Consider the following 56,290-nt stretch of genomic DNA (forward strand, 5'->3'; position numbering starts at 1 on the left):
TGACGTCCACCGTGGTTGGAGACCACGATGCCGTCGACTCCGTGCGCTGCTGCTTCACGGGCGTCGCCGACGGTGCAGATTCCCTTGAGCACGATCGGACCGCTCCAATGCTCGCGCAGGAACGCCAGATTCTTCCACGACAGCCCGGGGTTGGGGAACATCTGCGCCCAATGCATCGCGGCGGCAACAGGATTCTCCTCGACGGGCTGCGCCAGTCCGGCCTGGAACGCCGGATCGGTCAGGTAGTTCTCGATGCCGAGGTTGGCGAGGAAGGGAAGGTACCCGCGGTCGAGATCGGCAGGCCGCCAGCCCAGCAACGTGGTGTCGAGAGTCAGCACCAAGGTGGTGAACCCGGTGGCCTTCGCGCGCTGCAGGAAACTCAGCAGTACAGATTCGTCCGTCGGCCAGTACAACTGATACCAGCGCGGAGCGTCTCCGCCTGCCTCGGCGATCTGCTCGAACGAATGCGATGCCTGTGTCGAATGGATGTACGGCACACCGAGTTCCGCAGCCGCTCGAACCGTCGCGAGCTCACCGTCGGGATGGGCGAGAGTCTGGATGCCGACCGGCGCAATCAGCAGCGGAGCCGGCATATCGGTGCCGAGCACGGTGCATGCGTGATCACGCGAGGCCGAACTGCGGAGCATGCGCGGCGTGATGGCCCATTTGTCGAACGCCGCCCGGTTCGCCCGCGCCGTCGATCCGCTGCCCGCGCTGGCGACGATGTAGCCCAACGCCTCGGGCGAAAGCTTCTCGGCAGCTTGGTCCTCCAGCCGTGCCAGGTTGGTGGTGATCGGCGGTGTCTGCTGAGCGAACATCCCGGCGGCGTAGATGCCGAGTTGGTGATCGCTGAAGTTGCTGGGCCTGGCCTCGGTCATCGTTCGACCCTACCGGGGCACCGCCGAGGATCGGGCGAGAAAGGCGTCCAGCAGAGCCGAGCACCGCGCCCGAGCTGCCAGTTCCGCGTCGGCGATCTCTCTCCTGATCTCGTGCACGTCGACCCCGTGTTCGACGCCGTCGCGGTCCCACGCGGCCGCCCACGCGTCGTAGGTGTCGAGGTCGATCTCGGGGTGGAACTGCAACCCGAGGTGCGGGCCGCAGACGAAGGCCTGTTGCGCGGCATCGTTCCGGGCGATCACCGTGGCCTGCGCGGGAGCGGTGAACGTATCGCCGTGGAACTCCATCCACGGTCCGGGGGCGATGAGCTCGGGCTCGGACGTCTCTACGTCGACGAATCCGTACTCGGGATGCTCGGACTTGCGGACGGTGCCGCCGAGTACCCGCGCGAGCAGCTGCCCGCCGAAGCACACACCCAGAACCGGGACCTGCGCATCGATCGCGTCCTGTACGTATGCAATTTCCGGCGCGAGCCACGTCAGCGTGTCGTCGTACGCGGCATCGGGTGAGCCCATGACCACCACCAACTGCGCGTGGGACAGCAGCGGCGGTGCGACATCGGGGCTGTGGTCGAAGGAGTGCACGTCCAACTGGAAACCCCTGGTGCGCAATTCGGCAGCGAGAGTGCCGATGTCGCGTCGCGCAAGGATCGGATCCTGATCGTGGACGAGTACTACGGCGCGCGGGTGGTTCGGGTATGTCACAGGGCTCCTTTACGGTGTTCGTGCACACCGTACGACAGACTGGATCCGATGCCACCTCGTAGACGCACAGCCCGATCCACCACTGCCCGCACCGTCAAGGCCGGGCAGAGCAGTGCCGCGCGAAAGTTCGCGGCCGCGAAGAACGGCGAGCCCGCCGCTGCACAGAAGAAAGCTGCCCCGAAGAAGGCCGCTGCTCCGAAAAAAGCAGCACCGCGCAAGAGAGCAGCCCCGCGCAAGACCTCACCCCGCAAGTCGGCCGCACCCGATCTGCGGGTTCCCGATCCCGGCGAGCGCGTCTGGGTACTGGACGTGCCGTTCGAGGATCGATCGGCAGCGGGTGCAGCCGGGGCACGGTGGTATCCCGGGCCTCGGGTGTTCGCGTACTACGGCATCGAGTTGCCCGAGTATCTGCAGCCCTACGAGTCGACGCCGTACAGCCTGCAGCGGTGGCTCGAGGACGATGCCAACGATGTGTGGCGCGACGAGATGGTTCGGCAGCGGGCGATGCAGCCCCGAGCAACTCAACTCGAATCCGTACGACGCCATCTCGCCGCGCTCGACGCGGGATTCCCGTACTTCGCGCAGATGGATTCGACGGGTCTGGGCAAAACGTTGGCAGTGTGCGAGGCCGTTCGGCAGATGTCGGCGGCCGAGATCGGGACCGTACTGGTGGTTGCGCCCAAGGGCGCGTTACCGGGATGGCGTCGCACCATCGCCGACAGCGAGGCCGACATCGAGCCGTCCGATCGCAAGCGCTGGCTGCTGATCACCTATCAGTCGACGAAGAAGCTGCTGTCGGTTCCGCCCGAGACCGATCTGGGCAAACGTAAACGGACACAGAACAAACGGACCATCTCGCTCGGTGAGCTGCGATTCGACATCGATGTGGTGATCGCGGACGAATCGCACGCGCTGATGAACATCGAATCCCAGCAGTCGCAGATCCTCTGGCGGTACCAGGAGGCGGCCCGCTCGGTGGTGTGGATGTCTGCGACGCCCGGCTATCAGCCGCTGCACTTCGCGTACATGGCTCGCGCGGTCGAGCGCAGCCGCGGGGTCGAGATCCTGGGTGACGACGAATATCTCGGTTATGCGGTGACGATGAAGTGGGCGGAGTTCCTCATCGAGTCCGGGTTCTCCGTCAAGGCAGGCAAGGCCACGACCGGTTTGACCACGTGGCGGTGGGAGCCGGAGGACGCGTCGAAACGGGCCCGCGACATTGCGTCGGTGCACGGTTGGTTGTCGGGAGGTGCCGTGCCGTGGTCTATTTCGCGGCCGTCGCCGCCGACTCCGCGGGAACCACTCGGTCAGGAACTCACCGCAGCGCAGAAGCGGCTGTACAACGCCGCGTGGGTGGACTACCGCAAGGAGGTGGGCCTGCCGAACTGGAAAGCCGTCGGTGGAAAGCGAGTGCTGCAGAAGAACCCCAGTACCCGGGCCGCGACGCTGCGATTTCGCCAGAAGTGTTCGTATCTGCGCATTCCCGCGTCGGCTGACCAGGTGCGGACGTGGGTCAAGGCCGGCAACCAGGTGTTCGTCTCGATGTTCTACCGAGAGTCGGTCGCGGCACTGGCGCAGACTCTGCGGGACGAGGGACTCGACGTTGCAGTGGTCGACGGCAGCATGAGCAGCCCCGAGCAGGAGGCGTCGATCAGACGCTTCCAGACCGGAGCCGCGTCGGTCATCATCTCGACCACCACCAGCGCAATCAACCTGCACACCAACGAGTTACTGCTCCCCGAAGGGGAGGTGTCCACTCTCGCCCCGCGCGTGACGCTGATCCACGATCCTCGGTGGACACCCATCGACATCAGACAGATCGAGGGCCGCGCCAACCGCATCGACAAGGACCACAACCACACGACGTCGACCTGTTACTACGGTTACGCCGAGGGCACCGTGGAAGAGGAAATGGTGCTCACCGGTATCGAACGTATCGCTGACCTGGGATCGATCGTCGGGCAGTCAGATCTGATCGACCCGGAGGCATTTCTCGCAGCGAAAGTGGATGCCGGAAAATAGCGACAATTGTGACCATTCCTCTATCTCGGTGGCGTAGCTTCGGTCCTATCGGCATCCGCCGGTACCGGGCTCACCCCAACTTCAGGAGTGGTCATGATCGTTCTCGGAATTATCCTCGCCCTCATCGGCTATTTCGCCGGCATTTCAATTCTGACGACTGTCGGCATCATCTTGGTGGTCGTCGGCGCAGTTCTGACGGTGCTCGGTTCGATGGGGCGCGCAGTCGGTGGCCGTAAAACATGGTTCTGACTGCGCGTTAGAACATATGTTCGATTTCTGCTAGTGTGAATGCGCCCCCGGAGTTGGCGACGCAGCCAGCCGAGCCACTTCGGGCGGTCCATATCGAGCGGTAGACATTGTCGAAGGCGGTTGCGCGCGATGGCATCCGGCGAGCGCGATACCGACCCGGTTGCCGGATCGCTCTACCGCGTCGGCGATCGGTGGGCCGAACGAGCACCTACCCACTGCACCAACGGCCACCCACTCGTCGCCGGCTCGGTGCTGGTGGGCTCACGTGCGTGCTCGTGCGAGAGAGGGCATCACCGCACGCATCAATGTCAGAGCTGTGGTCTCGTGCGTTTCACCCCGGAACTCGGTCCGACGTGCAGTGATGCCAGCTTCGATTCCCGCGCCGCGCGCGCTCGGCCCGCCGTCGTGGACAATCGTGGTCATGAGCGAGGTCATGAAGAACGGTGAGACTGCGGTCGACCTGGGTCGACTGAGACAAGATTTCACGCGATTCATGATGAGCTACAAGTTCGGGATCGACGAGCTGATCACGAAGATCAACATCTTGAAGCAGGAATTCACCCACATCCACCGATACAGCCCCATCGAGCACGTCTCGTCGAGGCTCAAGACACCCGAGAGCATCTTCGACAAGGCTCAGCGGAAAAAGTGCGCGCTGACGCTCGACGCCATTCGCGAGAACATCCTCGACGTTGCCGGTGTCCGCATCACCTGCAGCTTCATTTCCGACACGTACCGCATCGCGGACATGCTCAGCAGTCAGACCGACATTCGAGTCGTCGAGGTCAAGGACTACATCGCGAACCCGAAAGCCAACGGCTACAAGAGTTTGCACCTCATCGTCGAAATCCCGGTCTTCATGTCCGACCGCGTCCAACCGGTACTGGTCGAGCTGCAGATCCGCACGATTGCCATGGACTTCTGGGCGAGCCTCGAGCACAAGATCTTCTACAAGTACCGCGGAGAGATTCCGCCCACTCTGCAGGCCGAACTGGCCGAGGCCGCCGAGAGCGCGAACAAGCTCGACGAGAAGATGGAAAGACTGCACGACGAGGTGACGGAGCTGAACGGCGATGCGGACAACTCCATCACCCTCGGTTCGTTGCCTCCGATGGCCGTGCCGCCGGAGTTGTTGCACATGCTGCTCACCGCGCAGGCCGACGCAATCGACCCGGACTGAGCGCACGCCTTCGAAGAAGACAACCCCGCTGCTCGACGGGTGAGCAGCGGGGCCTGTGTCCAGCGAGAGCTATCCGATATGCACCGGGGTGTCGCCGACGGGCAGGTCGTCCTTCTTCGCTCGGACGAGTCCCAGCACCACCGGGCACACCAGCGCGACCAGAATCGCGGCAGTTCCGAAGGCCCAGGCGTAGCCGGAGACCTCGGCCGCGAACGCGTGGTCGATGGTGGCGAGCACGAAGTTGCGGATCGGCTCCGGCAGCGAGGCCAGTACTTCGGCGCTCGGGATCTCCTGGCCCGCGAGAGCTTCCGCAGGAACTCCGGCGGGCGGAGTCGGTGCCGGGTTGTCGGCCAGGTACGAGCTCTTGGACGAGGTGTAGACCGTGGTGAACACTGCCGCGCCGAGAGCGCCACCGACCTGCAGCGTGGCGTTGATCAGCGCAGATGCGGCACCCGCGTCGTGATCGGCGACCCCGATGAGCGCGACGTTCTGCATCGGCACCATCAGCAGGCCGAGACCGAGACCGAGCAGCACGACGCCGGGCAGCACGTGCGTCCAGTACGAGGTGTCGACGCCGATCTGCGTCAGCAGGAGCAGGCCGATCGCCGAGACGACGGGACCGACGGCCATCATCGGCTTGGGTCCGATCTTCGGCACGAGTGCGGACGCGAGCGCTGCGGTGATCAGGATTCCGCCGGTCATCGGGAGTGACGCGACACCCGCGATCACCGGGCTCATCTCGAGCACGATCTGGAAGTAGAACGTGAGGTACAACGTGCCTCCGAGCAGGGCAGCACCGATGACGGCCGAGCCGATGTACGCGGCACCGCGGTCACGGTCGAGCAGCACGCTCAACGGCAGCAACGGGTTGGCGGACTTGGATTCGACCACGACGAACGCGGCCAGCAGAGCCAGGCCCAACGCGATGAACGAGATGGTGGGTACCGTCGCCCAACCGTTTTCGGCTTCGGTGAAGCCGTAGACCAGCGATGCCAGACCCAGAGCGACGAGGATCGCGCCGGGCAGGTCGTAGCGGGTGTCTCCGTGTGCCTTGCTCTCTTTCACCAGCGGCACTGCTGCGGCGATGGCGATCACTGCGACCGGGATGTTGACCAGAAGGCACCAGCGCCAGTTCGCGTACTCGGTGAGCACGCCGCCGAGAAGCAGACCGACGGCTGCGCCGCCGCCGGCGATCGCGCCGAAGACACCGAACGCTTTGGCGCGCTCCTTGGTGTCGGTGAAGGTGACGGTCAGGATGGCCAGTGCTGCAGGTGCGAGCAGTGCAGCGAAAACACCCTGGCCGGCGCGTGCGATGAACAGCTGCCAGCCTTCCTGGGCAAGTCCACCGATGGCGGAGGCAACGGCGAAGCCTGCCATGCCGACGATGAACGAGCGCTTGCGTCCCCAGTAGTCCGCAATGCGACCGCCGAGCAACAGCAACGCACCGAATGCCAGAGCGTAGGCGGTGATGACCCAGGTGCGGCTGGTGTCACTGATGCCCAGGTCTATCTGCGCCTGCGGTAGCGCGATGTTGACGATGGTGCCGTCCAGCACGATCGTGAGCTGCGTGATGGCGACGATGCACAGCACCAGCCATCGGCGCTCGTAGTTCGGATTCAGATCCGGCGCTTCGCGCTCGGAGTGCTGCGACATGTTTCTACCCCACTCGTACTCGTTGATTCTGGGCACGAAAAATGTCCCGATCAGAAAGGTAAGCCACTCGGCACCGACTGTCAAACGAACTAGTTGGTTGGGGGTATGGTGGCCGCCATGAAACCTGACGCCAGCGCGACCCGCGCCCGCATCGTCGCCGCCGCCCGTGGCGAGTTCTCGGTGCACGGACTGGCCGGAGCTCGAGTCGATCGCATCGCGGTTGCGGCCAAGGCCAGCAAGGAGCGCCTGTACGCATACTTCGGCGACAAAGAAGCCCTGTTCCGCGCTGTGGTCGAGGACGGGTTCGCGCGGTTCATCGAAGAAGTACCTTTCTCCATCGACGACCTCGGCGGGTATGCAGCACGCGAATACCTGCATCTCGCAGCACATCCCGAAGAACACCGCCTACTTCTGTGGACCCAGCTCCAGGGCGGTATGGCAGCATCGGGCACCGACGACATCCACTCGGTCATCGCAGAGCGACGCAACGCCATGGCCGCCGCCCAACGAGACGGACTGATCTCCGACGCCTTCACCGTCGACGACCTGATCACCATGATGTTCGGCATCACCTCGGCCTGGATGACCGCGCCGAGCAGAGCCTGCGAATCCGCCGACGACGCCGAGATTCAGCGCAGGGCGTCGAAAATCGAGGCCGCCGTGCGACGACTCTGCACTCCGTAGTCTTGTCTACCGATCTCTAGCGCTGTTGCAAGAGTCTCGAATATCGGGGTAGCTGCCGCGTTCCCCGCAAATGCGCGCGCGTTTGTCAGATGCGAGCGAATTCGATACCGATCTCGCAGCTATTCCGAACGCGTCTGACGATTCCGCGCGCGTCTGTCGAGTTCACCGACCCTCTGCGCGCCCCACGTCCGCGAGAATTGCCGCCTCACGGTCGGCGGAGAGTCCGACAGGCGGCCGGTCGCGTCTCGTCGACGCCTCACCGTTCACTGACTGCAGCCAGGTCCACGTGTCTGCGACGGTCTCCTGGATCGGCCGTGCCCGAAGCCCCTGGGCGAATGCCTTCGACACGTCGGACGCGTGCAACGAATCATGATCTGCGCCAGGCGGAATCCAGATCGGTAGCTCCGTCCACGGCTGAACTCCGGCAGCACTGAGGACGTCCGGTTCCACCCAACGCAGGCGAGCATCGGACCGTGTCGCGGCAACACAGGCCTGCAGAACCTCGCGCATCGTTGCATGCCCGGGCCGACTCACCACGTCGTACGGACCCCCGAGCCCACGGGCAGCCGCGTCCAGAGCCCAGCCGACAAGATCGCGCGCGTCGATGTACTGCAGTGCCAGGTCGGCCGGACCGGGCGCGAGTACATCCCCGGCACGCCCATTCTGGTCACTCCGCAGGCTCCGCTCCTGCCCAATTCTGTTCAGCCACCATGGAAGTCGGCCGATATTCTCGTACGGTCCCAGGATCAATCCGGCCCGGACCAGCAAGGCTCGAACACCGAATGCCGTGACGGCGGCCTGCTCAGCACCGAGCTTGCATCGCGCGTAGTCATCGCCAGGCCCTTGTACCGTCGGCCAGGTCTCGGTCGCACCTGCTCCAGGCGCGTCGTACACCGATCGGCTCGACACATAGACGTAGCTGCGCACTCGACCGGTGAGCGCAGAAGCCGACTGCGCCACTACACCGGGCTCCCACGACCACGTATCGAAGACTATGTCCCAGTTACCTTCTCGAACCGAATCCAGTCCGTCGGCCGCGCGTCTGTCACCGCGGAGCTGCGTGACCCGAGGATCGGACACCGTCGTGCCACGATTGAGCACGGTGACGTCCCATCCGAGGGCGAGGGCATGCTCGACGGCCGTTCGCCCAACGAAGTCGCTGCCGCCTAGAACCAGTAGCTTCATGAATCCAGTGTGCCGGTGAATGGGTCTTCGTCGCTGCCGGAACATGCTTCGGAGCGCTGCTCACAGCAGAGCCGCACCTCCAATATTGGAAAAAGGCTAGAGAACGAAATACTTACCTACCGATGCGCTCGATGAGCCTCATGGCGTCGAAGGGTGCGTAGCCCTTGATGTCGTTGTCGAAGTACACGTAGACGTCCCGTCCCGTCGACGTCCAGTCCGCAATCTTCTGGGCCCATCGATCGAGGGCCTCATCGGTGTAGCCGCTGGCATACAGTTCCTCGTCGCCGTGCAGTCGGGCATACATGAAATCCGCTGTCGGAGTGTCGATGTACGGGTACTTGCCGGCGGTATCGGCAACCACGATCGCAATATCGCTGCGCCGCAACAACTCCACCGCTTCGTCGGAGGCGAAGCTTGCATGCCTGGCTTCGACACAGTGCCGAAGTGGCCGAGACGACGCAGCAGGCAACAACACTCGATCCTCCGCCAACTTGTCGTCCCGTGATTCCGCCAGAGCCACTGCAGCTGAGACCGTTCGAGGCAACAGGGCACAGAAGTCCGCCACCTTCTGCGCATCGAATTCGAGGTTCGGCGGGAGTTGCCACAGGAAGGGCCCGAGCTTGTCTCCCAGAGTCAACACACCGGTGGCGAAGAAGTTCGCCAGAGCCGAATCGACGCCGACGAGCCGCTTGATGTGCGTGACGTATCGACCCCCCTTGATGGAGAAGACGAAATCGTCGGGGGTTTCGTCGTGCCACTTGGTGAAGCTCGACGGCTTCTGCATCGCATAGAAGGTGCCGTTGATCTCGATCGACGTCAGGTGCTCGGACGCGTACCCGAGCTCCTTGCGATGCGCCAAACCCGCCGGATAGAAATCTCCCCGCCACGGCGCGTACGTCCAACCGGAGATGCCGATCAGAACTCGGGGTCGACGCTGCGCGGGCATGAGCAGACTCTAGTCGTGGACTTTCACGCCAACATTTCCGATGAGTACGAGTATGTGGCGGGAGGAATACTCGCCCGTCGACGTTTCCGACAGCCTGACGGCGTTCGACGACCGGTCCATCTCGGTCGAACCGGACGGTTCGTTCGCACCGCATTTCGGGCGGCCGTCCGATCTATCAACCACCTCACGCTCGGTGAAGGATCGTCGATATTCGACTGCAGGCAAGATGCTGCTTCCTAGCGCCGGTCGCCTCCAGCCGCGCGCCAGATCACCGCGGCCGTTCGCTCTGGCCAGCGCTCCGGAATGGGGTCTCCGGCGAGGGCCCGTCCGTAGAACGAGCCGGTCGCCATCGGAACGATGATCTCGAGGTCCGCGTCGACCGGAATCGCCCCTTCGCGCTGACCGCGTTCGAGGATGTCTCGAATACGTCGCCTCCGTGGGGCGACGACGCCTACGGCGTACCGGTCACGAACATCCTCGTCGGTTCCCTCCTGCAACATCGTCCCGACCAGAGCCATTCGGCCGGGGCGCGAGACGCCCGATCTGAAGTCGGTGAGTTCGCGGACCAGCGCTTCGAACGGCTCGGCGTCGTCGAGTTCGGGTGGTGCCACCTCGGCGACGGCGGTGACGGCTGCTTCCGCGAGCGCGGCCTTCGTCGCCCATCGGCGGTAGATGGCTTGCCGGGTGGTGCCGGCGTCGGACGCCACGCGCTGAACAGACAAAGCGTCGTATCCCGATTCGGCCAGCTGTCGAGCGGCGACGGCAAGAACACGGTCGTCGATCGTTGTATCGCGCAAACGGCCCGTCTTGCTCACCATGATGGGCAACATACCTTGTCAATACAATACTGTTGTGTATTGTATTGACGATGGCAGATCCGACGCTCTACGACTGGGCCGGTGGAGACGCTGCGTTCCGGCGGCTGCTCGACGCGTTCTACGACCACGTCGAGCGAGACCCGTTGCTGTCGCCGATGTTTCCCGGTGGCGTGAGCGAAGATCACCGCGCTCACGTGACCCTATGGTGGGCCGAGGTATTCGGCGGACCTGATCGCTACACCACCGAGCTGGGTGGGTACCACCGCATGCTCGCCCACCACATCGACCTGGGAATCACAGCCTTGCAGCGTCGCCGATTCGTGGAGTTGATGTCGATCGCGGCGGACGACGCCGAGCTACCCGACGATCCCGAGTTTCGCTCGGCATTCATGGCGTACGTGGAATGGGGAACGCGACTGGCGTTCTCCAACCCTCAGCCGAACGCCGAGCTGGTGGCCGACGCACCCGTCCCTCGCTGGGGCTGGGGCGTCGCGCCGCCCTGGAATCCTGGCAGTTGACTGGTCGCGAATCCCTATCCGGGTGTCCCCACAACGATCGCGTGGTTCTTCGTCGGACTCGTCGTTTTCGATCCGCTCACGGCGGTGCTCCTCGTCATCGCGACTCCGCGGCTCTGGCGCTGGTATCGGTAACCTCGATGACATGAAGCGCCCATCGGCATTCGGCTCCCTGGCGCTGGCCTGTGTTCTGCTCGCCCTCACCGGCGCCGACGCGGGAGCCGAGCGTCGCGATCAGCCGGCACCTCGCCAGGCCGCTGCGGTACCTGGCGTCGGGTTGACGACGGTTCCCGCAGCGATCACCACGTCGATGGTGGCGGGGATCGCCGCAGAATCGGATCCGACGACGCACGCGGTCGGTGTCGAATCGTCGAGCACCGAAATGCAGACTTCCGGGTGGGACGAGTATCCGTACCTTCGCTACACCGTTTCGGTGGTGCCGGGGACCGAAAGAACGACGCTCACCTGGTCCGGTCGATCGGTCAACACCAATGACCTCGCGCTGCATGTATGGGACGAAGCGACGGCCGATTGGGGTCCGCCGCTCGCGGCAGCGGAGCCTGCGACTCCCGGTGGACTAATCGAACTCAGCGCCGACGTAGCCAGTGAGAGCGGCACTGTCGAGGTTCTCGTCATCGACAGTCCCCGAGCGGATCGCTCGTTCGCCGAGACCAACGCCAGCCCCGACCGGGCTTTCGCGGACGCCGACACCTACGACTTCGCGCTCCAACACATCACCGACACCCAGTACATCTCTCGCGACGACCCCGGTGTTTATTCGGACATGACGCAATGGACTGCCGACAACGCCGACGAGCTGAAGATCGACTACAGCATGCACACCGGCGACCTCATCCAGAGTTGGATCAGCCCCGGTCGACCGGATACCCAGGCCCGCAAGGAATTCGAGGCAGCCAGCGAGTCCATGAGCATCCTGGAAGACGCCGGCATCGCCCACGGCGTGCTGCCCGGCAACCACGACAACATCTGGAACGCGGCGGGCAAGTTGGTTCCCGGAGAGCACGAGAAGAATCACGCGCTCTACAACGAGTACTTCGGCCCACAGCGTTATCGCGATCAGCCGTACTGGGGCGGTTCCTTTACCGCCGAGGACAATTCGGCGCACTACGATCTGGTCGACATCGCCGGTGCAAAATTTCTCATGCTCTTCATCGGCTACAACCCACCCGAGAAGGTCATGCAGTGGGCAGAACGGGTACTCGACGATCACCCCGACCGCAACGTCGTCATCGGTACGCACTATTACCTCGACGAACTCGGCGAGAAGAAGTTGATGGGGTTCGGCGATATCGGATCGAGTTCGGGTCAACAGATCTGGAACCGACTGGTCGTACCCCACGAGTCGGTCTTCCTCGTCTTGTCCGGGCACGTGGACGGTCAGGTTGCCGTGGTCGACGAGAATGTCGGCGACACCGACCGCACCGTCGTGCAGTTGCTGGCCGATTACCAATACTTCGAGGTCGACGGCGAACGAAGTACCGGCTTTCAGCGTCTGCTCCAATTCGACGTCGACGGCGCGACGATGGCCGTCACGACACACTCACCGACGCTCGACGCTTTCGACGTCGAGAACTACGACATCAAGAACCGGTACGGACCCGAGGGCGGCGAGTTCGTCACCGATTTCACGTTGCGCGCCGACGTTCCACGGGCCGTGATCGTCAACTAGCTGGCACCTCCGACGCCACCGGACCATAATCGATTCCTATGCGGTCGGGTGGACGAGCGGTGGTTCTGACGCTGGTCGCTGCCGGTATGTGGCTGTTCGCGACGCCACCACTCGATCCCGGAACCACCGACTTCACTGCCGCGCCTGCACCCGTCCCACCAGTTGCTCCCGTCGTCGAACCGCCGCCACTGACTCTCGACGAGCTCTCGGCCCGGGTCGATCCAGCCGTCGTCACACTGTCGGCTTCCGCCGGTTTCTCCGGGGTCGCCGGTACCGGCTTCGTCGTCGCTCCCGACGGGATCGCGCTCACCAACTTCCACGTCGTGGAGTTCGCCACCGAGATCAGCGCGGTGAACATGGGCAACGGACTGACCTACGACGCCACCGTGCTGGGTTACGACAAATCTCGTGACGTCGCGGTCGTGCAGTTGATCACCGCGACCGACCTGCCAGTGGTCGAGTTGGCCCCGGACCCACTTCCCGACGTGGGTGATGCCGTCACCGCCATCGGAAATGCCTTGGGCGCAGGGGTATTGGTGCCGGCACCCGGCGCCGTGACCGCTATCGATCAACAGGTGCGCACCCGCAGCTCGGTGGACGGCTCACGGAACACGCTGGACAAGATGATTCGAGTCGATGCCGATGTGCGAGCAGGAGATTCGGGTGGACCGCTGTTCGACGCCTGGGGCAGGGTGGTGGGCGTGAACACCGCCGGGCTGTCGGACGACGCTCGCAACGGCACCGAGTTCGCACCGCCCCAGGCACCCGAGGCCTACGCCGTCCCCATCGGCGAGGCGGTTGCCGTGCTCGATCAAGTATTGGCCGGGCAGTCCGGCGGCACAGTGCATGTGGGTCCGACGCCGTACTTCGGAGTGTCGGTGCGTGATGTGTCTGTCTTCGAGAACAAGCCGGCGATGGGGGCGGCCGTCGTCTCGGTGAACTCCGATTCCCCGGCCGAGACTCTCGGCTTGTCGGCGGGAGACATCATCGTCTCGCTCGACGGAACGGACGTGCAGTCCTCGTCGGATCTGTCGGAGGCGCTCATCGGCCGCGTCCCCGGCGATACCGCCGTCGTGGAGTGGGTGAACGACGCAGGAGTGACCAATTCCGGGACAGTCGCTCTCGCCCAAGGAACCCCGACAGCTTGAGGCTCGTTCCGCAGGCTCCTTTCCCGAGTGCATAGATCAGCCCTGCACCACCGACAACACATTGCCCGCAGGATCGGTGAACCAGGCGATCAGCGGCCCACCGTGTCGGAAGATCCCCTTCTCGTCGGTCCCCATATCTGGATATTGTTGGAAAACAACGCCTTTCGCACTCAACACATCGACCGCGGCCTCGATGTCGACCACCGGGAAATTGAGGATGGTGTATTGCGCCGGCACGTGGCCGGGCCGGGGATAGACCAGTACCGTCGCTGCTCCCAGCTGCAGTTCGAGCATCCCCATCTCGTTGTCGGTCACCTCGAGACCGAGGGTGTCGGCGTAGAACCTGCGGGCTGCAGGCAGGTCGTCGACGGCGAATCCGGAGAACGGTGCTCGGGCCAGATCGATGGTTGTCATGGACGAATTATCGCGCTCTCCCACGTGCCGTGGGCCGATATCCGAGTAGCGTGGATCTCGTGACTATTCGCCTCGGTTACCAGATGCCCAACTTCAGCTACGACGGTTCGGTCGCAGAACTCTTTCCCCAGGTCATCGCGCAGGCGCGCGAGGCCGAAGCGGCCGGGTTCGACACCGCGTTCGTGATGGATCACTTCTACCAACTTCCCGGCATCGGCAAGCCTGACGAGCCGATGCTCGAGGCCTACTCCGCGCTGTCCGCCCTTGCGACGGCCACCGACACCATTCAGCTCTCCGCCTTGGTCACCGGGAACACCTACCGCAATCCGGCGATCCTGGCCAAGACCGTAACCACGCTCGACGTCGTCAGCGGCGGTCGCGCGATCCTCGGGATCGGAGCCGGCTGGTACGAACTCGAGCACCAGAGCTTCGGACTCGAATTCGGTACGTTCACCGATCGGTTCGAGCGTCTCGACGAGGCCCTGCAGATCATCGAGCCCATGCTGCGCGGTCAGCGTCCGACATTCGACGGCCTCTGGTATCAGGTCGAGAACGCGATGAACGAGCCCCGCATCCGCGACGATCTTCCGATCATGCTCGGCGGCGGTGGCGAGAAGAAGACGTTCGGCCTGGCCGCTCAGTTCGCCGATCACCTCAACATCATTTGCGACGCACAGGAATTGCCGCGCAAGATGGCAGCCGTTCAGGCTCGGTGCGAGGAAGTCGACCGCGACCCGAAGGACCTCGAAACGAGCTTCCTCGCGTTCGTCATCATCGACGAGGACGGCGACAAAGCCAAGGAGTTGCAGCGCGAGTTCGTGCTGAAGCAGGGCCTCGATCTGACGAACCTGTCCGAGGAGGACGCCGCGAAGGCCACCGATCGCCACTTCTGCGGAACCCCCGACGATGTCGCCGAGCAGGTGCAGAAGCGCGTCCTCGATAAGGGCATCGACGGCGTCATCATCAACCTGATCACCAACGGACACCAGCCAGGAGCCGTCGAGCTGGCAGGTAAGGCGTTGAAGCCTCTCGTCTGAATTTTCTCCAGCAGTAGCCGCGGGGGCGCGAGCAGTGGCATAGTTCCCCCGTGGCTCAGCTGAGGATGAACGGGCACCGTGTCTTGGTCGCAGACCTGACCGGCGACTCCCTGCGTGCGATGTCGGGTTCGATGGTGGCGTACGAGGGCGATGTCGCCTTCAAAAGCGCTGGGATGGGCGGTGGCGGAGGATTCCGCGCCGCGCTGAAACAGAAAGTGACCGGCGAGTCGCTGTCGTTGATGGACGTGTCCGGCAAGGGCACCGTGTACTTCGCCGTCGATGCCCAGGACATCACTCTCGTCGAGGTGCAAGGCGACACCCTCCACGTCGAATCGTCTCAATTGCTCGCTCTCACAGGTCAATTGAAGACCGATGTGAAGTTCTCCGGTCTTCGCGGCGCAACGTCGGGGCAGGGCTTGTTCACCACGGTGGTCAGCGGATCCGGCACCGTGGCGCTGTTGTCGAAGGGTGGGCCGATCATCGCCCTCGCCGTCGATCCGCAATACCCCCTCGTCGTCGATCCCGACGCGTTCGTCGCCCATCGCGGCCAGTTGAACCAGAGCTTCGTCACCGACGTCACGTGGCGCTCCGCCATCGGCGGCGGCAGCGGCGAGGCGTTCTCCCTCCGCTTCGACGGCCAGGGCGTCGTCTACATCCAACCCGAGGAGCGCTGACGTGCCGCTCGAACTCGTCAACAGCAAAGTCGTGAAATCCGTTCTGGCACCGAATCAAAACGTGCTCGCGCGTCGTGGATCGATGCTCTACTACACCGGCGACGTCCGGTTCGTTCCGCACTCGATGGGCGGCTCGGCCGGTGCCATGCCGGGCATGGGCGGCGTTGCCGGGATGGCCGGCCGGATGATGGCAGGCGAACACGTCGCGATGATGGCCGCCGAGGGGCAGGGCGAGGTCTTCTACGGTCACGCCGGGTTGTACATCGAGGTGATCCATCTCGACGGTTCGTCGATGCTCACCGTCGAAGCCGATCGGCTCCTGGTGCACGACGGCTACCTTCAGAGTTCCATCGTTGCGTTGACCTCGCAGGGCGGCGTCCGCGGAGCAGTGCGCGGCGCAATGACCGGGCAAGGTCTGTTCACGACGCAACTGACCGGGCAGGGCAGCGTCGCGGTCCTGTCGCACGGCGGCGCGACACCGTTGCAGGTCGGGCCCGATCACCCACAGGTGGTGGTCGATCCGCAGGCGTACGTGTGCCACATCGGCAACATCAACGTCGACATCTCTGCCAATGTCGGCTGGCGTGACGCCGTCGGCAAGGGCAGCGGCGAGGCGATCCAGCTGAAGATGACCGGCATGGGCACCGTGTGGGTTCAAGCCTCCGAGCAGAAGTTCTAGGGAGCGGCGCAATGAGTTTGGAGATTCACACCCCGTACACCCTGCCGGTCAACGACAACGTGCCCGGCAACGATTACGCGTTCTGTGTCGAACTCGCAGGTCAGCCGTGGTTCACGTCGAAGGGCGCGATGATCGCGTACTACGGCAACATTCGCTTCGAGCCGCTCGGGCAGACGTCGATGCCCGCCATCGTCGCCGCGCGGTTCTCGTCTCCGCTGTACTCGAACGACTGGGTTCTCGCGCAGGGTCAGGGCAAGCTGATTCTCGGCGATCGCGGATTCAACATCAACAGCTACGACCTCGACGACGGCAACCTGACGATCCGAGCCGCGAATCTGCTTGCGTTCGAGCCGACTCTGGATCTCAAGCAGTCCATCGTGCCGGGATTTCTCACGCTGCTCGGCACCGGTAAGTTCCTGGCCTCGTCCAACGGCACCGTCATGTTCGCCGAGCCACCACTACGCATCGACCCGGAAGCGCTTGTGGGATGGGCAGATTGCCCGTCGCCGTCGCATCACTTCGATGCAGACTGGATGCAGAACTTCCTCGGTGCGGCGCGCGGATTTCTCGGAGCCAACAGCGGCGAGGAGCGTCAGTTCGATTTCACCGGTGCCGGCACCGTGTTGATCCAGTCGAGCGAGAAAGTGCTCAACGATTCGCATCTGTTGCGCTACATCGAATCTCAGACGGTCTCGCTCGGCCAGAACTCGCTGCGGGCTCTGCACAACACCATCGGAGCCCGGCTACAGCAGTAGCCCTGCTTTCACTGCCTCTACGACGCCTTCGCGATTGTCGGCCATCATGACGTGGCCGGCATTGTCGATGCGCGTGAAACCCACACCTGCAGAAGCCAATCGGTCCTGCTGCCTCGGAGCGCCGGTACGCTCTCCGTAGACGAACAACCGCGGTACGGTGACCGACTCGAGCATGGCCTGCACCGTCGGATCAGGTCCCACGCACAGGCCGACGGCGGTGCGATGAAGTGCAACCGGATCGGCAACGCGCAGGGTGGACGCCCATTCCGGATCCGCGTCGGCGATCAATCGGTCGATACCGGTGTCGACGAACTCGGTCTCCGACTGCCGGGCAATCTCGACGCTGGCGGTGCCGTCCCACGGCAGCAGGTTGGGTTCGAGCACGATCAGTCGGCCCACCAGATCCGGTCGACGGTGGGCAAGCACGGTGGCGATCGAGCCACCCAGGCTGTGGCCGACGAGGTCGACCGAGGTCAGATTCCGCTCATCGAGCAGGTCTGCAACGGCGGCAGCATGGTCGTCGAGCAAGTAGCCGAAATCGAGCGGGCGATCGCTGAAACCGAAGCCGAGCAGATCCGGCAGCAGCCTCTCTCGGCCCTCGAAAGCTGCCTCTACTGCGATGGCACCGAATGCCGGGATGCCCGCCGAGCCGAGCCCGTGCAGAAAAACCAGAGCTGGGTCGGTGCTGCCCGGCAACGTGAACGTGCGGACGCTCGGCGGCTGTTCGGAGGAAACGCGCATACTGGAGTTTCACCTAGGAGGTACTGCCATGGCCAACCAAGGACCCTTCGGATTCGGATCCGACGACTTCGACAAGTTCGCCCGTGAGGCAACCGAGGGACTGCGCGAGGTGGTCGGTTCGCTGTTCGCCTCCAACGTCGGTGCACCCAAAGCTCCGCCCGAGCCCGAAACCACAGGTCAGAAGGGCGACGGAGTCTGGGCGATCTACAGCGTCGACGACGCCGGATCGCCGCAGATCGACCAGCTCTACGCCACCGAACTCGATGCCCTCCGTGCACACAAGGACAACACCGACCCGCGTCGACGGGTCAGGTTCCTGCCCTACGGCGTGAGCGTCAGCGTTCTGGAGGACTGACATGGGTGCATGCGGCTAACGTGCACCTGTGTCAGCGAACGGTGACGGATGAATTCCGGGACCGACGCACGATCTGCGGATCGCCACTCAGCCGTACCGACGTTTGTGGTCGCCTCGATCACCACCGTGGTCAGCGTGGTCGCCTTTCTCGACTCGAGCGTGATGGATCTGCTCGTCCGGAACCGGCCGCTCCTCGAATCCGGCCAGTGGTGGCGAGCTGTCACACCGGTACTGGTGCAGCCGGACGGTTGGGGTCAGTTCGCCTTCAACCTCCTCGGAACAGTGCTGGTGGGGATCGCCGCGCAGCGCCGGGTGGGGCCGGCCACTTGGTTGTGTGCCTACGCCATCGGTGGTGTCGGCAGTGTCGCGATCTACAGCATGTGGCATCCGGCAGACACCGGCGGCGGTTCGTCGGCGGCCGTCGCGGCCCTGATCGGAGTGCTGGTGGTGACCTGCGCGGTCGAGCCCGATCACAGTCCGCTCGGTGGATGCGCCCAGGTGTACGCGATGTTTTTCGCCGTCTACCTGACGGCACTCGATATCGGCGGCGTGGGCGCATCGGTGGTTGCGGGCAATGCTTCTATCGTGGCGACAGTGGTGGCGCGCCGCGGGCTGGGCGTCGAGCGAACGTCATTCGTGGTGCTGTCGATGGTCGCGCTGACCGGCATCACGATGACGGTGCTCAGAGACGACCACGGCACCGGCATCCTGGTCGGCCTCGCGTTCGGAATCCTTGCGGAGATTCGCCGTCGCCGCTCGACCACGGAGCGGTAGTCCGGCGCGCGGGAGCTACGAGCGCTCGCGACGTAACCTAACGGCGTAATGCCTCGACCGCATTCGCCGCCTGTTCGACGCCACCGTGTGCTCGCACCTCGGCACCGAGTTCTGCTGCACGTGAACCGAATTCGCGGGCGTCGGCGACTGCCTCTGCCAGCATCACAGCCGTGACCTTCTCGAAGTCCAGGTGCACGCCCACCCCGAGTTCGGCGAGCATTGCGGCGTTGCCGAACTGATCGACAGCCTGCGGCACCGCCACGGTCGGCACGCCGAACCACAGCGCCTCCGTGCACCCGCCCATCCCGGCGTGGGTGATGAAGACGGTGGTGGCGTCCAGCACCGCAAGCTGCGGAACATGTTCATGCACTTCGATATTCGCGGGAATATCACCCAGCACGGCCGGATCGACACGTCGACCGATGGAGATCACCACATTCCAGTCGGTGTTCCCGAACGCCTCGATACACAGTCGATAGAAGTCCGGTCGCTCGTTGTATCCGGTGCCGAGCGAGATGTACAGGACAGGTGCCCCGGGTGCCGTCCAGCTGCGGTCACTCAGGCGTACCGGATCGAGGCACGGTCCGACGAACTGCACCGTGTCGGCCACTCGGTCGGCATGCGGCTGCATCACCCGCGGAATCAGCGACAGGCAGTGCGCCGGATACGTGATCCACTCCCAGGGGTCGGCGTCGATGTCGTTCTCTCGCAGCCACGTTGCATAGGTGTCGCGATACGCGACACCGGTCGGCGACTCTCGGATGGCGGTCATCCCATCACCGAGATCCTCCGCGTAGCCGGCCCAGGCCACGTACGTCGGCGAGAGTTGCACGGCAGGCACCCCGTAGCGCACGCCGAGGACCGGTGCCGTCATGCCGCCGATGTCGTACAGGAACAGATCCGGCTGATCGTCGTCGTAGACCGCAGTGAGCACGGGGTACGACGCAATGGCCTCGTCGAGGAACACCCGCATCGCCGACGCCGGATCATCGGGCCACGAAGCCTCTCCGTCGGGCAGCATCGACTCGAAAGGGACCACCTCCACGCCTGCCGGTTCCACCATGTGCCGCAAGGAATCTCCCACGGCATAGGTGACGCGATGCCCGCGCCGCACCAGCTCGGCAATGACGGCCAGTGATGGATAGATGTGACTGGGAGCCGTCGTGCCGATCATTGCGATGTGCATGGGCATCACGGTACGACGGGCGACCGTTTCGGGCTAGCGGATTTCGTTGGCGATCAGATCGAGCAGGCCGGGGAACCGATCCTCGAGTTCGCGACGGCGCAGCGAGACCTTGCGACTGTTGCCACGGTCGACCTGGAACACGAGACCCGCCTCGCGGAGAACTCGAAAGTGATGCGTAAGAGTCGATTTGGTGACACCGAGCTCGAAAGACATACATGTTCGTTCGGCACCGTCGTCGTCGCCGACAAGTTCGGTGACCACCTTGCGGCGCAGCGGATCCGCCAGCGCGGACATCACCGCACCGAGTTGCATTTCTTCGGGCTCCGGATGCCCGTTCTCGTCTGCCATGAGCTCCTCCCGCATCAAGGTACGACTTGCGCCGTACCTCAAAACCTGTTCTAGTACGAAAAGCATCGTACCTAAGCGCAGGGGGATTCATGAGGGCAGTTCTACCGGTCGTACTCGCAGCGCAGTTCGTCGTGCCGATGTCGATCTCGGGCACCGCCATCGCGCTTCCGGTCATCGCAGCCGATCTCGGCTCCGATCCCACCCCGCTGCAGTGGGTCGTCAACGGCTTCAACGTTGCGTTCGCCCTCTTCACAGTGGTCTGGGGTGCGGTCTCGGATCGCATCGGGCACCGCACGTCGTTCCGCATCGGCGTACTGCTCACGGCCACGGCCAGCCTGGTGAGCGCACTCGCACCCTCCCTGCTCGTACTGGACGGGGCGCGGGTGGTCGCGGGTATCGGTGCCGCTGCGGTTCTGGTGGGCTCGACGTCGATTCTTTCGCTGCATTTTCACGGGACCGAACGGGCCACGGCATTCGCACTGTTCGGCACCGTGAACGGGCTGGGGCTGGCACTGGGTCCGACGATCTCCGGGCTGCTGATCGCCGCGGTCGACTGGCGCGGGGTGTTCGCCGCTCAGGCGATCGTCCTGCTGATAGCGGCCGTTGGCACCCTGGCTCTGCCTGCTCTGCGAAGCGAATCCACCAACCGTCTGCTGGATTTCGGCCTACTGCGCAACCGTCGATTCCTCGCGCTCTGCCTGGTCCCGGTCGCCGGAGCCATCGGTTTCGTCACCCTGCTCACCTATCTGCCGGCCGCCCTCAGCGCAGTCGCGTCGATGACTCCCGGCCGAGCCGGATTGTTCATGCTGGCGATGACCATCCCGGTTCTTCTCGCCCCGCTGACCGTGGCACGGCTGAGCACGATGTTCGACGCCGTGACCCCCAGCCGCGTCATTCTCGCGAGCCTGGGCTGCCTCGCTCTCGGCAATATCGGCATGCTGGCCCTGCAGCCCGGCGTCCCACTTCCCGCCGTGACGATCCCCATGATTCTGGTGGGGCTCGGTTTCGGACTCCCCATCGGTTTGGTCGACGGCGAGGCACTCGCCGCGGTTCCGCCGCACAGCAGCGGCACCGCCGCCGGGGTACTCAACCTGTTCCGCATCGGCAGCGAGGCCATCGCGGTCGCCGGCTATGCCTGGCTGCTGGCCTTCCTCATCCGCGGGCGGGTGTCGAACAAGATCGACGCCGACGCCGCTGCATCCGGGCAACCCGGATTCGCCGATGCCTACGCACACGCTTTCACCGAGGTGATTGCCCTCGTCGTCGTCGCTGTCGCCGCCACCGCTGCGGCAATCATTGCGCTTTCCCGGACGGCACGATCCGACGTATCGTCGGCGAATGCCCTTTCTGCAACCGGTGACCCTCGCTGACGATCTCGTGACTCTGGAGCCGCTGAGCCACGACCATCTCGAAGGACTGTCCGACGCCGCCCGCGACGGCGAGTTGTGGAACCTCTGGTACACCAGCGTGCCGAAACCCGAGGACATGGCGGCAGAGATCGATCGTCGGCTCGGATTGCTCGAAGCCGGAACCATGCTCCCGTTCACGCTGCGCCGCAACGACACCGGCCAGATCATCGGCGCGACGACGTTCTGCAACGTCGACTCGAAGAACCGTCGGGTCGAGATCGGGTACACCTGGAATGCCCGCTCCGCGCACGGAACCGGCACCAACGCCGCCAGCAAATTGCTGCTGCTGACGCATGCCTTCGAGGAGCTGGGATGCATCGCCGTCGAATTTCGCACCCACTGGATGAACCTGCAATCGCGCACGGCGATCGCAAAGCTCGGTGCCAAGCAGGATGGAATTCTGCGCAATCATCAACGCATGCCCGACGGTTCGTTGCGCGATACCGTCGTGTTCTCGATCATCGAATCCGAATGGCCCGCCGTCCGCAACGAACTCCGCAGGCGTACTGCACGGTAGGTTGACCCCATGCGTGTGGATGGGCGGGACATTCCCGTAGCGGGGAACCTGCTTCAACCGCTGGTGCGAAGAACCAGCGACATCATTCGGGTCGTGTCGGCTGCGGTACTGCTCGGCCTGGTCATCGCCGGTTCGCTGATCACCAGAAATCAGTGGGATGCGCTCGAGGAATCGGTATCGAACATCGTCGGCGTGCTCAGCCCCGACCAGTCCAACGCCGTCTACATCGTCTACGGCGTCGCCATCCTCGCGCTCCCGTTCGGAGTCCTGATCGGCCTGATCGCCGGCCGCAAATGGAAACTGCTCGCCGGCTACGCGGCAGCGGCATTGCTGGCCGCGTTGGCGCTGTCGATCACCGGCACCGGAATCTCCACCCCCACCTGGGACCTGGACGTTCCCGAGCGACTCGACACCTTCCTGTCGCAATTCCTCGACGACTCGCGCTGGATCGCGATGTTGGCCGCGGCCCTCACAGTGTCGGGCCCCGGCCTGCCCGCGCGGTGGCGTCGGGCATGGTGGACGCTGTTGCTCGCGTTCGTGCCGATCCATCTGGTCGTCTCCACTGTCGTTCCGGCTCGCTCGATGCTCGGTCTGGCCGTCGGCTGGCTCGTCGGAGCCGTCATCGTGCTGCTGGTCGGTACGCCGGCTCTCGAGGTTCCTCTCGACGCAGCACTGCGTCTGTTCCGCGATCGCGGCGTCACCGTCCACAGCTTCACCGTCGTCCGTCCGGCCGGACCGGGTCCGTTGGTGTTGAACGCACACACGTCCGATGCCGATGTGGTGGTCGAGTTGTACGGGCAGAATCAGCGCAGCGGCGGCGCGCTACGACAGTTCTGGAGATGGATCACGCGGCGTGGCAGTGAAACTGCGCCGCTCCATGCGTCGATGCGCAGGGCCGTCGAGCATCGAGCACTGATGGGCTTGGCCATCGAGAGGCTGGGTGCCGCGGGCAGCCATCCGCTCGCGGTCGCGGCACTCGATCGGGGGTGGACGTTGTACGCGCACGATCTGCCCCTCGGTCAGCCGGTCGAGGCCGAGCACGACGACGCCACCCTCAGCGCGTTGTGGAAGGCCCTCAACACCCTGCACGAGAACCAGATCTCGCACGGAGACCTGCATCGAGGCGAACTCCGAATCCATGAGGGTCGGGCTCTGTTCTGCGGATACGGGCACGCCGAACTGGGAGCGTCGGATGCCCAGATGCAATCGGATGTGGCGCAGCTGTTGCTCACCACAGCAGACCTTTTCGGCTCTCGCCGTGCCGTGGAAACGGCCGCCGGCGTCCTCGGCTTCGATGCCGTGATCGCGGCATCGGGCCGTCTCACCAAGTCCGCCATTCCGCCTCGAATCCGTCAGTCGGTTCGCGATGCAGCCAAGACGATGAAGGCCGTCCGGCTCGAGGTGCTCGAGCAGACCGGGGCCGCCAAGATCGAGGCCGAACAGGTCACTCGTTTCAGCCGAAACCAGATCATCTCGCTCGTGTTGTTGATCGGATTGGTCTACGTCGCGTACCCGTTCATCAGCGCAGTGCCTGCGTTCGTCACCGAACTGGGTTCGGTGGACTGGTGGTGGGTTCTGCTCGGGTTGGCGGTCTCTGCTCTGACATACGTCGGTGCCGGAGCTGCGTTGTGGGCGTGCGCGTTCGGCAAGGTCAGCTTCTGGAATCTGACGGTCATGCAGGTTGCCAACACCTTCGCCGCGACGACGACCCCCGCGGGCGTCGGAGGGCTGGCTCTGAGTGTGCGATTCCTGCAGAAGGGCGGATTGGGTGCCGTTCGCGCGACAGCGGCTGTGGCACTGCAACAGTCGGTCCAGGTGATCACGCACGTCAGCCTGTTGATCTTCTTCAGCGTCGTCGCCGGTACCTCCTCGGGGTTGTCGAACATGGTGCCCGGCAACACCGTGCTGTACCTGATAGCGGGTGCCGCATTCGGTGTCGTCGGAACTTTCATGTTCGTGCCCAAGTTGCGCCGGTGGCTTCGAGTCGCCGTCCGGCCGCAGATCAAGGAAGTCCTCACCGAACTGGGCGAGCTCGCGCGAGATCCCAAGCGCTTTTCGATCATCATTCTCGGTTGTGCCGCAACGACATTGGGTGCAGCGCTGGCATTGTGGGCGAGCATCGAGGCCTTCGGCGGCGGTACGACGTTCGTGACGGTGACCGTCGTGACGATGATCGGTGGAACCCTCGCGTCCGCCGCACCGACACCCGGCGGCGTGGGTGCAGTGGAGGCCGCACTGATCGGCGGTCTCGCGGCGTTCGGGCTACCTGCCTCGATCGCAGTGCCGTCGGTGTTGCTCTACCGTGTGCTGACCTGCTGGTTGCCGGTGTTCCTCGGGTGGCCCACGCTGCGTTGGATGACCGAGAAAGACATGGTCTGACCCACAGGCCGACAGGTGCGCCCGATTTCGGCCCCGCCACTGGTAGCGCTGGTAGCGTTCGTGATGGCCGGGGATCTGCCCAGGAGAGGTAAGCCCATTTCCAAACCGGGAACCGTGGTGACGGCCCAGGGCCGTACGCGGTACAGACCTGGGATCGGCATCCCTCTCGACAGCGTCGAGGACGACTACACCTACTTCGCGAACACCGCACGCGAACGTTGGGTGCGTTACTTCATCGGGCTCGTGACACTCCTGTTCGGTGTGTCCGGCGTCCTCATGTCTGCCACCGGCATCCACTACGAGGGTCTGGACGTGTACGTCTTCCTCGGCTCGTTGACGACGATTCCGGTGGCGATCGCCTGGTTCCTGCGGCCGTGGCCGTCACCGCGCGTGGCCAACGCCTTCGTTCTGTACGCCGATATCGGCGTCGTGGCGACCCTGTTCAGCAGTACGAACCGCCTCGTCCCGCTGACCGGGTGCATGATGTTCACCATCGTGGCGGTCTTCACCGTCATCGCCAGCTCGTATCGAGTGATGTGGGCTCACCTCGCCGTCTCGATGGCGACGGTCCTCACTCTCGCCGTCCTCGCAGTGAAACAGGGAACGAACCCGTGGCTGGTGGCCGCGACCGCGGTCACCGTCGTCACGTTGTACCTCACCCCGCTGATGATGCGGGCCTACATTCGGTACCTGCGTTCTCGGGCGTCGGGTGCAGTCACCGATTCGTTGACAGGCCTGTTCAACCGGCGTGGATTGCTCGAAGCGATCGACGGCGTCGGTATCGCGTACGCCGCCGATGCTTCCGATCGGACCATCGGCGTCACTGTGCTCGACATCGACCGGTTCAAGGAGATCAACGACCGGTTCGGTCACCCGACCGGCGACGCCGTCTTGATCGAGATCGCAGCGCGCCTCACCGCCGCGGTCCCGCGGACGTCGGTGGTCTCGCGCCTGAGCGGAGACGAGTTCGTGGTGGTGCACGTCGGGTCCCCCGGCGACATCGAATCGACTGTCGACAAGATCCGGAGCGGTCTCGACGAGACGTTCTCCGGACCTCCGTTCACCACCAGCATCGGATCTGCCGTGGAATCGCTCGAGAGCGCACCCGTCACCCCGACGGTGGTGCGCAAGCTGATCGCACTGGCCGATATCGAGATGTATCGCAACAAGTCTCGGCTGGCCGGGGACGACGGCAGCGCGCGCGGCAGCAGTACCGGAACGCGAGCCGACATTCGCGCACGCATCGAAGGTCTGATCTCGCGAGGTGGGCCGGACGTGGTGTTCCAACCCATCTGCGACACCGTCACCACTACCGTCGTCGGCTACGAGGCGCTCTCGCGCTTCCCGTTCGGCTACGGCTCGCCGACGATGTGGTTTCGCGACGCGACCAACGCCGGAATCGGGCCGCTCCTCGAAGTTGCGGCCATCGAACGTGCCCTCGTTGCCGCCGAGTCTCTGCCCCGCGGAATCTTCATCTCCCTCAATGCATCTGCCGACACCATTCGTTCCATCGACCTGGCTGCGAAGCTACGACCGTTCCAGAAAGACCGAGCGTTCCACATCGAGATCACCGAACACGAGCGGGTCGACGACTACCGTGCGGTCGCTCGAACCATCGAATCCTTACGCGTGGCGGGCATCTCGATCTCCGTCGACGACGTCGGTGCCGGCTTCGCCGGGCTTCGCCAGGTGGTCGAACTGCGGCCCGACACCCTCAAGGTCGACTACGCATTGGTGCACGGAATCGACACCGACGCGGTCCGACGGGCCGCTGCTGCATCGGTGATCGGATTTGCCCACGAGATCGGCTCGACCGTCATCATGGAGGGCGTCGAGACGGAGGCGGAACTGCAGGTCGCCGTGGAACTCAGAGCCGACATGGTGCAGGGCTTCCTCACCGGGCGGCCACTTCCGTTGGCGAAAATAATCGAGTGACGTTGCGCTGCGCCATCGCGCAGTGAACTCAGATCGACGAATCCACGGAGAACTTCGTCAGTACAGGCGCGGCAGCCAGGAGCGGCGGCATCTCGGTGATCTTGCCCGGGCCGGCGCGGAACTCGCGGTACTTCGCATCGGCCTCGGCCGACTCCCACGTCTCGTACGCGACGACATGCGCCTCGTTCTCCTCGTCCACCCACACCTCCACGCCGAGGCAGCCCTCGAACGCACGGGTATCGGCAAGCACCGTGCGCAGCAACGCACGCGCCTCGGCAAGAGATTCGGGCTTGAACGTGAAATCCAGTGTTGCGATGAGGGCCATGGGCTTCACACTAGTCATCTCAGCCGAAGTGCCAAGTAGAACTCGATTCTGTCCTCCAGCCGCGACAGGTCGCGGCCGGTGAGTTCCTCGATGCGCTGCATTCGGTACCGCACAGAATTGACGTGCATGTGTAGTTGTTCGGCGCATCGGGTCCAGGCACCGTTGGTGTCGAGGTAGACCGACAGCGTGGCGATGAGATCGCTGTTGTGCTGATCGTCGTACTCCGTCAGGGGATCGAGAAGCCTCGAGGTGAACATTCGGCGGACGTCGTCGGGCACATTTGCCAAAAGTATTGTCAACGTTGCCAATTCGTCATGACCGACGACGCTGCAGTCCGCACCCCGCCCCTCGGCGAGCCTGCGGGCGTAGCGCGCTTCCTCGATTGCGCTTCTGATGTCGGCGGCCGCGGTGGGAGCACTGACCCCGATGGTGGTGCCGCTGCCGATCAATCCCGGGGTGACGGACTGGACGGCACGCCGAACGGCGTCGGTCTTGTCGGTACGCGCCTCCACCACAGCGATGGCCTCGTTCTCGACGACTCCCAGCGTGATGTCGAGAGGTGCCAGCAGTTCTCGTAGCAGCGGCCGCAGCTCACCGAGCCGGAGCGTCTCCCCCGAGGTAGCGGCAACGATTGCCGCATAGCGTGTTTCGGTATCGAGTCCGATGACGTGCATCTGCGCCAGGATGTCCGCCGGTGTCGCGCCGCCCACGATGGAGCGAACGAATTCCTGAGCGAGGATGCCCGATCCTGACACGCGTTCGTCGACGCGACCGCGTTCGACGGCGACGATCGACGCCAACTGCCCGGCCAGCGATGTCCTCGGGACATCCCATGTCTGCCAATCGCTTTCGAAGGCGACGAACCAGTCCACGACACGTGGGGTGGCCTCCCCGTCGACCGGAAAGATCGACACCCGCTGCGTTCGGCAGTACCGCGGCAGACGTACCGAAGTCATGAACTCCCGCGCGACGGCCGCAGTGTCGGGCGGGTTCTCGGATCCGGCGAGAACACGTCCCGACGAGGTGACGACCCAGCACTTCATACCCAGATCGGAACTCACCATCTCCAAGAGCGGCCCCAGGCCGCCGCCGGGTCCGGCGCTCGCCACGAGGCGTCGATGCCGGTCCAGCACGAGGCCCAGATCCGACGCCCGCGCCGTCGAGAGCTGCCGGACGACACTTTCGGTGACCGTGGCGAAGGCGATGTCGGCCGGCACTCGAAACAGCGGCAGACCGTGTTCGCGGCAGGCGTCGACCAGGTCGTCGGGCACAACACCGCCGTCGGAGGCCGCTAGCGCCGCGATTCCGGCCTTGGACACCGCCCGCACGAAGGTTCTCGAATCCTCCGGGCCCGCCCGCCACATCAAGCCGGTCAACACCAGTTCGCCGCCGCTGAGGTAACGGCTCGGATCGAGCATGTCGGTGGTGACGACCCACCTGATCGTCGGGTCGAAATGCTCGGGAGTCACGATCGGCTGCAGCTTCAGATCGGGGAGATCGGCCAGATCACGCAGTCTCACGGTGCCATCGACCTCCTCTTCGTATGATCCTCCAAAACCTACACTGTGATCGGCGTCATACTTCGTCGTTCCTGTCCCTCGTTCGCGGTACGCCCGGCGGCTGTACTGGGTGAACACGAAATATGGACAGCGAGCGGAGCACCGAACATGGATTTCCTGCGACCACAGACCTGGAGCGACGCGTTGGCCGCAAAGGCCGACGACGTCGACGTGGTGCCCATTCAGGGCGGCACCGACGTCATGGTCGAGATGAATTTCGATCTGCACCGACCGGGCGGACTGCTGGATCTGAACCCCATCAGCGAACTCACCGAATGGCAACAGCTACCCGACGGATCGCTTCGGGTGGGGGCAGGCGTGCCCTACGTCCGCATCATCGCCGAGCTCGGAGACAAACTTCCCGGCATCTCACAGGCGTCCCGCACCGTCGGTTCCCCGCAGATCCGCAATCGCGGCACCGTCGGCGGCAACCTCGGCGGAGCATCTCCTGCCGGTGACCTGCACGCGCCCTTGCTCGCTGCGGGCGCGACAGTAGAAGTGGAATCGGCCGCACGCGGGGTACGGATGATCCCAGCGACCGACTTCTACCTCGGCGTCAAACGCAATTGCTGCGAGCCCGACGAGCTGATCCGTGCGTTCCACGTCATGCCGGCGGCGGGACCTCAGTACTTCTCCAAGATCGGCACTCGCAACGCGATGGTCATTGCGGTGTGCTCGTTCTCGATCGCACTGTTTCCGCAGGAGGGCCGCGTCGGCACCGGTCTCGGCTCCGCTGCGCCGACGCCGCGTCGGGCTTACGATGCCGAGAACTACCTCGCGGCCGAACTCGACTGGGACGGTGCCCTCGATCCGCGGGTGTCCGAGGAATTCGGCCGATTGGTCAGTGCGGCAGCAAGTCCCATCGACGACGTACGAGGCACTGCCGATTACCGCAAGCACGCCCTCTCCGTGATGGCCCGGCGCACGCTGGGTTGGGCATGGCGAGACCTCACAGCCGCACGGAAGGTGGCCTGAACATGCGAGTCAACTGCACCATCAACGGAAAAGACATGGAAGCCGACGACGTCTGGGAGGGCGAGAGTCTGCTGTACCTGCTGCGTGAACGCATGGGGCTGCCCGGATCCAAGAACGCGTGCGAGCAAGGTGAATGCGGATCGTGCACGGTCTATCTCGACGGTATCCCGGCCTGCGCCTGCCTGGTGGCCGCCGGACAGGTCGAGGGCCGCGAGATCCGTACCGTCGAAGGCCTCGCCGACGGCGACAAGCTCGACCCGATGCAGGAGGCGTTCGTCGAGTGCGGAGCCGTCCAGTGCGGGTTCTGTACCCCGGGACTCGTCGTCCAGGCGCACGATCTCATCGAGCGCGTTCCCAACCCGTCGGACGTCGAGATTCGCGAGTCTCTCGCCGGAAACCTCTGCCGCTGTACCGGATACGAGAAGATCCTCGACGCCGTACGGCTCGCAGCAACCCGAAAGGCCGAAGCCAAATGACCACCGTCATCTCGGGTGCGTACATCGCCCCGATCGTCGGCGACGAAATCCCGAACGGGTATCTCGTCGTCGAGGGCACCACGATCAGCGCCATCGGATCGGGCCCGGCACCGATCATCGCCGGGGCCGAGACGATCGATGCGTCCGGCTGCCTCGTCACCCCCGGCCTGGTGAACACTCACCACCACCTCTACCAGTGGGCCTCTCAAGGTCTGGCCAAGGACAACACCCTGTTCGAATGGCTTGTTGCACTGTACAAGCCGTGGTCCAAGATGGACGCCGAAGTCGTCGGCGGTGCTGCCGCAGCCGGGCTGGGATGGCTGGCGAAGTCGGGGTGCACCACGAGCACCGATCACCATTACATCTTCCCCAAGGGTCGTGGCGACCTGTTCGCCGCCGAGATCGATGCGGCGCAACGCATCGGCGTCCGATTCCAACCGTGCCGCGGCTCGATGGACCGGGGCGTGTCCGACGGCGGATTGCCGCCGGACGAGGTGGTCGAGTCGCTCGACGACATCCTCACCGCCACCGCCGAGGCCATCGACACCTATCACGACGCCTCCTTCGGTTCCATGCTCCGCATCGCGGTCGCACCCTGTTCGCCTTTCTCCATCAGCAAAGAGCTGCTCGTGGAGTCCGCCGGGCTTGCTCGCGCCAAAGGTGTTCGGCTGCATACCCACCTGGCCGAAACCCTCGACGAGGAAGAGCACTGCCTCGCTCAGATGAACTGCACCCCGGTCGAGTACATGGAGCAGGTCGGCTGGCTCGGTGACGACGTGTGGTTCGCCCACGCAGTCCACCTGCACGACTCCGATATCGCAAAGATGGCGGCCACCGGCACCGGCACTGCCCACTGCCCGAGTTCCAATGCACGTCTGGGCGCAGGCATCGCCCGAATCTCCGATCTACTCGTGGCCGGCGCACCCGTCGGCCTCGGTGTCGACGGTTCCGCCTCGGCCGAGATGGTGCCGCTGGCCGGCGAGGTGCGCCAGGCAATGTACATGCAGCGCGCCAAGTACGGTCCGACGGCACTCACGGCGCGTCAGGCACTTGAGATCGGAACCATCGGCGGTGCAACGGTACTGGGACGTCAGAGCGAGATCGGTTCGCTCGAGGTCGGCAAGCTGGCCGACGTCGCGATCTGGCGCACCGACGGGTTCTACTCGGCCGTGGACGATCCGGTCGTGGCGTTCGCCTACGGGCAGACGCCACCGCTGGCTCGCTTGATGGTGGGCGGACGAACGATCGTCGAGAACGACGTTCTGACCAGTGCACCGCAGGACGAAATAGGCCGCGCCGGAGCCGATGCGCACCGTCGCCTGATGAAACTCGCGGAGGACGTGCTGTGAGCGCCCCGACCACTACACCCCGGCAAGCTCCCGCCGACATCCCAGCACCGGGACGCGGCCGCGTCGGCGACAGCCCGCTGCGGCCCGACGGTACGTTGAAGGTGAAGGGCGAGTTCGCATATTCTTCGGACCTGTTCATCGACGGCATGCTCTGGGGCGCAACGCTTCGCAGCCCGCATCCCCGTGCGAAGATCGTCTCCGTCGACATCTCTAAGGCACTGGCAACACCCGGCGTCGAAGCTGTTCTCACGCACGAGGACGTGCCGGGACGTAAATGCTTCGGACTCGACCACACGTGGGACCAGCCGGTGTTGGCCTTCGACGAGGTGCGGCACGAGGGTGAACCGATAGCACTGATCGCAGCCGACCATCCCGAAACCGCCCGGCGCGCAATGGAAAAGATCGTCGTGGTCTACGACGTGCTCGAGCCCCTGACCGATGCCCGTCGCGCAGCCCTGGATCCGGATTACCCGAAGGTGCAGGAACGCGGCGGAGTGGCTCGGCATCAACCGGTTCGCGTCGGCAACGTCGCCGCCGCTCGGGCGACCGCGGACGTCATCGTCAGCAGCGACTTCGCCGTCGGGATCCAGGACCAAGCATTTCTCGGACCGGAATCCGGACTGGCCGTACCGGCCGAGGACGGCGGAATCGACCTGTATGTCGCAACGCAGTGGATGCACAACGACCTCGCACAGATCGGCCCGTGCCTCGGCCTGCCCGAGGAGAAGATCCGGATGACGCTCGCCGGCGTCGGCGGAGCATTCGGTGGCCGCGAGGACCTCTCGATGCAGATCCACGCCGCGATGCTCGCCATGCACACCGGCAAACCCGTCAAGATCGTCTACAACCGCTACGAGTCGTTCTTCGGTCACGTGCACCGCCACCCGGCGCAGATGCACTACGAGTACGGTGCGACCAGCGACGGCAAACTCGTGTTCGCCGATGTCGAGATCATCCTCGACGGTGGCGCGTACACCTCGGCCACCCTCAACGTCGTCGGCAACGCGGCCTCGCTCGGGGTCGGACCGTACATCATTCCCAACATCGAGATCGATGCGTACGGGGTGTACACGAACAATCCGCCATGCGGTGCGATGCGTGGATTCGGCGCAGTACAAGCATGTTTCGCGTACGAGTCGATGATGGACAAGCTCGGTGAGGCCTGCGGCATCGGACCGGTTGCGATCCGCCAGATCAACGCCGTCAGCCAGGGCTCGATCCTGGCCACCGGCCAGGTGATCGAAGCGCCGGCACCCCTCGCCGAGATGCTCGCCCGAGCCGAAGCGATGGAACTACCTGCCCCGCTGGATGCGTCGGACATCCGGAATCTGCCGGGTGGGGCGTCTCAGACGACCCACGGCGAAGGGGTCGTTCGAGGGATCGGTTACGGCGTCGGGATCAAGAACATCTGCTTCTCCGAGAACTACGACGACTACTCCACTGCTCGCGTCCGCCTCGAGGTGATCGGCGGTGAAGTAACGGCATTGGTGCACACCGCTGCCGCAGAGGTGGGGCAGGGTCTGGTGACGTTGGAGGCTCAGATCGCCCGCACCGAACTCGGAGTCACCAAGGTTGTCATCCACCCGGCCGACACCAAGGTCGGCAACGCCGGATCGTCCTCCGCGTCACGACAGTCGTACATGACCGGTGGTGCCGTCAAGACTGCCTGCGAGGCCGTCCGTGAGGCGGTGTTCGTCCTGGCCGGCCTGTACCTCGGCCGCGCCGTAGCGGACCTGAGCCTCGACGGCGGCAAGATCGTCTCGGCCACCGACGGTGTGCTGGCGACGATCGAGGATGTGCTCGGCGACCGAGTCATCGAGCAGACGCGCGAATTCCACCATCGCCCCACCAGCGGAATGGATCCGGTCACCGGGCAGGGCGCGAGCCACACCCAGCTCGCCCTGTGTGTCCACCGCGCCGTGGTGGACGTCGACGTCGATCTGGGGCTCGTGAAAGTGGTCGAGATGGCCGCTGTTCAGGACGTCGGCAAGATCCTCAACCTTCTCTCGCTCGAGGGCCAGATCCACGGCGGCACAGCCCAGGGCCTCGGCCTTGCGGTGATGGAGGAGATCGTCGTCGTCGACGGACTCGTGAAGAACCCGTCGTTCACCGACTACCTCATCCCGACAATTCTCGACATGCCGCCCATGAAGCTGGACATTCTCGAGAACCCGGATCCGTTGGCACCCTATGGCCTTCGCGGCGCAGGCGAGCCACCCACGCTGTCGTCGACGCCCGCCGTCGTCGCTGCCATCCGCAACGCCACCGGACTCGCCTTGACCCGAGTTCCCGTTCGACCCGAACACATCGTCAACCCCTGATTCATTCGATGAGACCTTCTCCAGCACAGCGCGACCCGAGGCCAACTCCCCCGGCACGGTCACCGTCACACGCTCGGACAAGGTTGATCACGCCCTGGGAGGGCCGATCATGACCGATGTACACACACCCAGTACTCGCAAGAGCGGACGAGGTCGATCTCAGATCGACAAGTTCTTCGATATCACCGGCCGAGGCTCGTCGGTATCGCGTGAGATCCGCGGCGGCGTCACCACTTTCGTGGCGATGGCGTACCTGATCGTTCTCATTCCGCTGATCATCGGCGATGCCCGTGATGTCACGGGTGCGACTCTCGACGCAGCGCAACTGTCGACGATGGTCGCCCTGTCCGCCGGCCTGACGACGATCCTGATGGGAGTGGTCGGTAACGCGCCCCTCGCGATGGCAGCGGGACTCGGCGTGACACCCATCGTGGTGTTCCAAGCCGCGCCGTACATGACGTGGCCGCAGGCAATGGGTCTGGTGGTACTCGAGGGCGTGGTCATCGTCGTCTTCGCCCTCACCGGCATTCGGCAGCTCATCATGGACGCGATCCCCTTGGTGCTCAAGCAGGCGATCGGCGTCGGAATCGGCGCGTTCATCGCCCTCATCGGACTGGTCGACGCCGGGTTCGTCGGCCACCACGAAGCAGCCGCAACCGCCGTCACCCTCGGCACGTTCGGCAAGCTAGCGGGCTGGCCGGTGTTCGTGTTCTGTGTCGGCCTGATCCTGATGATCATGCTGTTCGTTCGGAGAGTGCCGGGCGCGATGCTGATCGGCATCTTCGTCGCCACCAATCTTGCGATCATCTTGAACTCGGTGTTCGACATCGCCCCGGAGGCGTGGGGCCCGGTGGTACCGAAGGTCCCCGATTCCATAGTCGCCACACCGCAATTCGACCTGCTCTTCAACGTCGACCTGTTCGGCGGGTTCGCTCGGGCCGGTGTCGTCACGGCCTCGGTGGTGCTGTTCACGCTCGTGCTCTCGGGTTTCTTCGACGCCATGGGCACCATCCTGGGCGTCGGCGAGGAAGCGGGCCTGGTCGACAAGCAGGGCAGGATGCCGGGATTGAGCCGCATCCTCACCGTCGACGGCATCGGTGCCATCGTCGGAGGTGCGATCAACGGGTCCGCGAACACTGCCGTCGTCGAGTCCGCGGCAGGAGTCACCGAAGGTGCCCGAACCGGTCTTGCGAGCGTCGTCACCGGCGGACTGTTGACCAGCCTGATCTTCTTCACCCCGTTGGCCGGGGTGGTCCCGGTCGGTGCAGCAGCCCCCGCGCTGGTTCTGGTGGGCGCGCTGATGATGACGCACGTACGCAAGATCGACTGGGAGAACACCGAAATCGCGATCCCGGCCTTCCTGACCATCGTGCTGATGCCCTTCACGTACTCGATCACCGTGGGAGTCGCAGCGGGTGTCATCTCGTACACCCTCGTTCGCCTCGCCAAAGGCAAAGCACGCCAGACGCATTGGCTGCTGTACCTGATGTCGGGAATCTTCCTGGTCTACTTCGCCCTGCACCCCATCGAAGAAGCGTTGGGAATCTCGTAACATGAAAGAGATCGTCGATCGTCTGACCGCCTGGGACCACGCCGGTGTTCCCTATGCGGTGGCGACGGTCATCGCGGTATCCGGAAGTGCTCCACGGCTTCCGGGTGCCGCGATGGCGGTCTGCGCCGACGGAGAGGCCGTCGGCAGCGTCTCCGGTGGCTGCGTCGAAGGCGCTGTGTACGAGCTCTGCCGCGAGGTTCTCGAGACCGGCGAGTCCAAGCGAGAGTCGTTCGGCTACAGCGACGTCGACGCTTTTGCAGTCGGTTTGACCTGCGGGGGAGTGATCGAGGTGTTCGTACGCCTCGGCCCTCCGCGGGCCGTGCTTGCGGCCATCGCGTCGGATAGCGCGGTAGCCACGGTGACGATGCTCGACGGCTCCGGGCAGTCACTCGCCGTCTCGTCCTCCGCGACCATGGGTACGACGGGTTTTTCGGACGTCGACGCCGTGGTCGTGGGTGAGGCGCTGGCGATGTTGGACTCCGGGGGCACCGGCATCCGGTCGGTGCGCTGCCGGCCGGACCTCGACGTGTTCGTGCAGTCGTACGCAACCGCCCCGCGGCTGCTGATCTTCGGGGCCATCGACTACGCCGGCGCACTCGCCCGCGTGGGCAAGATCCTCGGGTATCACGTGACGGTGTGTGACGCCCGTCCCGTATTCGCCACTGCTGCACGGTTTCCCGACGCCGACGAGGTGGTCACCGAATGGCCGCACAGCTATCTGGCGCGGACGGCAGTCGATGCCCGGACGGTAATCTGTGTACTGACCCATGACGCCAAATTCGATGTGCCGCTGCTCGAGGTGGCCTTGCGACTGCCGGTGGCGTTCGTGGGGGCAATGGGATCGCGCAGGACTCACAACGATCGCGCGGCCCGGTTGCGTGACGTCGGGTTGACCGAGCAGGAGCTCGCACGCTTGAAGTCGCCGATCGGCTTGGACCTGGGTGCGAGAACTCCGGAGGAAACTGCGCTGGCCATCGCGGCGGAATTCGTGGCCGTGCGACGCGGGGGTAGTGCGTTGCCACTCACACGCACCGACGGCCCGATTCACCACGACGAGGCGAATGCCAGATACGCGTAGACCTTTGGTGGTGCTGCTTCATCCGGGTATCGATAGCGAAGGATCACTGTTCCGATGGAGTCCGAGGCTGCTTCGGCGGTGGTGGACCTTGCGATCAGTCACGCTTTCGTCGACTCGATGGACGTGGTCGCAGCAGAGTTGAGCCTCCTCGGGTGGACCCCGGAGGCAACCGATGGCAACGACACCTGCATCGATCAGCAGGACGAGTTCGATTCATAGGTCTGGAGAGACGACGTCCGCGTCATCACCCTAAGGCTTCTGCCCGGCACTCCTCACCGGGTCGGCAAACCTGTACCTCCCGCGCTTCAACTCACTGTGCAAGACGTGGGAAGTAGTTGCACCTGACCGGCAGCAATCTCTATTTGGACCAAGATCGCCTGGTCGAGAGGCCTAGATCGACACTTCCGTTTCTTGTCGGTGGGTCGAGATAGTCTTCTTTCAGTTCGAACGCATGTTCTGAATCGTTGCTCACCGGGGGGTGAAAGATGGGTGCAGTACCGACCGTGTCGCTGGAGGCGTTGACCGCTGCTGCGTGTGCAGAAAATCGTCAGGCCGCTCGCAAGATTTTCGCCTGCTATGACATCCATCGAAGCTGGATCACCCACGACACCAAGCACAAGCACTACAGCCGGTACGGACGCACCGAGATGGCAGTGGCGTTGGGCTGTTCGGCGACGGTCGCCGAATCGTACGTCTCCGTGGGCGTCGCCCTGCACACCCGACTCCCACTGCTGCGGGCAGCATTCGAGACCGGGGAAATCGACCTCCCGCGGGTACGGACGGTGTGCCGCATCCTCGACAACCTCTCCGACGACATCGTCACGTCCGTCGAGGACGAGATCGTCGAGGCCGCCCGCCGGTCGTCACCGGGTCCGCTCGAGAAGGAGATCTGGGACATCCTGCTGCGGGTCGCCCCCGAAGAAGCAGCAGCACTACGGGAGTTCGCGAAACGGTTCCGGAGCGTCACCTACAGCCCGGCCGGTGAGTTGGCGCGGATTCGAGCGGAACTGACCGCCCCCGAGGCTGCCGCCGCATGACAGTTGCTCGAGGAGATGGCCGACACCCTCTGCCCGAAGGACCCCCGCGGCAAGAAAGAGCGCCTGTGCGATGCGTTCATGGCCCGCATGCACGGCGAACCCCGCCTGGCATGCTTGTGCCGACGCGCGGATTGCCCGAAAAAAGATGCAGCATTGCCGGATCGGCGGGTGCCGTTGACGATGATCACCGTCGACATTGCCACCCTCATCGGGCTGCTCGCCAACCCGGCGTATCTGGCCGGCCACGGTTCGATCGATCCGGATCTCGCGCGGGAACTCGCACGCAACAGTCAGTGGCAGGTCCTGCTCACCGAAGCTGTCACCCTCGCAGAGAAGCTGGGACTGGCGGTGCAGAACCCGGAAACCGGGGAATGGGAACGACGCCCGGACAGTGAGAAGACAGGGGCTGCAACAGCACCCGAGGCGGGAACAGCGACGGAACCAGACGCCGACAGGGATACAGACCCAGACGGCGACGCAGACAGAGACGAAGGCGTGGACTCGGCTGCTGATGCCGATGCTGCAACGGCTGCTCACGGCGATGGGGGAATGGGGGCGGCCACGGATTCGGGCAGGGAGGCTCATCCCTCGACCGAACCGACTTCTGACAGTTCACCTGCACCTGCACCTGCACCTGCACCTGCACCTGCACAAGGGAACACCTCGGCACCGGCACCAGAGGCACTGGCAAGTAAGTTCGATGATGCCGAGCAGCACGCACCCATACCTACGGCCGACCCGTCGCCAGCTCCTGAACCGGACGCCGCCGATCCTGCCCAGAAGCACGCAGCAACACGCGCAGGGGCAGCGGTGACCGACCCGCAACCAGAGCCGACGTCGGACACCGACCCTGAGACAGCTGCATCGTCCGAACCCGCATCAGCTCCACCACTAGCTGCGGACCAGACACCGCCGGCACCTGATGTCGCACCGAGCTGTTCGGAATCACGCTCATCCACAACACCATCCGGCTCCACAACACCATCCGGCTCCACACCACCATCCAGCTCCGCAACATCGCGTCCGACGTCAGCCGAAGGCCCGGGACCAGGAACAGGTGCTGCTGCTGCCGCTGCCGTCAGTAACGGCCAACACCAGCGTCGCGTGGGATCACTAACCTCCGCTGCAGCCCTGTTCTGCACCCACACACCCGTCGGCAGGGGCACACGGCACAGCTCTGCCCTCGACCTGCCCTCCGCAATCCGGCGCAACAACCGCACGATCCCTACAGCAGGCCACACACCCTCGGGCCTCTACCTCGGAAACGCATCGCTGGCCGCGGCACTCGAAGCCACCATCGCCGCCGACCCCACCCTCGGAAAATCCGTCGCACGGGACCCACTGACCGACCGAGCCCTGATCTACCGACCCGACACCCTCACCACCGCCGCCGTACGGCTACGTGACCGCCACTGCCGCTTCCCCGGCTGCCACCGCCCCGCCGACCGCTGCCAACTCGATCACGTGATCCCCTTCGATCACGCCAACCCCCTCGGTGGCGGCTGGACCACCGTCAACAACCTCCAATGTCTCTGCGAGTTCCACCACACCGTAAAAACCGCCGGCTACTGGACAGCAGTCATGCTCCCCGGTGGTGCGATTCTGTGGACCTCCACCTCGAAGACCACCCGAATCACCCTGGCCGCCAACGGAACAGCCGTACCCATCATCGGCAACGACCTGAGGCCACACATCCCCACCAAACCCAGACGCTCCGGCATCATCGCCTACCCCGACCCACCCGACCACCAACAAACCGAGACAGACGACACGGCACCGCCGTTCTAGTCGCGCGACAGCAGACGCCCCGTCGAGGATTCCGACCCTGCGATCCATGACCGTCGCACCACACCCGACAAGCCCAGTCGATCGTAAGCCGTCACCGGGTTTCGGTGGTACAACTGCGCAACGTCAACGGTGAATTTCTCGTCGGGCGCGAACACCACAAGGTCTGCAGCGCAACCGACCTCGATGCGTCCGCGATCAGTCATGCCCACCTGATCGGCGGTGTTCGTGGCCATCCATCGTACGATGTCGGTCAGTGCACAGCCGCGGGATCGCGCCTCGGTCCACACCGCAGCAAGTGACACTTGCAACGACGCGATGCCACCCCAGGCATCGCCGAAGTCCCCGGTGTCGAACCGCTTGAGGTCGGGGGTGCAGGGGGAGTGGTCGGTGACAATCGTGTCGATCGTGCCGTCGAGCAGACCCTGCCACAGCGCCTCTCGGTTGCCGGCCTCCCGGATCGGCGGGCAGCATTTGAACTGCGTCGCTCCCGCCGGCACGTCCTCGGCGTCGAAACACAGGTAGTGCGGACAGGTTTCGACGGTTACCCGCACCCCGTCGCGCTTCGCCGCTGCAATCATCGGCAGCGCATCCGCACTCGACAGATGCAGAATGTGCACCCGGCACCCTGTCTGACGGGAGAGCTCGATCACCTGCTCGATGGCCCGGTTCTCTGCCGCCCGCGGACGCGATTCCAGGAACCCCGCGTACTCACGACCCGCCGCGGACGGGGCCTCGGCGATGACCTCGGCATTCTCCGCGTGCACGATCATCAAACCGTCGAACGACGCAATCTCGATGAGCGCCTTCTCCAGTTCCGCAATCGTCAGCGGCGGAAACTCGTCCACGCCCGACGCCAGCAGGAAGCACTTGAATCCGAAGACTCCTGCGTCGTGCAACGGCCGCAGCTGATCGACGTTTCCGGGAACTGCGCCGCCCCAGAATCCGACGTTCACGACCGACTTCTCGGCCGCAACCCGGCGCTTGATCTCCAGCGCTGCGATATCGACTGTCGGGGGAATGCTGTTGAGCGGCATATCGACGATGGTCGTGATGCCACCCGCCGCGGCCGCCCGGGTAGCGCTGGCAAACCCCTCCCACTCGGTGCGCCCCGGCTCGTTGACGTGCACGTGGGTATCGACCAGCCCGGGCAGCAACACCTCGCCCGGCCCGAGCTCGACCACCGTCCCAGCAGCCGCCGAAGCATCCGCATCATAGGAATCGATGGCGACGATTCGGCCGTCCCGCACCGAGATCGACGCCGCGACCTCTTGTCCGCCGATCACGACACGAGCAGCGCGAAGAACCAGATCAGACTGCACTGGAGACACTCTGGAGCTCGGACGACTTCCATGCGATGTCAGCCGCGTCGAGCGCATCAGCGTCGAGCTCGCCGAACAATCGCAGCCGAGACAAACCGCCGTCGGGGTACACGTCGAGTCGTAGGTGTGTGTACGCCTCCGTCTCGTTCAGCAGGAAACGGTGTCGCGTGTCCGGCTGCACCGCGGTGCGCGCGAGGATCTCGGTCCACGCCGTCGGATCCGTGATGTGTCGGCGACGAGAATCGATGGCGCTGAGCCGAACCCACCCCGGAGCGTTTCCGACGTAGTAGCTCGTGTCGACCTCGACGTGCCGAGGTGCGCCGGGTGCCGCGAGTGCGAAGACCGCGTAGTCGTTGCCGCCGTTGCGACGACGGGAGTTCTCCCAGCCCTCGCCCATGTTCCGCGCCCGCCCGGGCAGGATGATGTTGGCGGGGGACGAATAGAAGGCATCCGAGCAATCGGTGAGCCGCGCACCGTTCTCGGCCGCGAGCAGGTCGATGGTGCCCCCGAGGAAGCGAGGGTCCTGCACTACCTCACCGTGCACGCGGAACCGAGCCACGCCGCCGTCCGGGTAGATGGACAGGCGTACGTGCGTCCACCGGTGCCGATCCGCCACCTCATAGGTATTCGCTGTATCACCCACTGCCGCAGACTTGTCCACGATTGTGTGCCACTCCGCCTTCAATACATCGTCGAGGGACGGGTAGCCCTCGATCGACGCCGCTTCGATGGAGACGAACGGCGGGTAGTTGCCGGTGAAGTGTGCGGTGTCGACCACAACGCCGTGCACGATGCCCGGTGCCCCGAGACGTACGATCGCCCAGTCGTGCCCACCCTCGTCACGACGACGCCGAGTTTCCCACCCGTCGTATACCTTTCCCTTGTGGCCGAAGTCCGCCGGATCGAACAGTGGAGCGTCGGGCTTGATCAGGTTCTCGCGCTGAGCGAACAGTTCGTCGTTCGCCGCCGAGACGCTGCCGCCGAGTGCCCGCGACGCGAGGTCGGTCAGCGAGGTGAAGTGTGTGGTGCTCATGAGATTCCTTCCGAAACAGGGGAGAGAGTGGTGGCAATCGTGCGGCCGACGTCGCGGAGCAGAGATGCCGCGTTGCGCATGGAGATTCGGGGGTCCGGCTCGAGATCGGCCAACGCATAGGAGGCAACGATCCCGTGAGTGCGCAACCGATCCAGGCCGATGACGCTGCGCCCCGCGACAGTGACCACCGGAACACCCGCTTCGCGCGCTTCGTGCGCGACTCCGATGGGAGCCTTGCCGTAGAGGCTCTGCTCGTCGAGTGAGCCCTCGCCGGTGACGACCAGATCTGCGCCGGCGAGGGCACCGGCGAAGTCGATCAGCTCGAGCACGGTCTCGATACCCGGCTTGGCAACCGCACCGAGTACAGCAATGGCTCCGAACGCCGTGCCGCCAGCCGCTCCGGTGCCGGCGAGACCACTGACATCGCGTCCGATTGCGTTGCGCACCAGATGCGCCCACTGCCGCATTCCGTGTTCCAGATACAGCAGTTCCTGCGGTCCGGCACCCTTCTGCGGTCCGTAGACCGCTGCCGCTCCGGTCCGGCCGAGCAACGGGTTGTCGACGTCGCAGGCCAGCTCGAACACCGAATTCCGAGCCGACGGCACCAGGCCGGACACATCCAGCTGCACCGCGCCACGTAACGCACCGCCACCACGCGCGACGTCGTTGCCGTCGGCGTCGAGGATGCGTGCCCCCAGCGCCGTCAGCATGCCCGCGCCGCCGTCAGTGGATGCGCTTCCCCCGAGCCCGACGACGATACGATCAGCGCCGGCCTCGAGTGCATGCGCGATCACCGTGCCCAGCCCGAACGTGCTGGCTCCCAGCGCATCCGAGCGACCGCCCGGCAGAAGCTCGAGCCCGACCGCCGAGGCGAGTTCGACGACGGCAGTATCACCACGACGGGCATACGACGTATCGACCGCCTCACCGGTCGGCCCCGAGCACTCGACGGCCACCCGGTCCCACCCGGCGGTGACGGCAGCATCGACGGTGCCGTCACCCCCATCGGCGACGGGTAGGCACACCGTCTCGAGCGACGGGTCTACCGCGACCAGACCTTCGGCCAACGCGCGAGCGACCTCGGCCGCGGACAACGAGCCCTTGAACTTGTCGGGCGCCAGCAGAATTCGCGTCATCTCTAGTCCAGCAGGAGCAGCGCGGTGGGCGCGTCCGCCGACGTGTTGGCCAGTTCCTCGAACTCACCGACGTTGTCGATCTCGGTACCCATCGAGATGTTGGTGACCCGCTCCAGAATGATCTCGACGACAACGGGAACCTTGTGCTCGTTGGCCAGAGTCCTGGCCCGCACGAGCGCCTCACCGATGAGCTCGGGTTCGGTGACCCGAAGCGCTTTGCACCCCAGTCCTTCTGCCACCTGGACGTGGTCGACGCCGTACCCTTTGGGGATACCGGGCTGAGTGTCCAAGGTGTCCTGGTGGTTGATGTTGTCGAATCCCAGCTGGACGCAGAAGTCCATGTCGAAGGCGCGCTGCGCCTGCCGGATCAGTCCCAGGTACGAGTTGTTCACCACCACATGCACGTACGGCAGATTGAACTGCGCACCGACAGCCAGCTCCTCGATCATGAACTGGAAGTCGTAATCGCCGGACAAGGCAACGACATTCGCGGTCGGATCGGCAGCCACCGCACCCAGAGCCGCAGGGATCGTCCAGCCGAGCGGGCCGGCCTGCCCGCAGTTGATCCAGTTGCGGGGGGAGTAGACGTGCAGGAACTGACCGCCCGCGATCTGCGAGAGCCCGATGGTGCTGATGTAGCGGGTATCCCGATCGAAGACCTTGTTCATCTCCTCGTACACGCGCTGAGGCTTGATCGGCACGTTGTCGAAGTGAGTGCGGCGATGCATCGTGCGCTTGCGCGTCGCACAGTCCTCGACCCAACCGGACAGGTCACGCAGCGTGCCTGCGGCACGACGCTCCTCGGCGACGGCCACGAACTGCTCGAGGGCGGCCTTGGCGTCGGAGATGATTCCGTAGTCCGGTGCGAAGACGCGTCCGATCTGGGTCGGTTCGATGTCGACGTGGACGAACTTCCGGCCCTTGCGGTATGTGTCGAGGCCGCCGGTATGCCGGTTGGCCCAACGGTTTCCGATGCCGAGCACGAAGTCCGAGGCCAGCAGCGTTGCGTTTCCGTATCGGTGCGCGGTCTGCAGACCGACCATGCCTGCGGCGAGGCGGTGATCGTCCGGAATGGTGCCCCATCCCATCAGCGTCGGGATGACCGGCACGTCGAGGATCTCGGCGAGCTGCACGAGCAAGCCCGACGCATCGGCGTTGATGATGCCGCCGCCGGCCACGATCAACGGGCGCTCGGCAGCCAGAAGCATGTCGATGGCCTTCTCGGCCTGAGCACGCGAGGCGACGGGCTTGTGCACGGGCAGCGACTGGTACGTGTCGGGATCGAAGTCGATCTCGGCCAGCTGCACGTCGATGGGCAGATCGATCAGTACCGGACCGGGGCGACCGGACCGCATCAGATGGAACGCCTGCGCAAATGCACCGGGAACCTGGGCCGGCTCGAGGACCGTCATCGCCATCTTGGTGACGGGCGCAGCGATCGATGCGATGTCGACGGCCTGGAAGTCCTCCTTGTGCAGCCGCGCAACCGGAGCCTGGCCGGTGATCGCAAGGATCGGAATCGAGTCGGCCATGGCCGAATACAGCCCGGTGATCATGTCGGTACCGGCCGGACCGGAGGTACCGATACAGATACCGATGTTGCCCGGTGCGGCGCGGGTGAAGCCCTCCGCCATGTGCGAGGCACCTTCGACGTGGCGAGCCAGCACGTGCCGGATGCCACCGTGATTGCGCATCGACGCGTAGAACGGGTTGATCGCAGCACCGGGCAGGCCGAATGCGGTTGTTGCACCTTCGAGTTCGAGAATCTTCACTGCGGCATCGGCCGCGCGCATCCTGGCCATGTCAGTTGTCCTTACCTGTGATCGAGGAGCCCGAGAGCCGAGCGACACCGCGGTACAGCGCCGAATGATCCAATCCACCATCACCGTTGGCGCGCGCCGAGGCCATCAGCTGCGCCAGCACCGCGCCCATCGGAATCACGACGCCCGCTTCACGCGCAGCCGAGGTGACGATGCCGAGGTCCTTGTGGTGCAGGTCGATGCGGAAGCCAGGCTCGAACGAGCGGTCCAGCATCTTCTGCGCCTTCTGGTTCAGCACGGCCGAACCAGCGAGGCCGCCCCCGAGAACTTCCACCGACGCAGCCAGATCGACGCCGTAGGCCTCGAGGAACGCAATGGCCTCCGCGAGCACCTGAATGTTTCCGGCCACGATCAACTGGTTGGCCGCCTTGACCGTCTGCCCGGATCCGCTCGGACCCACGTGCACGACGGTCTTGCCGACGACGTCGAGAATCGGCTTGGCCGTGGCGAAGTCGTCCGCGCTGCCACCGACCATGATCGACAGAGTCGCGTTCTCGGCTCCGGCCTGTCCGCCGGATACCGGGGCGTCGAGGATACGGAACCCGCGCGAGGACGCGTCGGCCGCCAAGGTGGCGGTGACGTCGGGACGGATGCTGGAGAAGTCGATGATCAGCGCATCGCGTCGAGCATTGTCGAAGACACCGCCCTCACCGGTGAGAACCTCATGCACGTCCGGAGAGTCGGGAACCATGATCGCGACGATGTCGGCGTCGTGGACGGCTTTGGCGATCGAGTCGGCCGCGGTACCGCCGGCTTCGACGAGGGGGCCGGTGCGGTCGGGCGTCAGGTTGTAGCCGACCACCTGGTGGCCTGCTTTGGCGAGATGAACGGACATGGGGCTGCCCATGATTCCGAGGCCGATGAATGCAATGGTGCTCATATCAATCCCTACTTGGTAGTGGTGCCGGTGGAAAGAGCCAGCTGGAGCCAGTCGAACGTGTTCTCGCGGGTGGCTTTGTATTCGAGTCCGACGTAGCCGTCGTAACCCCGTGCTGCCAGACCGGTGAGCTGTCCGCCGAGATCGAGGCTGCCGGTTCCCGGCTCGCCGCGGCCCGGGGAGTCGGCGATCTGCACGTGCCCGATCAGGTCGTGGTGTGCCTCGAGTGCTGCGGGAACGTCCTCTCCGTTGACGGCGAGGTGGTAGAGGTCGGCGAGCAAGCGGAGGTTGTGTACGTCCTGCTCACGGGCTACGCGGCGGATAGTGGCGACGGCACCGGCAGCGGACTTCAACGGGTAGGCGGGCGCGCCGCTGACGGGTTCCACCAGCACGACGCCGCCGATCTTCGCTGCAGCTCTACCTGCGGCGGCCAGGTTCTCGATGGCGACCTCGTCCTGATCCAGCGGATCCACACCGTCGATACGGTTGCCGTACAGGGCGTTGAAGGCCCGGGTGCCCAGCTGCTCTCCGATTCCGACGGTGACGTCGATGTTGTCGCGGAACGCCTGCACCTGGGCCGGATCGGAGAGGATCCCGCGATCCCCGGCGGGCATGTCTCCCGCGGCGAAGTTCAGTCCGGTCAGCTGTACGCCCGCATCCCGGACGGCCGACACGAATGCATCGACGTCGGCATCGGATGGGACCGGGTTCGAGAACGGCCACCAGAATTCCACGGCGTCGAACCCCGCGTCACGAGCACGCTGCGGGCGATCGAGCAGGGGCACATCGGTGAAGAGAATGGAACAGTTGACGGTGTACTGGAGTCGAGAGTCAGCAAAGGGGTTCATGCGCAGTGCCTTTCAGTTCTGAGGTTGCGGCAGTCCGCGGTATCGACGCCAGCTGCCGGCGTAGGTGATGTCGGTCAGCTCGTCCGGTTGCGCGTCGAGCACCCCGGGGCGGAGGCCGACGCCGAGGACGGAACGCCCGTCCTCGAGCGCAACCACGGTGAGCTCGAGCTCCGGCGGTTCGTCCGGGAGGAACGCGGTACGGATGTCGTCGAGCGGAATGTCGTACAGCTCGCCTTCGATGGCCGCACCGGCGGTGTGATCGAGCAGCAGCGCCGGGAATTCGTCCCGTACCGAGAAGAACCGGTAGTTGGGGGTGGTGCGCACCGTGCCCACGAACGGGTGCGAGGAGACGTTGTGGTGCAGGCTACCGCCGCGCATGGCACCGCCATTGCAGAAGAGCTCCGTCATGAAGTCGTTCCTTTCGGAGTCGAGCGGACCATCTGAAAGTCCGTAATACGGAATCGTAATTCCGTTTGTTCGACCGAGTGTGGCGTGCGCCACGTGGTCCTGTCAAGACCCGGAGTGGGCCCGTGCGCCCAATGCCCCGCTGCTGCAACGAGAAAGCCCTCTCTCGCGGCGGGCCACACATCGACCCTTGACACCGGTTGTGATCGGTGTCACGCTCGTTTGGTGGAATCAACATTTCGTAATGCGGAATCGCAACTGCGCGGTCCCGACGCGACGACCGAATTGAACGAGGCCCCCGAGGCCGAAGCTGCTCGAATCCTGTCGCTCTGCTTGGACGTTCCCCGTTGGGTGAACGAGGTTCTAAGGCACCGACCGTTCGTCGACGACCGGTCCCTTCGCCACGCCATCACCCACGCCGCATCGCCACTGACGGCCGACGAAATACACCGAGCACTCGCGGTACATCCGCGCATCGGCGAACGGCCCGAGGGTGACGACGCCAGCGCTCGCCATGCGAGCACCGAGCAATCCGGCGTGGACGTCTCGGACGAGAGCATCGAACAACGCCTGCGAGCGGGGAACCTGGCCTACGAGAAGCGCTTCGGGCAGGTGTTCCTGATCAGGGCAGCCGGCCGCGACGCACATGACGTGCTGAAGGCCCTGGACAGCCGACTCGCCAACGACCGCCGAACCGAAGCTGCGGTAGTCGAGCACGAACTGCGAGAGATCGCGGCAGTGCGCGCGACAGGAAGCCTGGGCAATGCCTGACCACCGCAGCCACGTGACCGCTCACGTACTCGATGCCGCCAAAGGAATTCCGGCGCAGGGGATATCGATCTCTCTGACCGACGCTACCGGTGCCCAGGCAGCCCACGCCGTCACCGACGAGCAGGGCCGAGTCTCCTCACTCGGGCCGAGTGAACTGACACCCGGGACCTACCGCCTCACCTTCGACACCGGTGCGTACTTCGCGGCGCAGAACACCGAATGCTTTCACCCCGAAGTTGTCGTCACCTTCGAGATCACCGCACCCGACCAGCACTACCACATCCCACTTCTGTTGAGTCCTTTCGCTTTCACCACCTATCGAGGGAGCTAGAACCCATGACCATCGTGCTCGGAGCAAACCAGTACGGCAAGGCCGAATGCAGGCTCGTCCGCATCGACCGCGAGACGCCCCGCCACCGCATCACCGACGTCAGCGTCACCTCACAGCTTCGCGGCGACCTCGACGCTGTCCACATCGAAGGCGACAACGCCCACGTCGTCGCCACGGACACCCAGAAGAACACCGTCTACGCCTTCGCTCGCGACGGCATCGGCGCGATCGAGAACTTCGCACTCCGTCTGGGCGCGCACTTCACCGGCAACTTCGATTGGATCAGCGGTGGACGCTGGGAGATCGAGCAGTACCAGTGGTCACGTATCGCGAACGGAAGTGACGGATACGACCACTCGTTCGTCAAGGCGAGCGACGAGAAGCGGAACACGATCGTCACGGTCGACGGCGACGACATCTCCATCGTCTCCGGAGTCAGCGATCTTGTGGTCCTCAACTCCACGGCGTCGGAGTTCTGGGGTTACCCGAAAGACCGCTACACCACGCTGAAGGAAACCACGGACCGAATCCTGGCCACCTCGGTCAGCGCCCGCTGGCGGTACCTCACCACCGAGCTCGATTTCGACAAGACCTTCGACGACGTCCGTTCGATCATGCTCGATGCCTTCGCGTCCACTCACTCTCTTGCGTTGCAGCAGAGCCTGTTCCAGATGGGCAAGCAGGTTCTCGAAGCACACCCGGAGATCGGCGAGATCAAGTTCTCGATGCCCAACATCCACCACTTCCTCGTCGACCTAGAGCCGTTCGGACTCGACAACCCCGGTGAGGTCTTCTACGTCGCGGATCGCCCCTACGGTCTGATCGAGGCCACGGTGGAACGCGACGATGCCCCGGACGCAGGCCGCGCCTGGGATACCGTGCCCGGATTCTGCTAGGAGCGAGACGACATGAAGCTGACGAAACGCACGCCGACCAAGACTCATGCGCCGCACGACCCCGCCCGTCCCGAGGACGAGCGATTGTCGATCGGCAGGTCGTACGTCTACGGATTGCAGCACATCCTGACGATGTACGGCGGTGTCATCGCACCACCCCTGATCGTCGGCGGCGCAGCGGGATTGACCGGCACCGAGATCGCACTGCTGGTCTCGGCCGCGTTGTTCGTCAGCGGAGCGGCCACGTTGCTGCAGACACTCGGAGTACCCTACTTCGGTGCGAAGTTACCTCTGGTACAGGGAATTTCGTTCGCGTCCGTCTCGACGATGGTGGCGATCGCGAGCGGCCCGGGCGGACTGAACTCGGTGTTCGGAGCCATCATCGCCGCCGGCGCCATCGGCATCCTCATCACCCCGTTCTTCAGTAAGATCGTTCGCTTCTTCCCACCGGTGGTCACCGGCACGATCATCACCGTCATCGGCATCTCGCTACTGCCCGTTGCGGTTCGGTGGGCCATGGGCGGAGATCAGCAGGCCACCGATTGGGGCTCGATGTCCAACATCGGTCTCGCGGCATTCAGCCTCGTGGTGGTTCTGCTCGTCAGCCGACTCGTGCAGGGCACACTCTCGCGCCTGTCGATCCTCATCGGCATCATCGTCGGCACGGTGTTCGCGGTCCTCGTCGGCAAGGCCGATTTCTCCGGTGTGAGTGACGGTGCCATCTTCAGCTTCCCCGAGCCGTTCGCGTTCGGAGCACCGACATTCCAGGTGGCGGCCATCATGTCGATGGTGGTCGTCATCCTGGTGATCATGACCGAAACCACCGCCGACATCCTGGCCGTCGGTGAAATCGTCGGCACCGACGTCGATGCCCGACGCGTCGGCGACGGCCTGCGAGCAGACATGGTCGCCACCACCATCGCTCCCGTGTTCGGCACCTTCCCGGCCAGTGCATTCGCCCAGAACGTCGGACTCGTGGCCGTCACCGGGATCAAGAGTCGCTACGTCGTCGCAGCCGGCGGATCGGTGCTGCTGTTCCTCGGACTCTTTCCCATCCTCGGGCTGGTCGTCGCATCGGTGCCGTTGCCGGTGCTCGGCGGTGCGGGCATCGTGCTGTTCGGCTCGGTGGCGGCCAGCGGCATCAGGACACTGTCCAAGGTCGAGTTCGACGGCAACCTCAACCTCGTCATCGTGGCTGTCGCCATCGGGTTCGGTGTCATTCCCATCGCCGTACCGGGCTTCTACGCCGCGTTTCCCGACTGGGTGCACGTGGTGCTCGACTCGGGTATCAGCGCCGCGAGCATCGTGGCCGTCGTACTGAACATCCTCTTCAACGTCGTCACCCGTGGCCAGAAGCCCTCACCCTCGGTGGTGACCGCTGCACCGCCGGTGGCGACGCGGCATCACCAGTAGAGTCCTTCGGGACGGGTACGACTACGACGGTGCGAGGTGGACTGTGGCGGCAGGTGGCGGGGTGCAGTCCGTGGAGCGCGCGTTCGAGCTGCTCGACATCATGGCCGCCTCCGGTGGATCCATCGGGATCAGCGAACTCGCCGAGGCAACCGATCTGCCGATGCCGACGGTGCACCGACTGATCGGCACGCTGGTCTCCCTGGGCTACGTCAGGCGCTTACCGTCACGCCGATATGCATTGGGCACCAAACTCATTCGATTGGGCGACAGTGCCTCCAAGCTCATCGGTGGATGGGCCAAGCCGTATCTCGCAGAGCTGGTCCGGATCACCCACGAGACGTCCAACATGGCCTTTCTCGAGGACGACATGGCGGTCTACGTCGCGCAGGTGCCGTCGGAGCACGCGATGCGGATGTTCAACGAGGTCGGTCAGCGCGTGTTGCCACATTCCACCGGCGTCGGCAAGGCATTGCTGTCGCAGTTGGACGACGACGCCGTCCGCGCGATCGTCGGCCGCCTCGGCATGACTCCCCGCACCGTCAACACGATCACCACCCTCGACGCGTTGCTCGCGGATCTCGCGCTGATCCGCGAACGCGGCTACGCGATCGACGACGGCGAGCAGGAGGTAGGGGTGCGCTGCTTCGCCGTCCCGGTACTCGGCGCTCCGACACTCACGGCGATGTCCATCGCGGGGCCCTCGGCTCGGGTCACCCTCGAATCGGCCGAACAGTTCGTACCCCTGCTGATCTCGGCGGCCGAGCGACTGGCCAAGGATCTCGCGAGCAACAATCCAGCTCCCTAATCCTTCAGTACTCGCGCGTCGCGAGCGAAGGACTGCACTTCCTCGGTCAGCCACACGTGCGCCGGAACTGCGCCGCCGAGTAGTTCGCGAGCCAACGACGGCGAGTCCCCGATCGGAACGTCGCTCCCCGCAATGATGATGTTCCCGTAGCGCCTGCCCTTGAGCATCGCCGGATCCGCGACGATTGCCGTGTGCGGAAAGATACTTCCGATGGTCGACGCCTCCTGCTTGGCGAGCGACAGGTCCCGGCGGTCACCGCAGTTGACGACGTACATACCGCCGGGTGCGAGGACGCGTCGGACATGGGTGGTGAATTCGGCGGTGAGCAGCGGGGCCGGAGTTGTGGCTCCGGCGAACACATCTCGCACGATCAGGTCACGACTGTTCTCGCTCAAGGTCTCGGTCACCGCCCGAGCCTCACCGACGCGGATACGCAGCAGAGGTGCCCGCGGTAGATCGAACCATTCACGAACAAGCTCCGAAAGCTTCCCGTCGAGCTCCACGACCACCTGACGCGCACCGGGAAACTCGGCGGTGAACGAGCGTGCCAGCGTGCAGGCCCCGCCCCCGAGATGCAGCGCGCGCAGCGGGAAGGTCGAATCCCATTGCGCACGTACCAATCCCGAGATCCACCGCATGTACTCGAACTCGAGCACGGTGGGGTCGTTCATGTCGATGTGTGAACTCGGAACATCGTTGACGTTGACGACCCACCCGTCGTCCGAGAAGGTATCACGCACCAATTCACAGGTGCCCGAATCGATCTCGAACACACCGGGTTGCAGAGCGCCGGCCGACGCCGTCGCCCGCTTCCTACCCATGGGAGTCCTCGAGCCGAAAGTCCTCGAAATCGAATCCGGGAGTGACGATGCAGCTCACCAGGCTCGGTTCGTCGCCCACCGGCTGCGCCCGCTGCCACACCGACGGAGGCACGATCTGCTGCGGGGATTCGGGCGAAACCAGCAGCGAGGTCGCGTCACCTGGCTTGTCCCCTGCACCGCCGAGATCCAGCTGCACTGGACTGCCTCGGTGGTACAGCCACATCTCGGTGCCGCGAACGGTGTGCCAGGCCGACTGCTGACCGGGCATCAGCAGGAACAGGATTGCCGTACCTGCCGCGCGCGGGCCGGGATAACCGTCGGGCAGAGATGTCTGTGGAATCGTGACCTCGCTGCGCCAGGTCTCCTTGAACCAACCACCCTCCGGGTGGGGTGCAAGATCCAGGCTCTGAGCCCAGTCGGGCAGCGATGTCATGCCGGCAAGCCTAGTCAGCCGAGATCTGAACCCGGAACCTGTTCCGTTCGGTATGCAGGCTCCACAGCTGCTCGGCGAGAGCCTCGGGGCTCTTCTTCGGATCCTTGCCATCGATGGCACCACCGATGATCAACTGCGACACCTGGATTCCCTCCTCGGCCAACTCCTCGTTGAGCAGCTGCGCGTACGCGGCCTGGCCTGCGAACGCGATGGACGTGCCGGTGACCGTACGACCGGGCTTCACCGCAGAGCCGCCGTTGACGAACAGAATCGTGCCTTTGTTCTCGCCGATGAATCGCATTCCCGGTAGCACCTGATGGACGGCAGCGATGGGTCCGTAGATGGAGAACTCGACCGGGCCGACCATGTCTGCCGGGGTGGTCTCGAGTACGGGCCGCATGAAGTCCTTCTGCGGAAGCGGGCTGTATTGCAGCACCTCGATGGGGCCGAGCGTTTCGGTGACCTGCTCCAAGGCCGCGGCGATCGAGGCCGGGTCGCGCACGTCGGCGACGAAGCCCTTCGCGGATACACCGTCGGCCACCAGCTGATCAGCGAGCGAATCGACACGGGACTGGTTGCGGGAGATCAGGCCGACCGAGAAGCCTTGGGCGCCGAACTTGCGCGCCACTGCTGCTCCGAGACCTGCACCTGCTCCGACTATTGCTATCGATGTCATGTCGAATGCAAGGACCGACGATCCTCCACTATTCCGACGACCTCCTCGAGCAGGACCTCAGCACTCCCGTGCAACGCCGTGACATCCCCGGTCCAGCCGAGGACCCGGAGGGCGGCCTCGGCGATCCCCGCCGCATCCGCCGTCGGGTCTCGGCGTCCGTTCTCGCGGTCTGCACGCGCGTTCACCACGGTCTCCACCAGGCGAAACGGCAGGTCTTCCGTGCCCGGTCGACGCTCGGAGTCGAGTTGAACCAGGGTGTCCGACGCGATGGCCGCATACAGACTCATCAGCGTGTACCGATGGTCGCGGAAGGTCTCGAAGCGCTCGCTGCGCAGCTCGGGCAGGAGGTAGAGCGCGCCCAGATTCCATGTCGATGCGGCGAGCTGCCCGGCGTCGAAGTAGGCGAGCGCGTACATCTGGGTCGAGGCCTCGGTCCCGGAATCACGGATTCGCTGCGCAACGGCCAACGGCGCGTCGACGGTGCCGCTGAGAAGTGCGTCGAGGATGTCGTCCTTGGTGGCGAAGTGGTGATAGAGCGAGGCCTGACGCAATCCGACGGCCTCGGCAATGACGCGAGTCGAGGTGTTGGTGAAGCCGCGAGTGGTGAACAGCTCGGCCGATGCGTCGAGTATCTCCTCGCGAGCGGTGTCGCCGGGCCGCTTCTTCGTGCTCAATCTCGGTCTGCCTGCGCCGGTCATGGCCCCATCTTGTCAGGTCGACGTGTCGGTGAGATTTCTGTCATCTGATCGAAATAGACGAAACGAGCTTGTTGCACGACGGTCACCGCCCGGGAACGGCGGCGCCGAAAACTATCAACTGACAGAAACCCGCCTCGGCGATGCAGCGGGCGGTCACTCACCACCCACCTCGCCCGTAGGAGAGAACATGAGCTCGACAACACTGCCGGCCCCGGGCTCGGGTTCGGAACCGACGTCCACCACCGACCATTCGGATCTCGCGGCCCTGGGCTACGACCAGCAGCTGCACCGCAGTCTCGGCAAGTACGCGTCGTTCGCCGCTGGTTTCTCGTTCGTCTCGATCCTCACCACCATCTTCCAGCTCTTCGGCCTCGGCTTCAGCTTCGGCGGTCCGGCCTTCTTTCTCACCTGGCCGCTGGTGTTCCTCGGCCAGTTCATGGTGGCCCTCAACTTCGCCGAACTCGCCGCGCGCTATCCCATCTCGGGTGCCATTTACCACTGGTCACGCCGCATGGGCGGTGAACTGGTCGGGTGGTTCGCCGGATGGTTCATGATCATCGCGCAGATCGTCACCGCTTCCGCCGCCGCCATCGCATTGCAGGTCGTACTCCCCAGCGTCTGGGGCGGATTCCAGTTCATCGGTGAAGACACCGCGCTCACCTCGCCGAGCGGAGCTGCCAATGCCGTTGTGCTCGGATCGATTCTGCTGGTACTCACCACCACCATCAACTGCATCGGCGTGAACTGGATGTCGCGAATCAACAGCATCGGCGTCACCTGCGAGATCGTCGGCGTCATCGCGCTGGTGCTGGTGTTCTTCACCCACGCCGAGCGCGGACCGCAGGTTGTCTTCGATACCGGAAGTGCCGGAGCCGATCCCGGTTACATCGGAGCCTGGATCATCTCGGGCCTGATGGCCGCCTACGTCATGGTCGGCTTCGGCTCGGCAGGCGAGCTCGCCGAGGAAACCCGCAATCCCCGACGCGTCGCACCGCGCACCATCCGCCTCGCACTGTCGGCATCGGCTCTCGGCGGTGGCCTGATGATCGTCGGCGCACTCATGGCGGCACCGAGCCTCACCGACGGTCAGCTTGCGACCCAGGGCCTTCCGTACGTCATCGACTCGATCCTCACGTCCCCGTGGGGCAAGGTCCTGCTGATCGACGTCGCCATCGCCGTGTTCATCTGCACCCTCGCCATCCAGACCGCGGCCTCGCGGCTTATGTTCTCGATGGCCCGCGACGGTCGGCTTCCCGCGTCCGCCGCCTTGGCAAAGGTCAACTCGCGCACCGGCACTCCCATCGCGCCCTCGGTGCTCATCGGCGTGGCCTGCGTGGCAATCCTCGCGGTCAACGTCGGTAACTCCGCGATCTTCACCACGCTGTCGAGCGTCTGCATCGTGCTGATCTACCTCGCCTACATGATGGTGACCGTCCCGCTGCTGATCCAGCGACTCAAGGGCTGGCCGCACGGCGGAGTGCAGAAGGACGCCGACGGCGAGAAGCTCTTCACCCTCGGCCGCCTCGGCCTGCCGGTCAACATCGCCGCAGTGCTCTACGGCGGTCTGATGGTGATCAACCTGTCGTGGCCGCGGGCCGAGATCTTCGACCCCACCGGCGAATTCCCACTGCTGCGGTGGGCCGCACCCTTGACCGTCCTCGCCGTGATCGTCGTAGGCATCGCGTGCCTGCCCCACGGCAAAGCCCACCCCAAGCCCGTCACGATCGGAGCCTGAACCATGAGCACCGCAACAACGTATTCCGCCAAAGAACACGCACGATCCCAGGCGACGGTCGCGCCCGCACCCACAGCACCGGAGGGCATCTCGGAGCTCACCTGGGCAGAATCGGTGCCCGGCGGAAGCTACACCACCAAGGTCCTGGCTCGCGGAACCCGCCTGCGTCTCGTCGACGTCGACGGTGCTGCCTGCGCCAACATTCTGCTCTATCGCGTCGACGCGCCGTGGGAACGGCTCAACACCGCCGACACCGTCAAGGTTCCCTGGCAGGCGTACCTCAGCGCAGGCCATCCCCTGCTCTCGGACCAGGGCCGAGTGCTGGCGACCATCGTCGACGACACGTCCGGCCACCACGATGCGTTGTGCGGCACAACGTCCTCCGCTACGAACACCGCCAAATACGGAGTGAGCGGGCCACATTCGTCGGCCCCAGCCGGGCGTGAACTGTTCACCCTCGCCGCAGCCAAGCACGGACTCGAACCGCGGGATGTGGCACCGTCCCTGTCGTTCTTCCACGGCGTCACCGTCGCCGCGGACGGCGGCCTCGTCAGCACAGGCTCGGCCGGCCCGGGCCGCTCGGTGGATCTGCTCATCCATCTGCCGGTGATCGTGTTGCTCGCCAACACCGCTCACCCGCTCGACCCCAGCCTCGAGTACCCCACAACGACACTCGACGTTCTGGCCTGGAAGGCACCCGAAGAGCTGCTCTCGCTCGACAACACCGAACCGGAATACCAGCGTGCAGTGCAGAACACCGAGACCGCATGGAAGGCAGCGCAATGACCGCGAGCACCCTCGAGACCACGATCGTCAGAGACGAAATCGCACCGGCATTCGGTCCCTGGTCTGCCATCGTCGAGGCCGGTGACGTCCTGACCATCGTCGACCTGTACGGCAATCAGGCCGTCGACACCCT

58 protein-coding genes (2 of these 58 only partly in view) are annotated in these 56,290 nt (G+C 64.7%); 34 read left to right on the forward strand and 24 right to left on the reverse strand.

Annotation, left to right across the window (positions count from 1 at the left end):
• Positions 1–878, reverse strand: the 5' portion of a protein-coding gene (locus CH294_RS08375) for an alpha-hydroxy-acid oxidizing protein (protein ID WP_094608810.1). The gene continues 301 nt to the left of window position 1, outside the view; only the first 878 of its 1,179 coding nucleotides appear in the window; the start codon lies at positions 876–878; the stop codon falls past the left edge of the window.
• Positions 879–887: 9 nt separating this feature from the next.
• Entirely contained in the window at positions 888–1,601 is a 714-nt protein-coding gene (locus tag CH294_RS08380) for a type 1 glutamine amidotransferase (protein ID WP_094737669.1), read from the reverse strand.
• Positions 1,602–1,649: 48 nt separating this feature from the next.
• Between CH294_RS08380 and CH294_RS08385 the strand changes: the two genes are divergently transcribed.
• Positions 1,650–3,623, forward strand: coding sequence for a DEAD/DEAH box helicase (locus tag CH294_RS08385; RefSeq protein WP_249305156.1), 1,974 nt, complete (start codon positions 1,650–1,652; stop codon positions 3,621–3,623).
• 93 nt (positions 3,624–3,716) lie between these two features.
• Positions 3,717–3,872: a DUF6131 family protein gene (locus tag CH294_RS27410; protein ID WP_094608853.1), complete on the forward strand. Its 156-nt coding sequence runs from the start codon at positions 3,717–3,719 to the stop codon at positions 3,870–3,872.
• Between the two features lie 261 nt (positions 3,873–4,133).
• Here CH294_RS27410 and CH294_RS27415 read toward each other — a convergent pair whose 3' ends face one another.
• A complete protein-coding gene (locus CH294_RS27415; RefSeq protein ID WP_155289226.1) occupies positions 4,134–4,295 on the reverse strand; it encodes a hypothetical protein in 162 nt (53 codons plus the stop codon).
• 10 nt (positions 4,296–4,305) lie between these two features.
• Between CH294_RS27415 and CH294_RS08395 the strand changes: the two genes are divergently transcribed.
• On the forward strand, positions 4,306–5,052 hold the full coding sequence (locus CH294_RS08395; RefSeq protein ID WP_032402193.1) for a GTP pyrophosphokinase family protein: 747 nt from the start codon (positions 4,306–4,308) through the stop codon (positions 5,050–5,052).
• A 69-nt stretch (positions 5,053–5,121) separates the two neighbouring features.
• Here the strand turns inward: CH294_RS08395 and CH294_RS08400 are convergent, their stop codons facing one another.
• Complete coding sequence (locus CH294_RS08400; protein WP_249305158.1) at positions 5,122–6,741, reverse strand: MFS transporter; 1,620 nt, start codon at positions 6,739–6,741, stop codon at positions 5,122–5,124.
• A gap of 81 nt (positions 6,742–6,822) precedes the next feature.
• Between CH294_RS08400 and CH294_RS08405 the strand changes: the two genes are divergently transcribed.
• Positions 6,823–7,389 (forward strand): TetR family transcriptional regulator, encoded by a 567-nt coding sequence (locus CH294_RS08405; protein WP_032402259.1) that lies wholly within the window; start codon positions 6,823–6,825, stop codon positions 7,387–7,389.
• Positions 7,390–7,551: 162 nt separating this feature from the next.
• Here the strand turns inward: CH294_RS08405 and CH294_RS08410 are convergent, their stop codons facing one another.
• From CH294_RS08410 to CH294_RS08420, 3 genes are all read right to left on the reverse strand, one after another.
• The gene (locus tag CH294_RS08410; RefSeq protein ID WP_094737627.1) at positions 7,552–8,574 is read right to left on the reverse strand and encodes an NAD-dependent epimerase/dehydratase family protein; all 1,023 of its coding nucleotides are present in this window, start codon (positions 8,572–8,574) and stop codon (positions 7,552–7,554) included.
• A gap of 112 nt (positions 8,575–8,686) precedes the next feature.
• Positions 8,687–9,520 (reverse strand): DUF72 domain-containing protein, encoded by an 834-nt coding sequence (locus tag CH294_RS08415; protein ID WP_094737628.1) that lies wholly within the window; start codon positions 9,518–9,520, stop codon positions 8,687–8,689.
• A 236-nt stretch (positions 9,521–9,756) separates the two neighbouring features.
• On the reverse strand, positions 9,757–10,338 hold the full coding sequence (locus CH294_RS08420; RefSeq protein ID WP_249305160.1) for a TetR/AcrR family transcriptional regulator: 582 nt from the start codon (positions 10,336–10,338) through the stop codon (positions 9,757–9,759).
• A 50-nt stretch (positions 10,339–10,388) separates the two neighbouring features.
• Here CH294_RS08420 and CH294_RS08425 point away from each other — a divergent pair, with 50 nt between their 5' ends.
• The 3 genes from CH294_RS08425 (at position 10,389) to CH294_RS08435 (ending at position 13,691) form a co-directional block, all read left to right on the forward strand.
• Positions 10,389–10,856, forward strand: coding sequence for a group II truncated hemoglobin (locus CH294_RS08425; RefSeq protein ID WP_094737629.1), 468 nt, complete (start codon positions 10,389–10,391; stop codon positions 10,854–10,856).
• 142 nt (positions 10,857–10,998) lie between these two features.
• The gene (locus tag CH294_RS08430) at positions 10,999–12,543 is read left to right on the forward strand and encodes a metallophosphoesterase (protein WP_094737630.1); all 1,545 of its coding nucleotides are present in this window, start codon (positions 10,999–11,001) and stop codon (positions 12,541–12,543) included.
• A gap of 38 nt (positions 12,544–12,581) precedes the next feature.
• Positions 12,582–13,691: a trypsin-like peptidase domain-containing protein gene (locus CH294_RS08435; protein WP_094737631.1), complete on the forward strand. Its 1,110-nt coding sequence runs from the start codon at positions 12,582–12,584 to the stop codon at positions 13,689–13,691.
• Positions 13,692–13,727: 36 nt separating this feature from the next.
• Here the strand turns inward: CH294_RS08435 and CH294_RS08440 are convergent, their stop codons facing one another.
• On the reverse strand, positions 13,728–14,105 hold the full coding sequence (locus tag CH294_RS08440; RefSeq protein WP_094737632.1) for a VOC family protein: 378 nt from the start codon (positions 14,103–14,105) through the stop codon (positions 13,728–13,730).
• Positions 14,106–14,164: 59 nt separating this feature from the next.
• Between CH294_RS08440 and CH294_RS08445 the strand changes: the two genes are divergently transcribed.
• The 4 genes from CH294_RS08445 to CH294_RS08460 all read left to right on the forward strand — a co-directional run bounded on the left by CH294_RS08445 (position 14,165) and on the right by CH294_RS08460 (position 17,250).
• Positions 14,165–15,142, forward strand: coding sequence for an LLM class F420-dependent oxidoreductase (locus CH294_RS08445; RefSeq protein ID WP_170944645.1), 978 nt, complete (start codon positions 14,165–14,167; stop codon positions 15,140–15,142).
• A 65-nt stretch (positions 15,143–15,207) separates the two neighbouring features.
• Positions 15,208–15,816, forward strand: a complete 609-nt coding sequence (locus CH294_RS08450; protein ID WP_032402204.1) for an AIM24 family protein — start codon at positions 15,208–15,210, stop codon at positions 15,814–15,816.
• 1 nt (position 15,817) lies between these two features.
• Complete coding sequence (locus CH294_RS08455; RefSeq protein ID WP_032378609.1) at positions 15,818–16,495, forward strand: AIM24 family protein; 678 nt, start codon at positions 15,818–15,820, stop codon at positions 16,493–16,495.
• Between the two features lie 11 nt (positions 16,496–16,506).
• Entirely contained in the window at positions 16,507–17,250 is a 744-nt protein-coding gene (locus tag CH294_RS08460) for an AIM24 family protein (protein WP_032402205.1), read from the forward strand.
• On the opposite strand, the gene CH294_RS08465 is transcribed toward CH294_RS08460, so the two are convergent.
• Positions 17,239–17,991: an alpha/beta hydrolase gene (locus tag CH294_RS08465; RefSeq protein WP_094737633.1), complete on the reverse strand. Its 753-nt coding sequence runs from the start codon at positions 17,989–17,991 to the stop codon at positions 17,239–17,241. The two genes, CH294_RS08460 and CH294_RS08465, sit on opposite strands and share 12 nt — an antisense overlap.
• Positions 17,992–18,019: 28 nt before the next feature.
• On the opposite strand from CH294_RS08465, the gene CH294_RS08470 reads away from it, so the two are divergent.
• Both CH294_RS08470 and CH294_RS08475 read left to right on the forward strand, forming a co-directional pair.
• On the forward strand, positions 18,020–18,346 hold the full coding sequence (locus CH294_RS08470) for a hypothetical protein (RefSeq protein WP_032378612.1): 327 nt from the start codon (positions 18,020–18,022) through the stop codon (positions 18,344–18,346).
• Positions 18,347–18,394: 48 nt separating this feature from the next.
• Entirely contained in the window at positions 18,395–19,120 is a 726-nt protein-coding gene (locus CH294_RS08475; RefSeq protein ID WP_094737634.1) for a rhomboid family intramembrane serine protease, read from the forward strand.
• A gap of 37 nt (positions 19,121–19,157) precedes the next feature.
• On the opposite strand, the gene CH294_RS08480 is transcribed toward CH294_RS08475, so the two are convergent.
• Positions 19,158–20,306, reverse strand: a complete 1,149-nt coding sequence (locus CH294_RS08480; RefSeq protein ID WP_094737673.1) for a macrolide family glycosyltransferase — start codon at positions 20,304–20,306, stop codon at positions 19,158–19,160.
• A 33-nt stretch (positions 20,307–20,339) separates the two neighbouring features.
• Complete coding sequence (locus tag CH294_RS08485) at positions 20,340–20,654, reverse strand: helix-turn-helix domain-containing protein (protein WP_094737635.1); 315 nt, start codon at positions 20,652–20,654, stop codon at positions 20,340–20,342.
• An 89-nt stretch (positions 20,655–20,743) separates the two neighbouring features.
• Between CH294_RS08485 and CH294_RS08490 the strand changes: the two genes are divergently transcribed.
• The 4 genes from CH294_RS08490 to CH294_RS08505 are packed head-to-tail and all read left to right on the forward strand — an operon-like array spanning position 20,744 to position 26,894.
• Positions 20,744–22,024, forward strand: coding sequence for an MFS transporter (locus CH294_RS08490; protein WP_094737636.1), 1,281 nt, complete (start codon positions 20,744–20,746; stop codon positions 22,022–22,024).
• Positions 21,993–22,580 (forward strand): GNAT family protein, encoded by a 588-nt coding sequence (locus CH294_RS08495; RefSeq protein WP_032402263.1) that lies wholly within the window; start codon positions 21,993–21,995, stop codon positions 22,578–22,580. Before CH294_RS08490 ends, CH294_RS08495 begins: the two co-directional genes overlap by 32 nt.
• Positions 22,581–22,589: 9 nt before the next feature.
• A complete protein-coding gene (locus tag CH294_RS08500) occupies positions 22,590–24,959 on the forward strand; it encodes a lysylphosphatidylglycerol synthase transmembrane domain-containing protein (RefSeq protein WP_094737637.1) in 2,370 nt (789 codons plus the stop codon).
• Positions 24,960–24,974: 15 nt separating this feature from the next.
• Positions 24,975–26,894: a bifunctional diguanylate cyclase/phosphodiesterase gene (locus CH294_RS08505; protein ID WP_249305162.1), complete on the forward strand. Its 1,920-nt coding sequence runs from the start codon at positions 24,975–24,977 to the stop codon at positions 26,892–26,894.
• A gap of 28 nt (positions 26,895–26,922) precedes the next feature.
• On the opposite strand, the gene CH294_RS08510 is transcribed toward CH294_RS08505, so the two are convergent.
• A complete protein-coding gene (locus tag CH294_RS08510; protein ID WP_032379396.1) occupies positions 26,923–27,219 on the reverse strand; it encodes an antibiotic biosynthesis monooxygenase in 297 nt (98 codons plus the stop codon).
• Positions 27,220–27,233: 14 nt separating this feature from the next.
• On the reverse strand, positions 27,234–28,739 hold the full coding sequence (locus CH294_RS08515) for a PucR family transcriptional regulator (protein ID WP_249305164.1): 1,506 nt from the start codon (positions 28,737–28,739) through the stop codon (positions 27,234–27,236).
• 147 nt (positions 28,740–28,886) lie between these two features.
• On the opposite strand from CH294_RS08515, the gene CH294_RS08520 reads away from it, so the two are divergent.
• From CH294_RS08520 to CH294_RS08555, 9 genes are all read left to right on the forward strand, one after another.
• Positions 28,887–29,753, forward strand: a complete 867-nt coding sequence (locus CH294_RS08520; RefSeq protein WP_032402265.1) for an FAD binding domain-containing protein — start codon at positions 28,887–28,889, stop codon at positions 29,751–29,753.
• Between the two features lie 2 nt (positions 29,754–29,755).
• Positions 29,756–30,229, forward strand: a complete 474-nt coding sequence (locus CH294_RS08525; protein ID WP_032378620.1) for a (2Fe-2S)-binding protein — start codon at positions 29,756–29,758, stop codon at positions 30,227–30,229.
• Entirely contained in the window at positions 30,226–31,578 is a 1,353-nt protein-coding gene (locus CH294_RS08530) for an 8-oxoguanine deaminase (protein ID WP_094737638.1), read from the forward strand. Before CH294_RS08525 ends, CH294_RS08530 begins: the two co-directional genes overlap by 4 nt.
• Positions 31,575–33,899, forward strand: coding sequence for a molybdopterin cofactor-binding domain-containing protein (locus CH294_RS08535; protein WP_249305165.1), 2,325 nt, complete (start codon positions 31,575–31,577; stop codon positions 33,897–33,899). Before CH294_RS08530 ends, CH294_RS08535 begins: the two co-directional genes overlap by 4 nt.
• Positions 33,900–34,008: 109 nt before the next feature.
• The gene (locus CH294_RS08540; RefSeq protein WP_037151889.1) at positions 34,009–35,451 is read left to right on the forward strand and encodes an NCS2 family permease; all 1,443 of its coding nucleotides are present in this window, start codon (positions 34,009–34,011) and stop codon (positions 35,449–35,451) included.
• A gap of 1 nt (position 35,452) precedes the next feature.
• Positions 35,453–36,529, forward strand: a complete 1,077-nt coding sequence (locus tag CH294_RS08545) for an XdhC family protein (RefSeq protein ID WP_094737639.1) — start codon at positions 35,453–35,455, stop codon at positions 36,527–36,529.
• A gap of 54 nt (positions 36,530–36,583) precedes the next feature.
• Positions 36,584–36,748, forward strand: coding sequence for a hypothetical protein (locus CH294_RS27420; protein WP_170944647.1), 165 nt, complete (start codon positions 36,584–36,586; stop codon positions 36,746–36,748).
• Positions 36,749–37,014: 266 nt separating this feature from the next.
• Positions 37,015–37,566: a DUF222 domain-containing protein gene (locus CH294_RS08550; RefSeq protein WP_094737640.1), complete on the forward strand. Its 552-nt coding sequence runs from the start codon at positions 37,015–37,017 to the stop codon at positions 37,564–37,566.
• A gap of 15 nt (positions 37,567–37,581) precedes the next feature.
• Entirely contained in the window at positions 37,582–39,354 is a 1,773-nt protein-coding gene (locus tag CH294_RS08555; protein WP_094737641.1) for an HNH endonuclease signature motif containing protein, read from the forward strand.
• Here the strand turns inward: CH294_RS08555 and allB are convergent.
• From allB to CH294_RS08590, 7 genes are read right to left on the reverse strand one after another with little or no spacing between them, the layout of a single operon-like run.
• Positions 39,351–40,730 (reverse strand): allantoinase AllB, encoded by a 1,380-nt coding sequence (gene allB / locus CH294_RS08560; protein WP_094737642.1) that lies wholly within the window; start codon positions 40,728–40,730, stop codon positions 39,351–39,353. The two genes, CH294_RS08555 and allB, sit on opposite strands and share 4 nt — an antisense overlap.
• Entirely contained in the window at positions 40,663–41,706 is a 1,044-nt protein-coding gene (gene alc, locus CH294_RS08565; RefSeq protein ID WP_094737643.1) for an allantoicase, read from the reverse strand. The genes allB and alc overlap by 68 nt, the downstream gene beginning before the upstream one ends.
• On the reverse strand, positions 41,703–42,842 hold the full coding sequence (locus tag CH294_RS08570; RefSeq protein ID WP_094737644.1) for a glycerate kinase: 1,140 nt from the start codon (positions 42,840–42,842) through the stop codon (positions 41,703–41,705). The genes alc and CH294_RS08570 overlap by 4 nt, the downstream gene beginning before the upstream one ends.
• Positions 42,843–42,844: 2 nt before the next feature.
• A complete protein-coding gene (gene gcl / locus CH294_RS08575; protein ID WP_094737645.1) occupies positions 42,845–44,644 on the reverse strand; it encodes a glyoxylate carboligase in 1,800 nt (599 codons plus the stop codon).
• A 1-nt stretch (position 44,645) separates the two neighbouring features.
• The gene (locus CH294_RS08580; protein ID WP_094737646.1) at positions 44,646–45,542 is read right to left on the reverse strand and encodes a 2-hydroxy-3-oxopropionate reductase; all 897 of its coding nucleotides are present in this window, start codon (positions 45,540–45,542) and stop codon (positions 44,646–44,648) included.
• A gap of 8 nt (positions 45,543–45,550) precedes the next feature.
• Positions 45,551–46,387, reverse strand: a complete 837-nt coding sequence (locus CH294_RS08585; protein WP_094737647.1) for a TIM barrel protein — start codon at positions 46,385–46,387, stop codon at positions 45,551–45,553.
• A 12-nt stretch (positions 46,388–46,399) separates the two neighbouring features.
• Positions 46,400–46,795: a gamma-glutamylcyclotransferase gene (locus tag CH294_RS08590; protein ID WP_032385160.1), complete on the reverse strand. Its 396-nt coding sequence runs from the start codon at positions 46,793–46,795 to the stop codon at positions 46,400–46,402.
• Positions 46,796–47,017: 222 nt separating this feature from the next.
• Here CH294_RS08590 and uraD point away from each other — a divergent pair, with 222 nt between their 5' ends.
• From uraD to CH294_RS08615, 5 genes are read left to right on the forward strand one after another with little or no spacing between them, the layout of a single operon-like run.
• The gene (gene uraD, locus CH294_RS08595; RefSeq protein ID WP_249305167.1) at positions 47,018–47,563 is read left to right on the forward strand and encodes a 2-oxo-4-hydroxy-4-carboxy-5-ureidoimidazoline decarboxylase; all 546 of its coding nucleotides are present in this window, start codon (positions 47,018–47,020) and stop codon (positions 47,561–47,563) included.
• A complete protein-coding gene (gene uraH / locus CH294_RS08600) occupies positions 47,556–47,894 on the forward strand; it encodes a hydroxyisourate hydrolase (protein WP_032402224.1) in 339 nt (112 codons plus the stop codon). Before uraD ends, uraH begins: the two co-directional genes overlap by 8 nt.
• A gap of 5 nt (positions 47,895–47,899) precedes the next feature.
• On the forward strand, positions 47,900–48,790 hold the full coding sequence (gene pucL / locus CH294_RS08605; protein WP_032402225.1) for a factor-independent urate hydroxylase: 891 nt from the start codon (positions 47,900–47,902) through the stop codon (positions 48,788–48,790).
• Between the two features lie 12 nt (positions 48,791–48,802).
• On the forward strand, positions 48,803–50,203 hold the full coding sequence (locus CH294_RS08610; protein ID WP_080734433.1) for a nucleobase:cation symporter-2 family protein: 1,401 nt from the start codon (positions 48,803–48,805) through the stop codon (positions 50,201–50,203).
• 43 nt (positions 50,204–50,246) lie between these two features.
• Positions 50,247–51,008 carry an IclR family transcriptional regulator gene (locus CH294_RS08615; protein ID WP_037151915.1) on the forward strand — a complete coding sequence of 254 codons (762 nt, stop codon included), beginning with the start codon at positions 50,247–50,249 and terminating at the stop codon, positions 51,006–51,008.
• Here CH294_RS08615 and CH294_RS08620 read toward each other — a convergent pair.
• The 4 genes from CH294_RS08620 to CH294_RS08635 are packed head-to-tail and all read right to left on the reverse strand — an operon-like array spanning position 51,005 to position 53,636.
• Entirely contained in the window at positions 51,005–51,829 is an 825-nt protein-coding gene (locus CH294_RS08620; RefSeq protein ID WP_094608830.1) for a fused MFS/spermidine synthase, read from the reverse strand. The two genes, CH294_RS08615 and CH294_RS08620, sit on opposite strands and share 4 nt — an antisense overlap.
• Positions 51,822–52,262: a cupin domain-containing protein gene (locus CH294_RS08625; protein WP_094608831.1), complete on the reverse strand. Its 441-nt coding sequence runs from the start codon at positions 52,260–52,262 to the stop codon at positions 51,822–51,824. Before CH294_RS08625 ends, CH294_RS08620 begins: the two co-directional genes overlap by 8 nt.
• A 10-nt stretch (positions 52,263–52,272) precedes the next feature.
• A complete protein-coding gene (locus CH294_RS08630) occupies positions 52,273–52,938 on the reverse strand; it encodes an SDR family NAD(P)-dependent oxidoreductase (RefSeq protein ID WP_094737648.1) in 666 nt (221 codons plus the stop codon).
• The gene (locus CH294_RS08635; protein ID WP_094737649.1) at positions 52,935–53,636 is read right to left on the reverse strand and encodes a TetR/AcrR family transcriptional regulator; all 702 of its coding nucleotides are present in this window, start codon (positions 53,634–53,636) and stop codon (positions 52,935–52,937) included. Before CH294_RS08635 ends, CH294_RS08630 begins: the two co-directional genes overlap by 4 nt.
• Positions 53,637–53,823: 187 nt before the next feature.
• On the opposite strand from CH294_RS08635, the gene CH294_RS08640 reads away from it, so the two are divergent.
• The 3 genes in view from CH294_RS08640 to CH294_RS08650 are tightly spaced (at most 3 nt apart) and all read left to right on the forward strand, a layout consistent with a single transcriptional unit that may run on beyond the window.
• Positions 53,824–55,371 carry an amino acid permease gene (locus tag CH294_RS08640; protein ID WP_094608832.1) on the forward strand — a complete coding sequence of 516 codons (1,548 nt, stop codon included), beginning with the start codon at positions 53,824–53,826 and terminating at the stop codon, positions 55,369–55,371.
• 3 nt (positions 55,372–55,374) lie between these two features.
• Positions 55,375–56,157: an urea amidolyase associated protein UAAP1 gene (locus CH294_RS08645; RefSeq protein WP_094737650.1), complete on the forward strand. Its 783-nt coding sequence runs from the start codon at positions 55,375–55,377 to the stop codon at positions 56,155–56,157.
• Positions 56,154–56,290: the 5' portion of an urea amidolyase associated protein UAAP2 gene (locus CH294_RS08650; RefSeq protein ID WP_094608834.1), read on the forward strand. It continues 502 nt past the right edge of the window; the window shows 137 of its 639 coding nt (coding positions 1–137); the start codon lies at positions 56,154–56,156; its stop codon lies off the right edge, out of view. Before CH294_RS08645 ends, CH294_RS08650 begins: the two co-directional genes overlap by 4 nt.

This window comes from Rhodococcus sp. 14-2483-1-1, assembly GCF_002259335.1.
Lineage (GTDB): Bacteria > Actinomycetota > Actinomycetes > Mycobacteriales > Mycobacteriaceae > Rhodococcoides.

Excerpts from the sequence above, each read along its gene's own strand:
- CH294_RS08385 (WP_249305156.1), top strand. The coding sequence starts at position 1,650 with ATGCCACCTCGTAGACGCACAGCCCGATCCACCACTGCCCGCACCGTC.
- CH294_RS27410 (WP_094608853.1), top strand. The coding sequence starts at position 3,717 with ATGATCGTTCTCGGAATTATCCTCGCCCTCATCGGCTATTTCGCCGGC.
- CH294_RS27415 (WP_155289226.1), bottom strand. The coding sequence starts at position 4,295 with ATGACCACGATTGTCCACGACGGCGGGCCGAGCGCGCGCGGCGCGGGA.
- CH294_RS08395 (WP_032402193.1), top strand. The coding sequence starts at position 4,306 with ATGAAGAACGGTGAGACTGCGGTCGACCTGGGTCGACTGAGACAAGAT.
- CH294_RS08405 (WP_032402259.1), top strand. The coding sequence starts at position 6,823 with ATGAAACCTGACGCCAGCGCGACCCGCGCCCGCATCGTCGCCGCCGCC.
- CH294_RS08410 (WP_094737627.1), bottom strand. The coding sequence starts at position 8,574 with ATGAAGCTACTGGTTCTAGGCGGCAGCGACTTCGTTGGGCGAACGGCC.
- CH294_RS08415 (WP_094737628.1), bottom strand. The coding sequence starts at position 9,520 with ATGCCCGCGCAGCGTCGACCCCGAGTTCTGATCGGCATCTCCGGTTGG.
- CH294_RS08420 (WP_249305160.1), bottom strand. The coding sequence starts at position 10,338 with ATGGTGAGCAAGACGGGCCGTTTGCGCGATACAACGATCGACGACCGT.
- CH294_RS08425 (WP_094737629.1), top strand. The coding sequence starts at position 10,389 with ATGGCAGATCCGACGCTCTACGACTGGGCCGGTGGAGACGCTGCGTTC.
- CH294_RS08430 (WP_094737630.1), top strand. The coding sequence starts at position 10,999 with ATGAAGCGCCCATCGGCATTCGGCTCCCTGGCGCTGGCCTGTGTTCTG.
- CH294_RS08435 (WP_094737631.1), top strand. The coding sequence starts at position 12,582 with ATGCGGTCGGGTGGACGAGCGGTGGTTCTGACGCTGGTCGCTGCCGGT.
- CH294_RS08440 (WP_094737632.1), bottom strand. The coding sequence starts at position 14,105 with ATGACAACCATCGATCTGGCCCGAGCACCGTTCTCCGGATTCGCCGTC.
- CH294_RS08450 (WP_032402204.1), top strand. The coding sequence starts at position 15,208 with ATGAACGGGCACCGTGTCTTGGTCGCAGACCTGACCGGCGACTCCCTG.
- CH294_RS08460 (WP_032402205.1), top strand. The coding sequence starts at position 16,507 with ATGAGTTTGGAGATTCACACCCCGTACACCCTGCCGGTCAACGACAAC.
- CH294_RS08465 (WP_094737633.1), bottom strand. The coding sequence starts at position 17,991 with ATGCGCGTTTCCTCCGAACAGCCGCCGAGCGTCCGCACGTTCACGTTG.
- CH294_RS08470 (WP_032378612.1), top strand. The coding sequence starts at position 18,020 with ATGGCCAACCAAGGACCCTTCGGATTCGGATCCGACGACTTCGACAAG.
- CH294_RS08475 (WP_094737634.1), top strand. The coding sequence starts at position 18,395 with ATGAATTCCGGGACCGACGCACGATCTGCGGATCGCCACTCAGCCGTA.
- CH294_RS08480 (WP_094737673.1), bottom strand. The coding sequence starts at position 20,306 with ATGCACATCGCAATGATCGGCACGACGGCTCCCAGTCACATCTATCCA.
- CH294_RS08485 (WP_094737635.1), bottom strand. The coding sequence starts at position 20,654 with ATGGCAGACGAGAACGGGCATCCGGAGCCCGAAGAAATGCAACTCGGT.
- CH294_RS08490 (WP_094737636.1), top strand. The coding sequence starts at position 20,744 with ATGAGGGCAGTTCTACCGGTCGTACTCGCAGCGCAGTTCGTCGTGCCG.
- CH294_RS08495 (WP_032402263.1), top strand. The coding sequence starts at position 21,993 with ATGCCCTTTCTGCAACCGGTGACCCTCGCTGACGATCTCGTGACTCTG.
- CH294_RS08500 (WP_094737637.1), top strand. The coding sequence starts at position 22,590 with ATGCGTGTGGATGGGCGGGACATTCCCGTAGCGGGGAACCTGCTTCAA.
- CH294_RS08510 (WP_032379396.1), bottom strand. The coding sequence starts at position 27,219 with ATGGCCCTCATCGCAACACTGGATTTCACGTTCAAGCCCGAATCTCTT.
- CH294_RS08520 (WP_032402265.1), top strand. The coding sequence starts at position 28,887 with ATGGATTTCCTGCGACCACAGACCTGGAGCGACGCGTTGGCCGCAAAG.
- CH294_RS08525 (WP_032378620.1), top strand. The coding sequence starts at position 29,756 with ATGCGAGTCAACTGCACCATCAACGGAAAAGACATGGAAGCCGACGAC.
- CH294_RS08530 (WP_094737638.1), top strand. The coding sequence starts at position 30,226 with ATGACCACCGTCATCTCGGGTGCGTACATCGCCCCGATCGTCGGCGAC.
- CH294_RS08540 (WP_037151889.1), top strand. The coding sequence starts at position 34,009 with ATGACCGATGTACACACACCCAGTACTCGCAAGAGCGGACGAGGTCGA.
- CH294_RS08545 (WP_094737639.1), top strand. The coding sequence starts at position 35,453 with ATGAAAGAGATCGTCGATCGTCTGACCGCCTGGGACCACGCCGGTGTT.
- CH294_RS27420 (WP_170944647.1), top strand. The coding sequence starts at position 36,584 with ATGGAGTCCGAGGCTGCTTCGGCGGTGGTGGACCTTGCGATCAGTCAC.
- CH294_RS08550 (WP_094737640.1), top strand. The coding sequence starts at position 37,015 with ATGGGTGCAGTACCGACCGTGTCGCTGGAGGCGTTGACCGCTGCTGCG.
- CH294_RS08555 (WP_094737641.1), top strand. The coding sequence starts at position 37,582 with ATGGCCGACACCCTCTGCCCGAAGGACCCCCGCGGCAAGAAAGAGCGC.
- allB (WP_094737642.1), bottom strand. The coding sequence starts at position 40,730 with ATGCGCTCGACGCGGCTGACATCGCATGGAAGTCGTCCGAGCTCCAGA.
- alc (WP_094737643.1), bottom strand. The coding sequence starts at position 41,706 with ATGAGCACCACACACTTCACCTCGCTGACCGACCTCGCGTCGCGGGCA.
- CH294_RS08570 (WP_094737644.1), bottom strand. The coding sequence starts at position 42,842 with ATGACGCGAATTCTGCTGGCGCCCGACAAGTTCAAGGGCTCGTTGTCC.
- gcl (WP_094737645.1), bottom strand. The coding sequence starts at position 44,644 with ATGGCCAGGATGCGCGCGGCCGATGCCGCAGTGAAGATTCTCGAACTC.
- CH294_RS08580 (WP_094737646.1), bottom strand. The coding sequence starts at position 45,542 with ATGAGCACCATTGCATTCATCGGCCTCGGAATCATGGGCAGCCCCATG.
- CH294_RS08585 (WP_094737647.1), bottom strand. The coding sequence starts at position 46,387 with ATGAACCCCTTTGCTGACTCTCGACTCCAGTACACCGTCAACTGTTCC.
- CH294_RS08590 (WP_032385160.1), bottom strand. The coding sequence starts at position 46,795 with ATGACGGAGCTCTTCTGCAATGGCGGTGCCATGCGCGGCGGTAGCCTG.
- uraH (WP_032402224.1), top strand. The coding sequence starts at position 47,556 with ATGCCTGACCACCGCAGCCACGTGACCGCTCACGTACTCGATGCCGCC.
- pucL (WP_032402225.1), top strand. The coding sequence starts at position 47,900 with ATGACCATCGTGCTCGGAGCAAACCAGTACGGCAAGGCCGAATGCAGG.
- CH294_RS08610 (WP_080734433.1), top strand. The coding sequence starts at position 48,803 with ATGAAGCTGACGAAACGCACGCCGACCAAGACTCATGCGCCGCACGAC.
- CH294_RS08620 (WP_094608830.1), bottom strand. The coding sequence starts at position 51,829 with ATGGGTAGGAAGCGGGCGACGGCGTCGGCCGGCGCTCTGCAACCCGGT.
- CH294_RS08625 (WP_094608831.1), bottom strand. The coding sequence starts at position 52,262 with ATGACATCGCTGCCCGACTGGGCTCAGAGCCTGGATCTTGCACCCCAC.
- CH294_RS08630 (WP_094737648.1), bottom strand. The coding sequence starts at position 52,938 with ATGACATCGATAGCAATAGTCGGAGCAGGTGCAGGTCTCGGAGCAGCA.
- CH294_RS08635 (WP_094737649.1), bottom strand. The coding sequence starts at position 53,636 with ATGACCGGCGCAGGCAGACCGAGATTGAGCACGAAGAAGCGGCCCGGC.
- CH294_RS08640 (WP_094608832.1), top strand. The coding sequence starts at position 53,824 with ATGAGCTCGACAACACTGCCGGCCCCGGGCTCGGGTTCGGAACCGACG.
- CH294_RS08645 (WP_094737650.1), top strand. The coding sequence starts at position 55,375 with ATGAGCACCGCAACAACGTATTCCGCCAAAGAACACGCACGATCCCAG.